The organism is Pseudomonas sp. TWP3-1, from assembly GCF_049896625.1.
Taxonomy (GTDB): Bacteria; Pseudomonadota; Gammaproteobacteria; order Pseudomonadales; family Pseudomonadaceae; genus Aquipseudomonas.
This window is the reverse complement of sequence record NZ_JAFCUQ010000004.1, coordinates 1-57,671: the sequence shown is the minus strand read 5'-3', so window position 1 is coordinate 57,671 and position 57,671 is coordinate 1. Positions and strand designations below refer to the sequence as shown.

The window sequence follows — 57,671 nt, the reverse complement described above, 5'->3', positions numbered from 1 at the left end:
GCAACGCCTGACGCCGCACCGCCAGCGGCGACAGGCGAATGGCTTCTTCCAAAACTTTTTGCGCGCCCTTGCTGTCGCCTTCGGCGATCAGCACATCGGCCATGCCGTCGTACAACGATGGCATCATCGGGAAGACTTTCAGGGCTTTTTCGTACACGCCTTTAGCCTGTGCGACCTGACCGCGCTTGAACAACAACTTGCCCAACCCGGCGAACGCCCACGGCAGCGGCCGATCGGCAATGATGCTGTCGTACAGACGCTCAAGCGCTTCGTTCTGATTGAGGTCGCGCAGCGCATCGGCGCGATAGCGCAGGCACAGCGGCGAATAGCGGATGTCCTGCTTGCACAGGGCGATGCAGGCGTTGAGCACCTCGACCGGTTTACCGCGATCAAGCGCTTGCAGAATCGGCTTGAGCAGCGTCTTACGCTGCTCCAGACGCTCCAGCCGCTGAGCCAACCCGGAGCGGTTGAACGGCTTGGTCAGGTAAGCGTCCGGCTCGTGCTCCAAGGCACTGAGCACCATCGCCTGACTGGTCTCGGCGGTGACCATCACGAATACCGCTTCGTGGCTGATCAGCTTTTCCATCATCAAGTCTTCGAGCACCTGCTGGCCGTTCTTCTTGCCGTCGCCGAGGTGGAAATCCTGCAGGATGAAATCGTAAGACTTCTGCGAGCACATTTTCAGCGCCTGCTCGCCGGTGTCGGCGGTGTCCACGTCCTTGACCCCCAGCTCGCGCAGCATCGAGCGCACGGAACTGCGGAAATCCGAAAAATCATCGACGATCAGAAAACTCTTTTGGTGATACGACGACATCAACGATTTCCAGGCAATTGAGAGGATGAACCGGGGGGCATTTTTCAGGCGCGCAGATCATAGCTGGCGGCGAAATGCTATCAAGCGATTTCGTGCAAATCTGAAGTTACCGTTGGGGTTATCGGCCACAAGTGGCATTCCCTTGAAGCGGTGCTTCAAGATTCGTTGCGCGACGATTACTCTGCGCGGCTATTCCCTCCCTACTTCAAGGTTTTGATCGTGTACATCAAAGGACGCTACATCGTGTCGGCTTGGGCGCTGCTGTTTACCCAGCTCGCCACGGCCGCCGGAATGGACTGTGCGAAAGCGGCGAGTGTTGTGGAAATCGCTATTTGTGCGAACAAGCCGTTGTATGAACTGGATGTGCAGATGGGGAGGGTTTATGGGCGGCTGATTAAGGCTGCTACGCAGGGACAGCCTGAGGTGAAGAGCGCCCAGCGGCAGTGGCTGAAGACGCGCGATGCGTGCGGCGAGGATGTCAGTTGCTTGAATCAGCGCTATACGGATCGCTTGCAGGCATTGCACGCGCAGTGGACCGATGCGGTCGCGTATCAACCTGACGATATCGACAAACAGGTCACGGAGGATCTGCAACAACGCATTCGCGATATGAGCAAGGTGTATCCGGAGTTTGCCTTGGAGCGGGCAGTGGGCTCTCTCACGATCAGCAAGGGGCAAACCTCATTCGATGGCGATCCGAATGACGACCCGAGCGAGGATCACACGCTGTTTCCGAAAAAAATCCCCAAGGGCGTCACCCAGGATGAATGGAGGGCGCTGACCGCCTCAGGTCTCGACGCGGACGCAGAGCAAGGCCGGGCCACTTATACATTGATGGATCTGGATGGCGACGGACAGCGCGACTTGCTCATTGCAACCTATACCGGCGGTACTGGGCTGTTTACGTTTTATGACACGCTGCGTCGTGATGGAGGGCGGTTTACTCGCCGATTGACACCCTACGATCCTGAAGCGGGCGCAGGCAGTTCACTGTTCTCCATAAGTGATCGCGGCGCTGACCAGTGGGCAAGCTGGATCAAGTCCCACGGGAGAACGTATCTGGCCTTCCGCGACGGCTCTTACGGTGTTGATGAGCTGTACTTGATCAATCCTTTGAAGATCAACCGTCAGATACCGACGATTACGGTTCGGTATGACTACCGACTGACGGTGCCTCGCAGTCAATATCGCGAGGCAGACAACACCGCTTACAAGCTTGATCCAGGCTTGCGGAAGACGCTCAGCCGAGCGTTGATCAAATCGAACGCTGGCAAACCTCAGCAACCGAGCGAAAGTACAGCGCCGCTATGCCCCATTCCCGCGTCGGGAGAAGGCGACGACAACTATTCCAGTTACGGTGCAAGTTACTACGCAGTAGAGCCCGTCACGGACATGACGGTGATCATCGGCAACGATTGCTACATCGCAAGGTTGATCAACTGGTATGGACGTTACGGCGAAAAAGACGGGCTGAATGCACTGCTAATGCTGCGCAAGCCAGGTTCTGCAGATCCGGAACAGAGTTACTCGATCAACGGGCGTAGGCATGTGACGCAAGTTAGTTCGCAAGTAAGCACGCGCGGGGCTGAGTTGTTTTAGCTGCTGACTCTGCGCGATTGAGAGCCACAAAAAAGCCCCACCAGATCGCTCTGCGAGGGGCTTTCGAATATATGGTGTCCCAGGGCAGGTTCGAACTGCCAACCTTCCCCTTAGGAGGGGGATGCTCTATCCAATTGAGCTACTGAGACACAAGTCAGCCGATACGACAGACGGCGTGCATGGTAACGGCCAGGCCCTTATTTGTCATGTCGTCCAACGTGCTTTTTAAGTGTAGGCAGGCGCATTGCAAGGCTGACGGAAGTTTTACCGTGCAATTTGCATCCCCGCAAAAACCCGGCATTGCAGATTGCAATGTGCGACCTCTGCAAATCCAAGATAAAACCTTGTTTTTAAAGGACTTAACAGCGGTTAGACTGTTGGCACGCTGGCTGCTTTGTCTGTTCTTACAAAGAACGTTCGGAGACTCGCCTGATGAACAGCGCCCTCTTGCTTGCAAACGCAACCGCCCTGGCGGTTCTGGTGGGATTTCATTTTGCCCCCGAGAGCAATGAGCAGGTGGCGCAGCGCATGCCCCATTACCTGCAAGTGCAGCGGGCGCCGCAACTGGCGGTGTTGAGCGATCAGCGTGGTTTTGCGCCGCAGGATGTCAGCGAGACGCTACACACACCGCTTGCGCAGTCGACCGAACGTCTGGTGTTTTGAATCATTTTTCTGGAGTTAAGCATGTCCAAATCAGCCACGGGATTGTTAATCCTCGCGCTCTTGAGCGGCGTTTTGCATTTTTCGCTGTTCGATGAGGCCAAGATTTCCCCGCCTCTGATCAGTTGCGCCGTGTTTGCTGTGGGATTCATCCTGGCTTTGGTTATTGGCCGCAGAATCAAATTCGATCCTGTTCTACGTTAAGTCTGATCCAATCCAGCAACCGGGCGACGGTCTCCGCCAGATCGCCCGAGTTATCCAACAGATGAATGGGTGTTTCTCCAAGTGTCTCAGGCGCAACGAACAGCGCATTGCGACCCAGACGTGCATCAATCTCCGCCAGCCCTTCTCTTCCGCGTTTGAGCAGGCGCTGGCGCAGCACCTCATCCTTGACCGTCAACATGACGGGCAGCAGCGTCGGATAGCGTTCCAACGCCTGCGACAGATATCCACGAGAGCCGTTCACCAGCACATGCTGACCGGATTGCAGCCACCGGTTCATCTCAGCGGGAATGCCGTAATGCAGCCCATTGGCGCGCCATGCCAACGCAAACTCTCCTGCCTCCCGGCGTTTCGCGAACTCCGCAGACGACACGCCGATAGCGTCTTCGCCCACCGACTCTGCCGAACGAGTGATGACTCTGCGCACCACCTCGCACTTCAGCTCGCGCAACCCATCACGCGCGGCTTCGATCAGACTGTCTTTGCCAGAACCCGAAGGTCCCATCAGGTAAATAACCCTGCCATCCATCCTGAAAACGCCCTCCAGTGGGTGTTAGCCCTAGTAAATCGGCAAATTGCCACTATCCTGTACAAGGTAGGGAACGAGGGGTTTGAACCGCACAGCATGCACGTTCCGAGGCCTTTGGGCACCACTCGGCGTGTTTCAGGATGCGGTCAACCATGCGGGCCAGAGCAATCTTTTCAAACCAGTCCGCATTTCTGATAATTGGTGCTGGCATTACGCCTTTACCCGGATCAATATTTGTCACAGAATTGGCGCCAATGATCTGGCAATTTTGAGGCATGATGCCCGCCTCTTAGCAATTCAGGTTGAACCATTTGGCGCGGATGCTTGTCCTACCACACATCCTGCGGCCATTCCCGAAACCGCTCCCCTGAACTAACCGGTTAAATATATGCGCCCATTGAAACAGGCAATTTATTCCAGCCGTACGGCTGACAAGTTTGTCGTACGTCTGCCAGACGGAATGCGTGAACGCATTGCCGAAGTGGCTCGCAACCATCATCGCAGCATGAACTCCGAGATCATCGCGCGCCTTGAGCAGAGTCTTATTCAGGAAGGCGCACTGGGCGAAGAGCTGAGCATGCGTCTGGACAGCCCGGAGCTGTCACTGCACGAACGCGAACTGCTGCAACGCTTCCGCCAACTGTCCCACCGCCAGCAGAACGCCCTGGTGTCGCTGATCGCTCACGACGCTGAAATGGCTGCAGACGCTTCCTGATTCACACCAAACATCTCAAGCCAGCATGATTGCTGGCTTTTTTTTGTCCGCGATTTGGCTTCTTGGCTTTTGCGCCAGCATGAAAAAGCCCGCCATTTCGGCGGGCTGTTTCGATGCAGCAAGATCAGAGCAGGAAAATTGTCGCCAGCCCGAGGAAGATGAAGAAACCACCACTGTCGGTCATGGCCGTGATCATCACACTCGCGCCCATTGCCGGGTCGCGCCCCATCTTCGCCAGCGTCATCGGGATCAACACGCCCATCAGCGCCGCCAGCAGCAAGTTGAGCGTCATCGCCGCTGTCATCACCACACCCAGCGACCAGCTGCCATACAGCAGATAGGCGACCACACCGATCACCCCGCCCCAGACCAGACCGTTGATCAAGCCAACTGCCAGTTCCTTGCGCATCAGACGCGAGGTGTTGCCGGTACTGACCTGATCGAGCGCCATCGCGCGTACGATCATGGTGATGGTCTGGTTACCCGAGTTACCGCCAATGCCCGCCACGATCGGCATCAGCGCCGCGAGGGCGACCAGCTTCTCGATCGAGCCTTCAAACAGGCCAATCACTCGCGATGCGATAAATGCAGTGATCAGGTTGACCGCCAGCCACGCCCAACGGTTGCGCAGGGATTTCCACACGGAGGCGAAGATATCTTCCTCTTCGCGCAGACCGGCCATGTTGAGAACTTCGCTTTCGCTCTCTTCACGGATCAGGTCGACCATTTCATCGATGGTCAGACGGCCGATCAGCTTGCCGTTCTTGTCGACCACCGGGGCCGAGATCAAGTCGTAACGCTCGAACGCCTGAGCGGCGTCGTAGGCGTCCTCATCCGGGTGGAAACTCACCGGATCGCTGGCCATGACTTCCGCCACCTGCTTGTCCGGGTCGTTGACCAGCAGACGCTTGATCGGCAGCACGCCTTTGAGCACGCCGTCGTAATCGACCACAAACAGTTTATCGGTATGCCCCGGCAGCTCTTTGAGACGGCGCAGATAGCGCAGAACCACTTCGAGACTGACGTCCTCACGGATGGTCACCATCTCGAAGTCCATCAGCGCACCGACCTGCTCCTCGTCGTAGGACAGGGCCGACCGCACGCGCTCACGCTGCTGATTGTCCAGCGTCTCCATCAGCTCATGGACGACGTCTCGCGGCAGCTCGGAAGCCAGGTCAGCAAGTTCGTCGGCATCCATGTCCTTGGCCGCAGCCAGGAGCTCGTGATCGTCCATGTCGGCGATCAGCGTTTCACGTACGGAATCGGATACTTCGAGAAGAATGTCGCCGTCGCGGTCGGCCTTGACCAGTTGCCAGAGCGTCAGACGGTCGTCCAGCGGCAAGGCTTCAAGAATGTAGGCGACGTCGGCGGAGTGCAGATCATCGAGCTTGCGTTGCAACTCGACGAGATTTTGCCGGTGGACCAGGTTCTCGACCCGGTCATGATGTGCGCCTTCCTGGCGATGCGTCAGGTCTTCGACGACCCGCTGGCGCTGCAGCAGCTCAACGACTTGAGCCAGGCGATCCTGCAGGCTTTCCTGTGTTTTCTTTACTTCGATTTGAGACATAGGCGAACTCCACTCCCAGCAGCGGGGCACGCCGGAAGGATCAATCAGTCAATTCATGATTGGAAAAACGGGATACTGAACAACTACTGGGTAAGTCCATGGAGGTTTTCCATAAGCCCCGGCGGGGCTGACGGGCGCAATGATACACCGCCTGACGGTTTTAAACGTTAAAAAATCCAGCTTGAAACAAGCGCTTGCGAGACAAACCTGAGCGCCGCGCTGATCCATGCAAGTGCGACGACTCATCCTGAAAAGAAAGCACACTCGCGGCAGACGGCGCAGCGACTAACCTTGACCGGGTAACGTCATGGAGGACGTCGAATGCCATTGAAAACAGCTCGTTTTGTACTGACCACCCTGCTCTACCTGCCTCCCGCCGCGAATGCGGCCACTCTGCATCGCTGCGAAGCGCCTGACGGCAGCATCACGTTCACCACGCTTAGTTGCGCGAATGACGAGCAGCTGTCGCTACAGGAAGTTCGGCCCTACTCGCCCGGCTCGACCGTGACACTGCTACCCGAGGCGCGCCACGAAGAAACATCCGGTATGAATAGCAGAACTCGCCAGTTGGGCGTCATCGGACGAAACCATGACAAATGTGGAGATCTGATCGACGCCAGACAGCGGCGCGAAGCAATCATCAATCAGCGCGTTGTCGTCGGCATGAATCAGCAGGATGTGGAAAGCGCACTCGGCAAACCGGACAAGGTCGGCATTCGTAATTCGACCACGACCTATCGCTACGACCTCAAGAAAGGCCGAAGTGCACAAATTGATTTTGATGAGAAAGGCTGCGTGACCGGAAAAACCAAATCCCGGACAGCAAAAAGCCCGCGTTAAACGCGGGCTTTTCGGTATATGGTGCACTCGACAGGATTCGAACCTGTGACCGCTCGGTTCGTAGCCGAGTACTCTATCCAGCTGAGCTACGAGTGCATTTGTGTTTTTAGACCAGATCACAACTGGCTGAAGCCAAGTTTATTGCATTGCTGCAATTAACTCTTAAATGGTGCACTCGACAGGATTCGAACCTGTGACCGCTCGGTTCGTAGCCGAGTACTCTATCCAGCTGAGCTACGAGTGCAGGTGTGTTTGATAGACCAGATCACATCTGGTTGAAGCCAAGTCACTTGCATCGCTACAACTGACTCTTAAATGGTGCACTCGACAGGATTCGAACCTGTGACCGCTCGGTTCGTAGCCGAGTACTCTATCCAGCTGAGCTACGAGTGCATTTGTTGCGCCGCATTATAGCCCGTCTAATCTCTATTCCAACCACTTTTTCTAGTAATTTCAACAACTTACCGAAAAAGCCAGATTACGACGTACTAAGCAAATAATGGCGGAGAACGGGGGATTCGAACCCCCGACACCCTTTTGAGGTGTACTCCCTTAGCAGGGGAGCGCCTTCGGCCACTCGGCCAGCTCTCCGCAACACGGGGCGTATCTTAACCAACCTTTTCCCCGTTTGCAAACATAAAAAACGATAAAAATTAATGGCTTGGTTCTTCGTCCTTCTCTTTCTTTATACGCAGGTAAATTTCTTCACGGTGCACGGCAACCTCTTTCGGGGCGTTGACGCCGATACGCACTTGATTTCCTTTAACGCCGAGCACCGTCACGGTGATTTCGCCATCACCAATGATCAGGCTTTCCGCGCACCGACGGGTCAGAATCAGCATACCTTTATCCTCACGCAATTCAGTTCAGGGACAACAGTCTGGAAAAAAAGGCACCCGACCTACAACCGGAGCGATCGCAGCCCTACATGCCTGAGTATTGACCAGCGCGCGCAAAAGAACAGATCCAGCGGCGCGCCATTCAAAAAATAAAGGGCGCGGTCAGACCGCGCCCTTCAGACAACGCATCACTCGCCCTGACGGGCCGGAGCGTCGAGTTCGAAAGCCGTGTGCAGGGCGCGCACAGCCAGTTCCAGGTATTTCTCTTCGATCACGACGGAAACCTTGATTTCCGAAGTCGAGATCATCTGGATATTGATGCTTTCTTTTGCCAGGGATTCGAACATGCGGCTGGCCACACCTGCGTGGGAACGCATGCCGACGCCGACGATCGAGACCTTGGCGATCTTGATGTCGCCAACCACTTCACGGGCACCGATCTCGCGAGCGGTGTTTTCCAGCACGGTCTGTGCGGCCTGGAAGTCATTACGGTGCACGGTGAACGTGAAGTCGGTGGTGTTATCGTGCGCAACGTTCTGCACGATCATGTCGACTTCGATGTTCGCGCCACTGATCGGGCCAAGAATCTTGAAAGCTACGCCCGGGGTGTCTGGCACACCACGGATGGTCAGCTTGGCTTCATCGCGATTGAAAGCGATGCCGGAAATGATCGGCTGTTCCATGGTTTCCTCTTCATCAATAGTAATGAGGGTACCCGGACCCTCCTTGAAGCTGTGCAGTACGCGCAGCGGGACGTTGTACTTGCCGGCGAATTCCACCGCGCGGATCTGCAGCACCTTGGAACCGAGGCTGGCCATTTCCAGCATCTCTTCGAAGGTGATCTTGTCCAGACGCTGAGCGACGGATACCACACGCGGGTCAGTGGTGTAGACACCATCGACGTCGGTGTAGATCTGGCACTCGTCAGCCTTCAGTGCAGCGGCAAGCGCCACACCGGTGGTGTCCGAACCGCCACGCCCCAGCGTGGTGATGTTGCCGTGTTCGTCGACGCCCTGGAAACCGGCGACAACCACAACGCGGCCAGCCTTCAGGTCACCACGAATCTTCTGGTCATCAATCTGCAAGATACGCGCTTTATTGTGCGCGCTGTCCGTCAGGATCCGCACCTGATTGCCGGTGTACGACACCGCCGGCACACCGCGCTTGATCAGCGCCATAGCCAACAGTGCGATGGTCACCTGCTCGCCAGTGGAAACGATGACATCCAGTTCACGCGGAACCGGTTGCTCGTCGCCACTGATTTGCTTGGCCAGATCGATCAGACGGTTGGTCTCGCCGCTCATTGCAGACAGCACAACCACCAGGTCATCGCCGGCATCGCGGAATTTCTTAACCTTGTCGGCGACCTGCTCGATTCTCTCGACAGTGCCGACCGAGGTGCCTCCAAATTTCTGTACGATCAAAGCCATTTCAAAGCCGCCTCTGCCCATGAAGGGCGCCCAATAATCACTCGAACAGCCGTCGGTCCCGCCACTAGACAGCGGGGCCGACGGGCCGTCTTATAAACCCTGCTCGACGAATGGAACGGTCAGCGCCAGTGCGCCATCCAGTGCGCCGGCGTCAACACCACCGCCCTGCGCCATGTCCGGACGACCACCGCCCTTCCCGCCCACTGCCGCAGCGGCTTGCTTCATCAAATCACCGGCTTTGAGTTGGCCAGTCAGGTCTTTGGTCACGCCTGCAACCAGAACGACCTTTTCCTCATGGACACTGCCGAGCAGGATCACTGCGCGGCCGAGTTTGTTTTTCAGTTGATCGACCAGCGCCAGCAGCGCTTTGGCGTCCTGACCGTCGAGACGCACGGCCAGCACTTTCACGCCTTTGACATCCAGTGCCGAGGCCGACAGATCGTCGCCCGCAGCGCTGGCAGCCTTGGCTTGCAACTGCTCGAGTTGCTTCTCCAGCAGACGGTTGCGCTCGAGCACAGCCGACAGCTTGTCGATCAGGTTGTCGCGGCTGCCCTTGACGAGGGTGGCCGCTTCCTTGAGTTGTTCTTCTGCCGCGTTCAGATAAGCCAGCGCCGCAGCGCCGGTCACCGCTTCGATACGACGCACGCCCGAAGCCACACCGCCTTCGCTGATGATTTTCAGCAGACCGATGTCGCCGGTACGGTTGGCGTGGATGCCGCCGCACAGCTCGACGGAGAAATCGCCGCCCATGCTCAGCACGCGCACGTTGTCGCCGTACTTCTCGCCGAACAGCGCCATCGCGCCTTTCTGCTTGGCGGTTTCGATGTCGGTTTCTTCGGTTTCAACCGCAGAGTTCTTGCGAATCTCGGCGTTGACGATGTCTTCCAGCGCCTTGATCTGCTCAGGCTTGATCGACTCGAAATGGCTGAAGTCGAAGCGCAGGCGCTGACTGTCGACCAACGAACCTTTCTGCTGAACGTGCTCGCCCAGCACCTGACGCAATGCGGCGTGCAGCAAGTGCGTGGCCGAGTGGTTCAGCGCAGTGGCGTGACGCACTTCGGCATCGACATGGGTTTCAACCGGCGCGCCGATGGTCAGGCTGCCCGACGCCAACACGCCGTGGTGCAGGAATGCGCCGCCAGTCTTGGTGGTGTCGCGGACGTCGAAACGGGCGTTGCCGGCCTGGAGGAAACCGCAGTCGCCGATCTGGCCGCCGGATTCGGCGTAGAAAGGCGTCTGGTTGAGAACGATCACGCCCTCCTCGCCTTCACTGAGTACGTCGACCGACTGGCCTTCTTTATAGATGGCGACAATTTTCGCCGAACCGCTGGTGGCCTTGTAGCCGGTGAACTCGGTGGCCACGTCGACTTTGACCAGCGTGTTGTAGTCCAGACCGAACGAGCTGGCGGAACGTGCACGGACGCGCTGGGCCTCCATCTCACGTTCAAAACCGGCTTCGTCGACCGTCAGGCTGCGCTCGCGGGCGATATCCGCGGTCAGGTCCATCGGGAAACCGTAGGTGTCGTAGAGTTTGAACACCACGTCGCCCGGCACCACGGTGCCTTTGAGCTCCAGCAGGTCCTGCTCGAGAATCTTCAGGCCGTGCTCCAGGGTCTTGGAGAACTGCTCTTCTTCGGCCTTGAGTACGCGCTCGATGTTGCTCTGCTGCTTTTTCAGTTCCGGGAAAGCTTCGCCCATCTCGGCGACCAGCGCCGCGACGATCTTGTAGAAGAAGCTGCCGGTAGCGCCGAGCTTGTTCCCGTGACGGCAGGCGCGACGGATGATCCGGCGCAGCACGTAGCCGCGACCTTCGTTGGACGGCAGCACGCCGTCGGCGATCAGGAAACCGCACGAACGAATGTGGTCGGACACAACCTTGAGCGACGACTGATCGCCATTCTCGCAGCCGATGGCTTCGGCCGAAGCTTTCAGCAGGTTCTTGAACAGGTCGATGTCGTAGTTGGAGTTGACGTGCTGCATCACCGCACTGATCCGCTCCAGGCCCATGCCGGTATCCACCGACGGCGCTGGCAACGGATGCAACACGCCATCGGCGGTGCGGTTGAACTGCATGAACACGTTGTTCCAGATCTCGATGTAACGGTCGCCGTCTTCTTCCGGCGAGCCCGGTGGGCCGCCCCAGATGTGGTCGCCGTGATCGTAGAAAATCTCGGTGCATGGGCCGCACGGGCCGGTATCGCCCATGGTCCAGAAATTGTCGGACGCGTATGGCGCGCCTTTGTTGTCGCCGATGCGGATCATGCGCTCGGCCGGCACGCCGATTTTCTGGGTCCAGATGTCATACGCTTCGTCGTCCGAGGCGTACACGGTGACCCAGAGTTTTTCCTTCGGCAGTTGCAGAACGCCAGTCAGGAAGGTCCAGGCGTAGGTGATCGCGTCGTGCTTGAAATAGTCACCGAAGCTGAAGTTGCCGAGCATTTCGAAGAACGTGTGGTGACGAGCGGTATAACCGACGTTTTCCAGGTCACTGTTCTTGCCACCGGCGCGCACGCATTTCTGGCTACTGGTCGCACGGGTATACGCACGTTTTTCCTGGCCCAGGAAGCAGTCCTTGAACTGGTTCATCCCCGCGTTAGTGAACAGCAGGGTTGGATCGTTGCCCGGAATCAAAGAGCTGGAGGCTACACGGGTGTGACCTTGTTCTTCGAAGAAGCGAAGGAAGGCTTCACGGATTTCTGCGCTTTTCATTAGGTTCTTCCACGGAGGCTGCGGCCAAAGGCCTGTGCGAAACGTCAACAGACGAAGCGACGGCAAAGGGCCGCATTATATCGGCCCTGCGCGCGGGGTACAGCGTGTTTATACGATAGAAACGGTCAATTGGACGGCTAACGCTGTCAGTTGCGCGAAAACTCGACGAATGTCGCGATCACTTGCTCGATTTGCGCGCGACTGACGTCCATGTGCGTGACCATCCGCAGACGACCGGCAGCACTCAATTTGATCCCACGCTCGGCGGCAAACCGCTTGATCGCTTCGGCCTGGTCGCCGATCTGCAGGTAAACCATGTTGGTCTGCACCGGTTCAACGGCATAACCGGCCTCGCGCAGTCCGTCCGCGAGAAACTGTGCATTGGCATGATCATCGGCCAGACGTTCGACGTTGTGATCCAGCGCATACAGCCCCGCCGCCGCCAACAATCCCGCCTGACGCATACCGCCGCCAACCATTTTGCGCAGGCGTCGGGCCTTGCCGATCAGCTCGACAGAACCGCACAGCACCGAACCGACCGGCGCGCCGAGTCCTTTGGACAGGCACACCGAGACCGAATCGAAATGCTGGGTGATGTCCCGCGCATCAACGCCCAGCTTGGCCGCCGCGTTGTACAACCGCGCGCCATCCAGATGCAGCTGGAGGCCGTTGTCCCGAGTAAATTTGCGCGCCCGGAGCAGATATTCCAGCGGCAGCACTTTGCCCTGCATGGTGTTTTCCAGCGCCAACAGCCGCGTGCGGGCGAAATGGAAGTCATCAGGCTTGATCGCCGCCGCGACCTGATCCAGATCCAGCGAACCGTCAGCCTGCACTTCCAGTGGCTGTGGCTGAATCGAGCCAAGCACCGCCGCCCCACCACCCTCGTATTTGTAGGTGTGCGCCTGCTGACCGACGATGTATTCGTCGCCGCGCTCACAGTGCGCCATGAGGCCCAACAGGTTGCTCATGGTGCCGGTCGGGACGAACAGCGCAGCGGCGAAACCCAGCCGTTTTGTCAGTTCGGCTTCCAGACGATTGACCGTCGGATCTTCGCCATAAACGTCGTCGCCGGTGTCCGCAGCGGTCATCGCCTCGAGCATGGCGGCGGTCGGTTGGGTGACGGTGTCGCTGCGAAGATCGATAACGCTCATGAACCTGGCCTCAATTCAGCAGGGGAAATCCCTTTACCAAGGAGGATTACTGCGGGCATGGCGCGGATTAATCAAGCCCACGCTCAGGAAAAGTCGTTTCGTCCGGTCAAAAAACTCGATAGCAATCATCACAAAGGCGCAATGCACGGCCCGCGAATCTGTGTTAAAAACGCTGCGCCGCCCGACAAAGGGCGGCACAAACGTTCTCAGGGCGGGGTGCAATTCCCCACCGGCGGTAATTGCGCGCAACGCGCATAGCCCGCGAGCGCTTGGCGACGGACACGGCAATGGCTGTGCTCGACGGCAAGGTCAGCAGACCCGGTGTGATCCCGGGGCCGACGGTCATAGTCCGGATGAAGAGAGAACGGGATTAACGCCAAAGGGCCGCCTGCCGCATTCGTGCGAGTGCGCGCACCCTTGAATCCCTTTCGATTCATATCGCCCTGTTTTTCATACAAAACAGGAGTCAGAACATGCAACCCACCGCAATCGACAGCAAAAGCAAACACTCTCACGGCGAGCGCGTAGCGTTTATCCAGGCTTGCTGGCACAAGGAAATCGTCGACCAGAGCCGTAAAGGCTTCCTTACCGAAATGCTCGCTCAGGGTTATCAGGAATCGGACATCGACTTTTTCGAAGTTGGCGGCGCATTCGAAATGCCCCTGCACGCCAAGCTGCTGGCGAAAACCGGTCGTTACGCCGGTATCGTTGCCGCAGCACTGGTGGTGGACGGTGGAATCTACCGTCACGAGTTCGTCGCCCAGTCCGTTGTCAGCGGCCTGATGCAGGTACAGCTGGAAACCGAAGTGCCGGTGTTCTCGGTGTCCCTGACCCCGCACCACTTCCATGCTGGCGAAGAACACCAGAAGTTCTTCTTCGAGCATTTCGTGCACAAGGGTCAGGAAGCGGCGAAGACTTGTGCGGATACGCTGTTGAAAGTGCGAGCATTGCGCCGCACTGAGCCGCGTGCGGTAGCGGTCTGATTAAACCCAAGTTGAGTGAGGTCTTGGACTTCACTCAAACCACTGTGGGAACAGGCTTGCCCAAAGATTGAATCAGGCGAGGTTTTCGTCGGTGCTCGGCACGATCAGGATGCCTGCGCGCAAGCCGTTCTTGACCTTCGGGTTGGGGAAGATAATCCGCGCACCCGGCTCTTCGATGACCCAGCGGGTCTGGGCGATGTCTTCGGCCAGTACGTAACCCACTTCCAGTTCAGAAAAGTTCTCGACGTCCGCCGGCAGATTCAAGCGGAAGCTGTCGCTGTGCTTGATGATCTCGCGCGCCACGCTGAACAGCTGCAAACCGTCCAGCCCTTGTTCGGCCAGCTCTGGCTCATTGCCTTCGATGATCTGTTGCAGGCGGGTTTCCAGCAGAGACACGTTGACGCCGTCGTTGTGCCCGAACGGCCGCGCCTTGCCCAACTCCAGGGTGAAAGCCTCGGCATCGAGCTTGTCGTAAGTGTAAGAACTGAACACGATTGACGGTTTGTTCTGCAACAGCACCGCCTCCATGCCCGCCGCACGCAGCCGCGCCAGTTCACGGCGGGAATGCTGACGCCCGTCTTTCCACGGATACAAAGCGAACTGTTCGATCTTCGAACCACGGATCGCCGTGTGCAGGTCGTAATGCAGACGCTGACGATCAGGCAGACTGAAGAAACTCGCGGCCAGCCTTTCCAGTTCACAGGCACGCAGCGCTTCGGAGCCGCTGCTTTGTTCGTGACGGCCGTTGAACAGCCGATTGACGTCCTGCTCGATGAAACGCTCGCCTTTGCGAATCGCTTCCGGATTGCCGAACAGGAACAGAATGCGTGCGCGCGGCTTCAAGTCGCCGCGAGCGATGTCATGCAGCAACCGATCCAGCAGCTCGATCGGTGCAGTTTCGTTGCCGTGGATCCCGGCTGACAGCAGCAGGTCCAGGCCATTGTCGCGTGCTTCGGGTGGCCGCACTTCCAGCGCACCTTCGCTCAACCAGCGCATCCGCACGCCTTCGACAGTCAGTTGAGTCTTCTCCGCCGGTTCGCGGCCGGCGAGGGTCAGTTCAAGCAGTTTGCCGAGGGCGAGCATAGAGCGTTTTCCTTAATGGTCGTGGTTGCAATCCGGGCCGTGCACATGGTCTTCGTCGTCGCCGACGTCGGCCGGTTCCATTTCCAGTTGCAGACTTACCAGATTAGTCGCCAATGGGCGCAGCAGCAGGTTGGCATATTCGGCGTCGCCTTCTTCGACGTCCACGCCGATCAGCAACTGGCCACGGCCGTCCTGCTGGATCCACAGCTCTTTGCCTTGCCACAGTACCGCGACGCGGGTGCAGGACGTTTCCAGTTGCGTGCCGTCGGTGTCTTCAAGGATCAGCTGCAGGGTATCGCTCATGTCTTTACGCTCTCTTCGGGAGATGCAGCCGCGCGCCGTTTCGAGGCGGCGCGCCGGCTATCAATTGATCTGGAATGGATAAACCGAGCCCAGTTTAAGGATTTGCGTCAGTTCATCCAGTGCCGTCCGGCATTCAAGCAGCAATTGCGGATCGGCCAGGTCGCTTTCGCGCAGGCTGTCGCGATAGTGCTTCTCGACCCATTCGGTCAAGGAACCGTACAACGGCGCCGTCATGATAACGCCTGGATTGACCGCCGCCAGTTCGGTTTCGTTGAGCGCCACGCGCAACCTCAGGCAAGCAGGGCCACCGCCGTTCTGCATGCTTTGCTTGAGATCGAAAACTTTCACTTCGCGGATCAGCCCGCCGGAGCTGGTCAAACCTTGCAGGTAGTTCCACACGCGTTCGTTGCCACGGCATTCTTCCGGAACAATCAACAGCATCGAGCCGTCAGGACGCGACAGAAGCTGGCTATTGAACAAGTAGGAACGCACCGCGTCATCCACCGTTACCGCGGAACGCGGAACACACACTGACTGAAATTTCCCACCGACTTTGGCGAGCTTTCCTTGTAGCTCGGCAAGCATCTGTTCGGTGTCGAGGAACGCGTCCTCGTGATAGAACAGCACCTCACCGTTACCCACCGCGATCACGTCGTTGTGGAACACGCCCTGATCGATCACCGCCGGATTCTGCTGGGCAAAGACCACGCCGTCGTCGCTAAGACCGTGCAAACGAGCAACAGCTTGCGACGCTTCGAGGGTCTGCCGCGCAGGGTATTTCTGCGGCGCCGGGTAACGGGTGTCGAACGCACTGCGACCAAACACGAAAAACTCGACGCCGGGCTCACCGTATTCACGGCAGAAACGCGTGTGGTTGGCCGCGCCTTCATCGCCGAACTGCGCCACCGCCGGCAATGCGGCGTGATGGGCGAAGTGCTGCTGATCGGCGAACATTGCACCGAGCACGCGGCTGGTAGTCGGGTGTTCGATGCTGCGGTGGTATTTGCAGTTGAGGTTGGCGGCGGTGAAATGCACGCGGCCATCCGCAGTGTCGGCGCTCGGGCTGACGGTGGCGGCGTTGGCCACCCACATGCTCGACGCCGAGCAACTGGCGACCAGCAACGGCATGGCTTCCTTGGCAGCGCGTTCGATCACTTGCGCGTCAGTGCCACCGAAACCCAGACGGCGCAAAGCGGCCACGTCCGGACGTTCCTGTGGCGCCAGAACGCCCTGCTGAAAGCCCATTTCCATCAGCGCTTTCATTTTCGCCAGGCCTTGCAGCGCGGCTTCTTTCGGGTTGGAAGACTGCTGGCTGTTGCTCTGGGACGCAACGTTACCGTAGGACAGACCGCCGTAGTTATGGGTCGGCCCCACTAGACCGTCAAAATTGACTTCATAGGATTTCATCAGCGAGGCTCCACGAGAATCTGTTGTTATAGGCTTCAGTAACTGTTCAGTAAGACTGCGGTGAGGCTATCGCTGGCAAGCCAGCTCCCACAGGGTTAGTGGTGTTCACAGATTCTGTGCACGACGCAATTCCTGTGGGAGCTGGCTTGCCAGCGATTGGCATCACCCCATCTTCACGCCAGGCGTCAATGTGGCAGGCATCACCAGGCTCGGTGTCTCCAGCGACGCAACTGGGTACGCGCAGTAATCCGCCGCGTAGTAGGCGCTGGCGCGATGGTTGCCCGAAGCGCCGACACCGCCGAACGGTGCGCTGCTCGCAGCACCGGTCAGTTGCTTGTTCCAGTTGACGATCCCGGCGCGGCTTTCCAGCCAGAACTGCTGATAGCGATCTTCCGAATCCGACAGCAAACCTGCGGCCAGACCGTAAGCGGTGTCGTTGGCTTCGCTGATCGCTGCGGCGAAATCGGCGTAGCGGATCACTTGCAGCAGCGGACCGAACAGTTCTTCGTCCGGACGCTCAGCCACTGCGGTCACATCAACAATACCCGGCGTCAGCAGCGCGGCTTGCGCCTGCGGCTGAGTCATGTCCAGCAGCGATACCGCGCCGTTGGCCAGCAGATGCGCCTGAGCATCCATCAGCGCTTTGGCCGCGCCCAAGGAAATCACCGAGCCCATGAACGGTGCCGGTTGTTGATCGAACGCGCCGACTTCGATGGTCGCGCTGACTTCAACCAGACGCTTGAGCAGGCTGTCGCCCCATGCGCCTTGCGGTACCAGCAGACGCCGGGCGCAAGTGCAGCGCTGACCGGCAGAAATGAATGCCGACTGAATAATCGTGTAAACCGCCGCGTCGAGGTCAGCCACCTGATCGACCACCAGCGGATTGTTGCCACCCATTTCCAGCGCCAGGATTTTGTCCGGGCGACCAGCGAATTGCTGATGCAGGTGATTGCCGGTGCGGCTGGAACCGGTGAAGAACAGACCGTCGATCCCAGGGTTCGCCGCCAGCGCAATGCCGGTTTCGCGAGCGCCTTGCAGCAGGTTCAGAACGCCAGCCGGCAGACCGGCTTCGATCCAGCACTTGACCGTCAGCTCGGCGACTTTCGGGGTCAATTCGCTCGGTTTGAACAGCACACTGTTACCGGCCAGCAGCGCCGGCACGATGTGCCCGTTGGGCAAGTGGCCGGGGAAGTTATAAGGGCCGAACACCGCAACCACGCCGTGTGGTTTGTGGCGCAGCACGGCAGTGGCGTCGCCCAGCGGGCCGCTCTTCTCGCCGGTACGTTCGCGGTAGCTTTGTACCGAAATCGCGATCTTGTTGATCATGCTGGTGACTTCGGTCGCGGCTTCCCACAGCGGTTTGCCGGTTTCCTCACCGATGGTGCGGGCCAGTTCTTCACTGTGATTTTTCAGCGCGGCGGCGAACGCTTCAAGCACGCTGATGCGCTCTTCCAGCGTGCGGCGTGCCCAGCCCGGAAAGGCCTGACGCGCAGCTTGCACGGCCGACTCGACCTGAGCGGCGGTAGCGCCCTCGCCCGCCCACAAAACTTGCTGGCTCACCGGGTTCAGCGACTGGAACGCTTCGCCCTGACCGGCCAGCCATTCACCTGCGATGTATAGCGAATTCATTATTTCGACTCCCGAGCAGCGGACAACGCCACGGCGCGCACTTGATCGCCGGCGTTGAGTTGAAGACGTTTGGCGGTCTGTGGATCGACCACCAGCGTGCCGGCGGCCAGACGTGCCGGCGCAGCCGTGATGCGGCAGTCTTCGCGTTTGCGGTTATGGATGATGAACGGCGTGGCGTCGTCGCCCGGCGTACCGATCGCCAACACCAGCGCTTCGCTGTCACGCACCGCGCGAATCTTCGCGGTTTCGCATTCGACGGCCGGACCGGCGTCGAAAATATCGACGTAGCCCTGATAGCTGAAACCTTCGCTTTTGAGCATTGCCAGTGCCGGCTCGGTGTCCGGATGCACCTGGCCGATGACGTTGCGCGCGTCCGGCGACAGGAAGCAGGTGTACAGCGGAAATTTCGGCATCAGTTCGGCGATGAACGCCTTGTTGCCGACGCCGGTCAGGTAATCGGCCTGGCTGAATTCCATTTTGAAGAAGTGCCGACCGAGACTTTCCCAGAACGGCGAGCGCCCGGCGTCATCCGATACACCGCGCATTTCGGCGATGATCTTGTTGCCGAACAGTTGCGGGAATTCAGCAATGAACAGCATCCGCGCCTTGGCCAGCATGCGGCCGTTGAGGCCGGTGCGGTAATCAGCGTGCAAAAACAGCGAGCACAGTTCCGAATTGCCGGTCAGGTCGTTGGCCAGAAACAGCGTCGGAATTTCGCGGTAGATGTTCAGCTCTTGCGAGGCGCTGACGGTCAGGCCGACACGGAAGTTGTACCAAGGCTCGCGCAGACCGACAGCGCCGGCAATGGCGGAAATCCCCACCACGCGGCCGTCGTCATCTTCGAGCACGAACAGGTAGTCCGCGTCGCCACGGCCGGCTTCGCCGCGAAAGGTCTTCTCGGCCCAGCCGACCCGATGGGCCAGACGTTCTTCGTTGGCCGGCAAAGTGGTCAGGCCGGTGCCGGTGCTGCGGGCCAGGTCGATCAGAGCGGATAAATCGCTGCTGCGTACGGGACGAACAATCATGCTATCTCCTCAAACGGGCCGCCTGCGGCCACCCGTGAAACTCGCTAAGGCGTTAAACCGCCACCAGGCGCACGCTGGCACCTTCGCCGACGCCCAGGGCTTCGGCCGCTTCCAGATCCAGGGTCACCGGTTTGCCCGGCGCGTAATCCAGCTCAAGCAACACGGCGCGGTAATCCTGCAACTGGGCGTTGGCCACCAGATACTGGCGCCCGGCACCTTTGACCGGCTCGCCGATCTTCACCGGCACCACGCGGCTCTGGGCGATCGAACGGATCCCCGAAACGCGCGCATGCAGGGTCGGGCCGCCGTCGAAAATGTCGATGTAGTGATCGGTCTCGAAGCCTTCGCGCATCAGGATGTCGAAGGTGATCTGCGCACGCGGGTGCACCTGGCCCATCGCTTCTTGAGCGGAATCCGGCAGCAGCGGCACGTAGATCGGGTAATGCGGCATCAACTCGGCGAGGAACGTGCGACTTTTCAGGCCACACAGACGTTCGGCAGCAGCATAGTTGAGGTCGAAGAAGTTGCGACCGATGGCATCCCAGAACGGCGAGTCGCCGTTCTCGTCGCTGTAACCGACGATCTCGGTCACTACCGAATCGGCGAACCGCTCCGGATGGCTGGCGACGAACAGCAAGCGACCACGGGAATTGAGTTCCGACCACGGCGATCCAACCAGCTCGCGCTGCACGTAGAAACTGGTCAGCAAGCTGTTGCCGGTCAGGTCGTGGCACTGCGAAAGCACGTGGATCTTGTTGTGGATCTTCAGCTCGCGGGAGGCGTGCACGAAGGTCTCGTTGCGAAAGCTGTAGAACGGTTCGGAGTAACCGGCCGAAGCAACGATGGCCGAGCAGCCGACCAGTTTCCCGGTGGCGGTGTCTTCGAGGACGAAGAAGTAGCTCTCTTCACCGTTGAAGCTGACTTCGGCGGAAAACGACGCTTCGCTCGCGGCGATCTTGTCGCTCAGCCGTTCCACGTCATCCGGCAAGGAAGTGACACCAATCGGGCTGTCCGCAGCCAGACGCTGTACCTCGCCCAGATCAGCCATTTGCGCAGGGCGCATCACCAGCATGGTGTCACTCCTTTTCTCTTATAAATTCACAGAAGATGAAAATCCCGGGCCGTCCCTCAGGAAGCAGGGGAACAAGCTTTTGTGGTGAGGGGATTTATCCCCGTTGGGGTGCGCAGCGCCCCCGAAACCAGTCAGCGCGAAATTGAGTGCGCGGCAACTGGATTTGGGGCGGCTTCGCCACCCAACGGGGATAAATCCCCTCGCCACGGGGGCTCATTCCACATCGATTCGGCACGAAACAAAAATTTGGATCGGCGCCTGAAGGGTCAGGCGCCGAAGGGTCTATCAGGCTTGCGTCAGTTTTGCTGCAGCACGTTCGAAGCGGTCGAGACCGGCATCGATATCGGCGTCTTCAACCACCAGGCTCGGGGCGAAACGGATCACGTCCGGGCCGGCTTGCAGAATCATCAGGCCTTCTTTTTCAGCGGCGTTGAAGATGTCTTTGGCCTTGCCTTTCCAGGCATCGCTGAGCACGCAACCGATCAACAGACCGAGACCACGCACCTGAGTGAACAGGCCGTATTTCTCGCCGATCTGCTCAAGACGAGTCTTGAATTTATCGTGCTTGCTGTTAACGCCGTTCAACACCTCAGGGGTGTTGATCACGTCGATCACCGCTTCTGCGACCGCACACGCCAGCGGGTTGCCGCCGTAAGTGGTGCCGTGGGTGCCGACGACCAGGTGCTTGGCCAGCGCTTCGGTGGTGAGCATGGCCGCGATCGGGAAACCGCCGCCCAGGCTCTTGGCGCTGGTCAGGATGTCCGGGGTCACGCCGTAATGCTGATAGGCGAACAGCTTGCCGCTGCGGCCCATGCCGGTTTGCACTTCGTCGAACACCAGCAGCGCGTTGTTCGCGTCGCACAGTTCACGGGCGCCTTGCAGGTAAGCCAGTTCGGCCGGCAGTACGCCGCCCTCACCCTGAATCGGCTCCAGCACCACGGCGCAGGTCTTGTCGGAAATCGCCGCTTTCAGCGCTTCCAGATCGTTGAACGGCACATGGGTGATACCAGTGATTTTCGGACCGAAACCGTCGGAGTACTTCGCCTGGCCACCGACATTGACGGTGAACAGAGTACGGCCGTGGAAGCTGTTGAGCGCGGCGATGATTTCGTACTTCTCGGTGCCGAACCGGTCGAACGCAACGCGACGCGCCAGTTTGAACGCGGCCTCGTTGGCTTCGGCGCCGGAGTTGCAGAAGAACACGCGCTCGGCGAACGTGGCGTCGATCAGCTTGTGCGCCAGGCGCAGAGCCGGTTCGTTGGTGAACACGTTGGACACGTGCCACAGCTTGTTCGCTTGCTCGGTCAATGCACCGACCAGCGCAGGATGTGCGTGGCCCAATACGTTGACCGCAATGCCGCCGGCGAAGTCGATCAGCTCGCGGCCGGACTGGTCCCAGACGCGGGAACCGGCACCACGCACAGGAATGAAAGCGGCAGGCGCGTAGTTGGGAACCATAACCTGGTCGAAATCGGCGCGTTGTACCGCAGCGTGCTCAACGGACATCGGAGTCTCCTGAAGAGGAACGCTCGCCTGGAACTGGCGAGCTTGGTGAGGATTGTAAGGACAGTTTTCAGCTTGGCCTTGCCGCCAGGCGACAACTTCTTATAGCGCAAACCCCGGATTTTCCCGGGTTTACGGCAATGCGACATATAGCGTCGCAAAGGCGCAGTTTAAACTGCTGCCGACAAATGCAGCAGCGCTATGAGGCTATCAACTGCAAAGCGTTTGTCGGTCATACATATGTACCACCTGGCGAGCGCTGCATTTTGGTCTGCTTGAGGTCTTTATCGACGTTCAAGGACGCAACCGATGCCTTCACCGACCGCGCAATCGCCCGCCATCACCTCCACCCCCGGTGCGAATGCGCTCAACCCCGCGTCGCACTATGAGCCGCTGGTCAACGCCATTCCCGAATGGCTGGGCAAAGCCTCACCCACACGGCGCGCCGCGCTGAAGAACCACCGCCCAACCCTCAGCGATCAACTCAAGTCAGCCCCGCTAACGCAGCAAGCCGAGCTCAGAAGCGCCATCGCCAGCCAGATGACCGCGCAAAACGCCGTCGATCAAATGCTCGAGCGCGTGCGGAACGCCAGTGCCTTTGCCGAACCACTGCTGACCGAGGCGTTGAAAACGCGCTTCGGACTGGAACTGGACGTCAAGCAAACCTTCCTCCAGCTGTATCTCCCGGTGACCGTGGCAGGCGTTACCACCGGCACCCGCACCTGGACGGTGTCGTTGCTGGATGCAGCCCTGCATAACTTCGAGGCCGGAGAAACCGCAGCCGATGCCTATGCCAGCGGCTCCTCGTTCATCACTCGACCGTCGGCTACCGGGCAATTCACGACATTGACGCCGCTCAATACAACACCCGGCATTGCGACTTTTGCCGCCCTGTGTCGAGACATGGATGTCGGCGCGCGCTATAAAACCTATTTGGAACAGAGCCTCGCACTGTCCACCCCGGTGGCGGCAGCGGTGCTGCGCCACAAGGTCGATACTGCGCAGAAAGCCGCCCTGCGCACAGCGCTGAGCATGGCGCGGATAACCGGCGATATCAGCGATGCCAGTCGGCGCTCCATCGAAGACTTCCTCGATGGCAAATCCAACGTGCAAATGAGCGGGCGGCCACTGCGGTGTCATGACTTGAGCGTCCTGGCCAACGATCACACCGTGGCAGCGGTTGCGCTGACCGGGATCGTGATTTTCGCCGCGGATCCGGAACAGGCTCGCGCAGCCGTGAATGTCGTGGCGTACGTCCCGGAAGACCCCGAACACCCGATCAAGGAATACAGTTCCACCGCCGCAATGGAGCAAGAGCTGATCCGACAATTGCGCTTAAAGGATTACCAACGTTTTTTCAGCCGTTTCGTCGCCCATGAGCAGCGCGGACATTTCTTTACCCAGCTCAACCAGCGTCTGAGCCAGGTGAAATATCACCCGCCACAGGCCGGCAGCCAATTGCCGCCATGGCGCGAGGCGCCCGTCGAGAAACCCAACCTGCAATTCACCGTGACGCCCATCGGCGGCGAATTGTGGGAGCACCTCTACCAACGCAAGCTGAACAAGATCCTCAACGATGCCGCGGTGATCGCGATTCCCACCGCCATGGTCGACCGCAATGCGCGCTGGGCGCGCTGGGATGCATTTGTCAAAGTCGCTGCCGAGGTGATTGAAATTGCCTCGTTCGTCGTCCTGCCTTTCGTGCCGTTTCTCGGCGAAATGATGATGGCGTACATCGCTTATCAGCTTCTGGACGAAGTCTTCGAGGCCGTGATCGATTGGGCTGAAGACCAGACCACTCAAGCCACCGAACACTTTTTCGCCGCAGTGGAATCGCTGATCCAGCTCGGCGCTTTCGGGATCGGCACGGGGATCGCCATGGCCGAGCTGCCAAGGGTTTTGCCTGCAGAAGTGGTGGCGTTTATCGATCGATTCAGGCCGGTGCAGTTACGCAACGGCAAGACGCTGTACTGGAAACCCGATCTGAAACCCTACGCCCGCCGAAGTGTGCCAGCGGCGGACTCCAGACCTGACGCGCTGGGTCTGCACGCGCATGAGGGCAAACGTCTGATGCCCATCGACCAGACGCATTACGCCGTCAACGAACATGAGTTGCCCGGCAAACTGCGCATCGAACACCCGACGCGCACAGAGGCCTATCAGCCACTCGTGCGGCATAACGGTGAGGGTGCATTTCATACCGAACTCGAACAGCCGCTGGAATGGGACGCCGCCACTGCGCTGGGGCGCATCGGCCACCGCATGGACGCGTTCACCCCGACGCGGCGCGAGCGCATTCTGCGGGTCAGCGGCTTTACCGAAGACGGGCTGCGCAAAATGCACGTCAATCAGGAGCGCGTGCCGCCGCTGCTGGCCGACAGCATCCAGCGCTTCGGGATCGATCAGGACCTGCACAACTTCATCCAGCAGATCGGCAGTGACGATCCGGCGATTTACCTGCGAGCCGATCCGCTGATCCAGCTGCAATTGCTCAACGAACAGGGTTTGTGGCCGAACACTAAAAGGCTGCGCCTGAGCAGCGCCCAGGGAGAAACCCTGTGGCAGTCGTCCAGCAATGCACAACTGCCCCTGACCGAACTGCGCGAGGACCGGCTCACCCGTGGCGACCTGCTGAACACCCTGCTGCAGTCCCTCAGCGAAGATGAAATCAACAGCATGCTCGAGGAGGAGTTCGGCACGATGCTGGCCATCGATGCGCGCACGCGTCAGCTTCGTGCCAGACTTGCGCAGCTCGCCACACAGCGCCGCCCGGCCCTGTTCGAGCAGCGCTACCAGACACTGCAGCAGCACAATTCGCCCCTGCAGACAAAACTCGCAGAGCATGTACCGCAACTCCCCGTGCGTATCACCGAAGAGTTGCTGCAGACCGCCACCGGCGCGGAGCTGTTGCAAATCGGCGAAGGACAATGGCCCGAGCGTCAACAGCAGCTGTCGCAGATGGCCGAGCACGAATTGCGCATCACCCGCGCCTATGAAGGTCTGGAACTGGATTCGCTGCATAACGCGGATTCCGACACCCTGGCGCTGCACAGCCTGCCGCTGTTGCCCGGCTGGTCGACAGACGTGTGCCTGGTGGTCCGAGATCAAACGTTCAGCGGCACCCTGCTCGACACCACTGGCGTGCGAGGCACGCCAATCGAAAAAGTGCTGGTGCGCCAGGCCGATCACCTTTGGCAAGCGTTCGATCAAGCGGGGCGGCAACTGCACGCTCCGAGCGATTTCTACACCAGCGTGTTGCAAGCCTTGCCCGATGCACAGCGCCAAGCCTTGAACCTGCAGATCGGCGAAGGGCAAAAACTCCAGCAACTGATTCGCGACAATCCCCTGCCCCGCGGCAACCTGCGGCTGACACTGAACATCGCACCTGCGCCAGCGCCGGTCATCGACACCCTGCGCCTGCTGGGCGCCGAAGGTTATCCGCGCCACACCGCCGGGCCGCAGTTGCCACAACCGCTGGAGACCCGCGTTCGGGGCGTATTCCCCGGCATCGCGCCGGACGGCGTGCAAGCCATGGTGCAACACCTGCAAAGCCTGCCCGGCAATCCAATCGCCGCATTGGCGCGCCTGCGTCTTGAATACGCGCAACTGGAAACCGACCTCGATCAATGGCGAATCAGAGAGGTACGGGTCGACCCCGCCACCGGCCTGGCACTGTCCCCCGCACGTCGGGTGGCGGCCGGGCGCGATCGCGACCTGTTCGCCCGCGCGCTGCTCAGTTGCTGGCGCCGGGAAACCGCGGAACGCTACGGCTACCGCATGCGCTTCATCGAGCCGGTCATGGGCGACCTGCCCGTGCTGACGGCAGACTTCAGCCATGTCATCAGCCTGGAATTGAGCGGCAGTGGAATTTCCGGCGGCATCGAACCGTTCATTCAGAGGTTCCCGCGCCTGGCGCGTCTGGATCTGCAAAACTTCGACCTGCATGCATTACCGCGTTCGCTGGGGACAATGTCCACACTGCGCCAGTTGCGGTTGCGCAAATGCGCGGTGGTGCTCACACCGGAAAACCAGAGCCTGCTGACTTCGCTCAACGAGCTGGTCGAACTCGATCTGAAGGACAATCCGCTGGGCACCAGCTTCAATCTCAATTTCCTGCCTTCGCTGACCTACCTCAATCTGTCCCGCACCGGGATTGGCGAAGTCCCTGCCGGGCTCACCGATCACCCGCAAATCCGCAGCGCCTGGTTGGCCGATAACCAGATCCGCACCTTGCCCGATGGGCTGTTTGACCTCTCCCCCACTACTGGCGCGGGCTACGACTTCTCCGGCAATCCGCTGTCTGCTGCCACGCGCGAACAGGTAAAGACTTATTTCACCCGTACCGGCGGCAATCTGGGAGTACGCGCCGAGCAAGCCGATATTCTGCGCACCCGAGCGCTGTTCCCCAACATTGATGACGGCCAGGCCAGCGGGCTGATCTACCGTTTGCCCGGTTCACTGATCCAGGGCCGCTTGCAGCTCACGGCGTGGGAAAGCGAAATTGCCACAATGACTGCCGGCCTGGCGCGCTGGTGCAAGGACATTCCCGACCGCGACCCCGTGAGCGGAATACTCCTCGAAGCCGACGAGCGCTTTACCGAACAAGCCGCGCGCGAGACCTTCGCCGGTAATCTGCAGTGGCTTTGGCGCCATCGTTCAACTGTCCATCCGCAACCGCGAGCGGATATCTTAACCGCCGAGATGTCGTTCATCGGGGAGCTGCCGGTGCTGAGCGCGGATTTCAGCCACATCAGCGCGCTGACCCTCACCGGCAACAAAGGCATCCGCGGCACCGCGCCCTTTCTCAAAAGCTTTGGACGGATCAAACGCCTGTTTCTGCGTAATTTCGAACTCGATCAACTCGCCCAGACATTCGCCGGCCTGCCGATGCTCGAATCACTGGTGCTGGACAACTGCGGCGTTATTTTCACCGCCGAATCGCTGGCGGCGCTGGGCGCAATGGCAAAACTCGAATCACTGGAACTGCCCGGTAACCCGCTGGGTCTGGTGCCTGACCTGCTGACGCTGAGCGAGCTGACCTATATTGATCTTTCGCGCACAGGCATCACTGAAACGCCGCCCGGTCTGATCGGTCACCCGAAACTGGCGACTGCGATCCTCAGCGACAACCTGATCACCGAGCTACCCGAAGGCTTTTACCAACTGTCGGCGCTGGCCGGCGATGGCTACGACCTGTCGAGCAATCCACTGAGCGCCGCCACCCGCGAACGCATCAAGACTTACAACCGTGAGACCGGTCAAGACTTCGCAGTGCTTGCCGATCTGGCCGATATCGAGGCCACCCAACAGTTGTTTCCAAGCCTCGACGCTCAGGATGCCAGCGACGTGTTTTACAGTTTGCCCGGCACGCTGGAGCATGGCCGCCGGCAACTCCGACACTGGCAGGCGGAGTTGCAGCAACTGACTACCGATCTTGCGCAATGGGTCACGGCAGGCCCGGCGATTCACCCGACCACAGGCGTGGCGCTGAGTCCACGCCAGCAGATGCTGATGCAGGCGAACCGGCAATCGTTCGCCGAGCGCATTGAACAGCTATGGCGCTTCAGGTATCCGGAAAAACCCACGCACAGAGGCGACGGACTGATCACGGAGGTGTCCTTCCTGGGCGAGTTGCCCGTGCTGTCGGCAGACTTCAGCCATCTCGCCGGCGTGACCCTGGATGGCAACCTGACGCTGACCGGCATCGACGCTTTCCTTGCAGCTTTTAGCGGGGTGCGTCATCTGGAACTGCATGAGTTCAATCTCGGCGAGCTGCCAGCGGCGTGCGAGCGGATGCCGGCACTGGAACGCCTGGTGCTGGAATATTGTGAGGTAAAGCTGACCGCGCTGACCCAGACCCGGCTGTCTGCGCTGATGCGGCTCAAGTTCCTCAACCTCAGCCATAACCCGCTGGGCGCCGCACCGGACTTGCAGACGTTGGCGGAGCTGACTCATGTGCGCATGATCGACAGTGGCATTTCCAGCTTGCCTGATGGCCTGATCGATCTGCCGAACCTGACGTTTGCCAGCCTCGATCACAACAGCATCAGCGAACTGCCCGACAGCCTGTTCGAGTTGCCTGCCACGTCCCTTAAACAATTCAACCTGACTGACAACCCGCTGACTGCGCAGACCCGCGAACGGATCAAGAGCGACTACCCACGCACTCGCAACAATTTCGGGATTGCCATGCCATTGGCAGATATCAGCCGGGTTCGCGCGCTGTTTCCTGCACTCGATGCAGCAGACGCCAACCGGGTTCTGTACCTGTTGCCGGGCACCCTTGACACAGGCCGGTTGCGAATTACCGAGTGGGAAGCAGAGTGGCGGCAACTGACTGCAGACCTCGCGCAGTGGGTCAGTGATATCCCCGCACAACACCCCTCCGGCAGCATCCTGCTCAGCGCCGAAGAAAAAATCGCCGAGCTCGCTGCACGCCAGCAGTTTCGCGAAAACCTCGAGGTACTGTGGTGCGCGAGAATAGCTGACCGCCCCGAGTTCAGGTCCAACTCGCTGAGCCTTGATCTGGCATTCATCGGCGAACTTCCCACGTTGAGCACCGACTTCAGCCACGTCACCACGCTGTCGATTACCGGCAACGCCCAACTGCGCGCCGGTGACGGTTTCTTCAACTGCTTCAGCGGTCTGAAGACCCTCGAACTGCGCGATCTGGGTCTGCAACAAATGCCGCTGTCATTCAGGCGCATGACAGATCTTCAAGTACTGGTCCTGAGCAACTGCGCCATGGTGCTTGACGCCGAGGGCAGCGCGACGCTCTCCTTGCTGACGCGGCTGAACAAACTTGACCTGTACAACAACCCGCTGGGCATGGCACCCGATTTGCGTCCGCTCGCGGCGCTGGATTTTCTCGATCTGGCCGGCACCGCGATTGCCGAGGTTCCAGCCGGGCTGATCGACCATCCACAACTGGACATCGTCGTCCTCAGCAATAACCGCATCACCGAAATTCCCGAGGAGCTGTTCAACTTGTCGGCGGAGGCCGGCAACGGTTACGACTTCGGCAATAATCCGCTGAGCGCCGCCACCCGCGAGCGGGTCAAGAACTACTACCGCAAGACCGGCACAGACCTCGGCGTGCTGGCCGAGGAAGCGGATCGGGCACGGGTGCAAACGCTGTATCCGACGCTGGACAATGAACAGGCGAGCACGTTGATCTATCGGCTGGCCGGCACCTTGGCCGATGGCCGCAACGAGGTGGCGCGCCAGGAAGGTGCGCTGAGTCATCTGACCGCAACACTCGCCCGCTGGGCCAGCGACATTCCGGCAGAGGTGCTCGGCGAAGACGCACGTTTGCAGCAAGAGCAGTTGCGCGAGCAATTCAGCGCAGCGCTGCTGACCTGCTGGCGCCGCATTCCGCTGGAAGACTCGATGCTCGACGGCTACGGCTTCACCTCCACAGTCAACTTCATCGGGGAATTGCCTACGCTCAGCAGCAATTTTCCCTACGTACCCGATCTGTTCTTGATTGGAAACGGCGACTCGACGCGCATCGGGCGTTTTCTCGAAGCCTTCACCGACCTCGACAGCCTGACTATTCGCGATTTCAATCTGGGCGATCTGCCCGAGGCGATTTTCACGATAAAACGTTTGACGGCGTTAAGCCTGCCCGAGTGCCAGATCACCCTGACGCCAACGTCCGTGGCTGCACTGGCCGGCATGGACAAACTTGAAGCACTTAACCTGAGTGACAACCCTTTGGGACTCATCCCCGACCTGAGTAACCTGCAACGCCTGACCGACCTCGATTTGAGCGGCACCGGCATCACCGAGATCCCCAAAGGCATGCTGCGAAATCAACACTGGAACGAGGTTGACCTGGCCGACAACGCGATCACCGAAGTACCGGAGGAACTCATGGACGTGCCCGCGTCCGTCAGTGAGAGCTACGACTTGCGCAACAACCCGCTTTCCGAAGCAGGCCTGGCGCGGATCCGTGCTTATTACCACGAGACGGGAAACGATCTGAACGTTGCCGGAATCGCCGCAACCCAGCGACCACCGGAGATGCGGCCGGATCTGCAAATCGAGGACTGATCAACCGCGCTCGGGCGGTACCGACGACAGTTCGAACGGGCTGCTGCTGCGCCGCTGATTGCGATCTTCACGCGGCGTGGCACCGAAGAAGTTGCGATAGGCGCTGGAGAAATGCGGCCCCGAGGAGAAGCCACATGACAGGCCGATCTGAATGATCGACTTGCTGGTCTGCATCAACATCTGCCGGGCCTTGTTCAGGCGCAGTTCCAGGTAGTACTGGCTCGGCACGCGGTTGAGGTATTGCTTGAAGATCCGCTCCAGTTGCCGACGGGATACGCACACGTGCTGGGCGATTTCATCGGTGGTCAGCGGTTCTTCGATGTTGGCTTCCATCAGCAGCACCGCCTGGGTGAGCTTCGGATGGCTGGAACCGAGACGGTTCTGCAACGGAATGCGCTGACGCTCGCCGCCTTCGCGGATGCGCTCGACCACCAGTTCTTCGGAGACTGCACCCGCCAGTTCAGCGCCGTGATCACGGGCCAGTACCGCCAACAGCAAGTCGAGTACCGACATGCCGCCGCAGGCGGTCAGGCGATCGCGATCCCAGTCGAACAAATGGCTGGTGGCGATGACTTTCGGGAAACGTTCGGCGAAATCGTCCTGCCAGCGCCAGTGCACGGCAGCGCGGTAACCGTCGAGCAAGCCGAGTTGCGCCAACGGATAAACACCCGCCGACAGACCACCGATCACACAACCGGCACGCACCAGTTGCTTGAGCGCACTGCTGAGTGGCGGCGCCAGAGACGTCGGCGGCTCATCGGCGAGCAGAAACAGCTTCTGGAAGTTTTCCAGCTTGCCGGCCCAAGGTTCGCCGGGCAATTGCCAAGCCCCTTCGGGCGGTGCTTCGGCTTGCAGGAACGACAGTTCGTAAACCACGTCCGGGTGCACCCGCTGAGCAACACGCAAGGCCTCCTCCGCCAGCGCCAAAGTCAGAGCTTTAGTGCTGGGCCAAATCAGGAAACCAATTCGATGGGCAGTCATGGGCGGGCAATCCGAAGCGAAAAACAGTGATGAAGGCAAGGGCCAATGCTAGCCCGAAAATGAACACAAATCGCGAAACTGGCGAAGATCAATTGTGGGAGCTGGCAAGCCAGCTCCCACAGGGATCGGGCCGGCTTCCAAGCCGCGAAGCATGCACTATCCCGGTGCACAACGGCAGTCCTGATTACTTGAGGCTGCCCGAGAGGAATTGTTGCAGGCGTTCCGATTGCGGATTGACCAGCACTTCGCGCGGGTCGCCGCTTTCTTCGACGACGCCTTTGTGCAGGAACACCAACTGGTTCGACACTTCACGGGCGAAGCCCATTTCGTGGGTGACCACCACCATGGTGCGGCCTTCTTGCGCCAGCGCCTGCATGACTTTCAGCACGTCGCCGACCAGTTCCGGGTCGAGGGCCGAGGTCGGTTCGTCGAACAGCATCACTTCCGGCTCCATCGCCAGCGCACGGGCAATCGCCACACGCTGCTGCTCGCCACCGGACATGTGCCCAGGATAAGCGTCTTTACGATGCGCCACGCCAACCTTGTTCAGGTAATGCTCAGCTTTGTCGCGCGCTTCAGCCTTGGACATGCCAAGTACGTGCACCGGTGCTTCCATGATGTTTTCAATCGCGGTCATGTGCGACCACAGGTTGAAATGCTGGAACACCATCGACAAGCGCGAACGCATGCGTTGCAGCTGTTTCGGATCAGCGGCTTTCAGCGCGCCGTCCTTGTTCGCCACCAGTTTCAGCTCTTCGTTGTTGAGCAGAATCCTGCCCGCGTGCGGCTGCTCGAGCAGGTTGATACAGCGCAGGAAAGTACTTTTGCCGGAGCCACTGGAGCCGATGATGCTGATCACATCGCCGGCGGCCGCTTTCAGGGAAACGCCCTTGAGCACTTCGTGACTGCCATAGCGTTTATGCAGGTCTTGGACTTCAAGTTTGTACATGCGGTCGGTTCTCACAAAAGCAGTCAGTCGTTGAGCAAAGGGCCGTCGCGCAGCGCATCGCGCCCCGCTACTTTGGCCAGCCAGAAACCGGATTGGGCGTAGCGCAGCCGTTCAATGGCAAACAGCACTCCAGAGGTACCAGCACACACCGTGCTGACCCGATCCGACAGCGGATCGATCACTTCAAAAATCTCGTCACCGGCTTCAACCCATTCGCCCGGTTGACGCAGGAAACTCACCACGCCCGGATGCGGCGGAAACAGCATCTCGGTGCCTTCGAACGGCATGCCTTCGCAAGGCTCGTGCGCCGCTTGCGGCCACTCACCGGTGATCAGGCCCTGCTCGGCGAGGAACGCCAGAATGCCCTCGGCCCACGCCTCGGCCTGGTCACGGCGAGTGTCAGCCTGACCACCCAGTTCGATGGTAGTCGCCAGGCACGCCAAGGGAATCTGCGCGTCCGGGAACAGCCGCGACAAACGCAACCACGGCAGCGAACAGGCTTCATCGAACGAACTGCCGCCGGAGTCTTCAGCGAGCAAGCCCACCTTCACATCCAGATGCGCGGCCAGCGAGCGCCATTGCGGCCAGTGCTGCGGCAACGCGTACATGTGCAGCGCGGCTTCACAGTCGCAATGCAGATCGAGCACCACATCAGCGGTCGCCGCGTGGCTGAGCAAGATTCGCTGCATGCCTTGCAACTGGCTGCTCGCGTCCGGCAATGCAGCGAGGTGATCGCTCATGGCCTGACGGATCAGACGGATGTTGGCGTGCGGATCATCCCCCAGACGCCCTTCCAGCGCAGCAGCGACAGGCGCGCTGAGCTCGACGAAGTCACGGTTGAAATTCTTGCTGCTGCCGGCCTCGAAACGCCCTTGGTGATTGCCTTGCAGCAACTGGTTCAGGCCGATCGGGTTGGCCACCGGGACCAACTCGATGACACCGTTGAGCAAGCCTTTGGCTTCGAGTTCGCCGAGGCGCTTTTTCAGCTCCCAGGCAGTACGCATGCCGGGTAATTCGTCAGCGTGCAGGCTGGCCTGAATATAGGCCTTGCGCTCGCCCTTGCCGAAGCGGAATACCGAAATCTTGCGCTCGCTGCCCAGATGACTCCACGGCAAAACGTGGTCGATGCGTTCCATATCAGTGCTTCCTCGGGGCCAGGTAGCTCAGCCAGCGACGCTCGGCCAACTTGAACAGGCGCACCAGAATGAACGTCAGGCACAGGTAGAACACGCCAGCGGTGATATACGCCTCGAACGGCAGATAGAACTGCGCGTTGACCGTACGCGCCGCGCCGGTGATGTCGATCAGGGTCACGATGGACGCCAGACTGGTGGTCTGCAGCATCATGATCACTTCGTTGCTGTACTGCGGCAGTGCCCGGCGCAGGGCCGATGGCAACAGAATGCGCTGATACATCTTGAAGCGCGACATGCCCATGGCCTTGGCGGCTTCGATCTCGCCGTTCGGGGTGGCTTTGAGGCTACCGGCGATGATTTCAGCGGTGTAGGCGCTGGTGTTGATCGCGAACGCCAGGCACGCACAGAACGTTGCGCTGGACAGCCACGGCCAGAGGAAGCTTTCACGCACCGCTTCGAACTGGGCCAGACCGTAGTAGATCAAAAACAGCTGCACCAGCATCGGCGTGCCACGAATCACGTAGGTGAAGAGCCAGGCCGACATGTTCACGGCGGCATTCTTCGATACGCGCATCAGCCCCAGCGGCAGTGCCGCCAGCAGACCGAAAAACAGCGACAGCGCGAGCAATTTGAGGGTGGTCAACAAACCGCCGAAGTACAGCGGCAGAGCCTCCCAGATGACGTTGTAGTCGAAGATCATAGATCAGCCGCCCTTACGCCTACCGAGTAGCGCTTCTCAAGTTGACGCAGAATCAGCAACGAAACACTGGTGATCACCAGGTACATGGCCGCCACTGCGAGGAAGAAGGTGAAAGGCTCGCGGGTGGCATCTGCCGCCTGCTTGGCCTTGAACATCATGTCTTGCAGACCGACCACCGAAATCAGCGCGGTGGCCTTGGTCAGTACCAGCCAGTTGTTGGTGAAGCCCGGAATCGCCAGACGAATCATCTGCGGCACCAGCACCCGGAAAAACACCTGAAAACTGCTCATGCCGTACGCCATGCCGGCTTCGGCCTGACCTTTGGGAATCGCCATGAACGCGCCACGGAAGGTCTCGGACAAGTACGCACCGAAGATGAAACCGAGGGTGCCGATACCGGCCGCCAGCGGATTCAGGTCGATGTAGTCGTCATAACCGAGCATCGGCGCCACGCGGTTGAGCAAATCCTGACCGCCGTAGAAGATCAGCAGGATCAGCACCAGATCGGGAATCCCGCGGATCACCGTGGAATACAGATCGCCCAGCCACGCCAGCCAGCGCACCGGCGACAGGCGCAATGCGACACCGATCAGCCCGAGAACGATGGCCAGAGCCATGGACGACAAGGCGAGCTGAAGCGTCAGCCATGCGCCATCGAGGATGACAGCCCCGTAGCCTTTCAACATGATTCAGGTCCTCGAAAGTTGGGATGAAAAAATGGCGCAAACCGCAGAGATCCTGTTGCTTGCGCCATTTCTGACTTGTCGCTGCGACGTGTTTACTTGCCGTAAATATCGAAGTCGAAGTATTTGTCCTGGATTTGCTTGTACTTGCCATTTTCGCGCAGAGCCGCGATGGCCGTGTTGATCTTGTCTTTCAGGGCGTCGCCCTTGCGTACCGCGATGCCTACGCCGTCGCCGAAGTATTTGACGTCGGTGAACGCCGGACCAACGAAGGCGAAGCCTTTGCCGGAATCGGTTTTCAGGAAGCCGTCATTCAACAGCGTAGCGTCAGCCACGGTGCCGTCGAGACGACCAGCGGCCACGTCGAGGTAGATTTCGTTCTGCGAACCGTACGGTTTGATCTCGGCACCCAGTGGGGCCAGGACTTCGCGGGCGAAACGCTCGTGGATCGAACCACGTTGCACGCCGATGTTCTTGCCTTTCAGTTCAGCCAGACCTTCGCTGACCTGAGTGCCTGCCTTCATCACCAGGCGCGCCGGGGTGTTGTAGTACTTGCCGGTGAAATCCACGGACTTCTTGCGGTCTTCAGTGATCGACATCGAGGACAGGATGGCGTCGATCTTGCGCACTTTGAGCGCCGGGATCAGGCCGTCGAACTCTTGCTCGACCCACACGCACTTCACTTTCATCTCTTCGCAGATGGCGTTGCCGATGTCGTAGTCGAAACCGACGATGCTGCCGTCCGGTGCCTTGGAGGCGAACGGAGGGTAAGCCGCTTCAATACCGATCTTTACAGGTTTTTCATCGGCGAATGTCGGCAGGGACAGCACGGACAGTGCCAGGGCGCCAAGCAGCACAAGTTTCTTCATCTTGGAACTCCATCGGTAAAGGGCAAAAACGGCAGAGTGAGCGACAGCCCAATATGCAATGGGTGGTACTGAAAATCGGTGGCTGCATCCGTGGGAAATTTCCGATTGAAATCTGAAGCGATTTCAACACGAGCCACGATGAGCGAGTGATCGGCATTCTAACGACAGGCCCGAAGCCGATATTTCTTCAATGCGACAACTAATTACAGATGCACCAAGAAACCCGCTTGAGCTCATTGACAGCCCTGCAATTTCATGCAGGAGCAAAAGACATTAAACCGATCTATGCTGCAAATTGCGGGCCTATTATTCGCAAACCCTTCTAATCCGGCAAGCGCGGGGTTATGTCTTATTTTTCAGCGGGTGTTTTGAGGCTCTGGAATGGGGCGGGCGGTTACACATTCGGTTACTTGAAGGCGGGAGGGTAACAGCGGGAAATGGCTTACGGGTGAAACCGATAATTATTGGTTGGGTGGCCAAAAACAAAAGCTCGCAGCCTTCGGCAGCTCCTACAGGAGAATGCATTCCAAAGTAGGAGCTGCCGAAGGCTGCGAGCTCTTGATCCTGCCCCACAAAAAAGCCCCGCCCGGCATACACCGGACGGGGCTTTCAGCCTCTCAGACCCTGAGCTTAAGCAACATTCATGGTCTTGTGCGTATCAATCAAATGCTGCACCACACCCGGATCGGCCAGGGTGGAGATATCACCCAACCCATCGTATTCAGCCGTAGCAATCTTGCGCAGAATCCGGCGCATGATCTTGCCCGAACGGGTTTTCGGCAGCCCCGGCGCCCACTGGATCACGTCCGGCGATGCAATCGGCCCGATCTCTTTGCGTACCCAGTTTTTCAATTCCAGACGCAGTTGCTCGCTCGGCTCCTCGCCACCAATCAACGTGACATAGACATAAATGCCCTGCCCTTTGATGTCATGCGGCACACCAACCACCGCAGCCTCAGCGACTTTCGGGTGCGCCACCATCGCGCTTTCGATCTCGGCCGTACCCATGCGGTGGCCGGACACGTTGAGCACGTCGTCCACACGCCCGGTGATCCAGTAGTAACCGTCGGCGTCACGACGCGCGCCGTCACCGGTGAAATACATGCCACGGAAAGTCTTGAAGTAGGTATCGACGAAGCGGTCGTGATCGCCATACAGCGTGCGCGCCTGACCCGGCCACGAATCGAGAATCACCAGATTGCCCTCGGCCTCGCCCTCGATGATGTTGCCGAGGTTGTCGACCAGTGCCGGCACCACGCCGAAGAATGGACGTGCCGCAGAACCCGGCTTCAGCGCATGCGCGCCCGGCAACGGACTCATCATGTTGCCGCCGGTTTCGGTCTGCCACCAGGTATCAACGATCGGGCAACGGGATTTGCCGACGTTCTTGTAATACCAGTCCCAGGCTTCCGGGTTGATCGGCTCGCCGACCGACCCGAGCAGGCGCAGGCTGCTACCATCGGCGCTTTCAACCGCCGCTTGACCGGCAGCCATCATTGCGCGGATGGCGGTCGGTGCGGTGTAGAGGATGTTGACCTTGTGCTTATCTATGATCTTCGCCACCCGGGTGATGTCCGGGTAATTCGGCACACCTTCGAACAGCAGCGTAGTCGCGCCATTGGCCAGCGGGCCGTAGACAATGTAGCTGTGGCCGGTGACCCAGCCGACGTCGGCGGTGCACCAGTAGACTTCGCCCGGACGGTAATCGAACACACGCTCGTGGGTCATTGCCGCGTACAGCAAATAACCGCCGGTGGTGTGTTGCACGCCCTTCGGCTTGCCGGTCGAACCGGAGGTATAAAGGATGAACAGCGCTTCTTCAGCGCCCATCTCTTTCGGCGCGCACACGGTGCCGGCCACTTTCATCAGGTCTTCGTACCAGATGTCGCGATGCTGGTTCCACTTGATGTCGCCACCGGTACGTTTGCACACGATGACTTTCTGGATGCTGCTGGTTTCCGGATTGGTCAGCGCGTCGTCGACGTTGGCCTTGAGCGGAATCTTCTTACCGGCGCGGATGCCTTCGTCAGCGGTGATCACCACTTTGGATTTGCAGTCGATGATGCGACCGGCCAGGGCTTCCGGCGAGAAACCGCCGAACACCACCGAATGAATCGCGCCGATCCGGGTGCAGGCCAGCATGGCGACCACGGCTTCGGGAATCATCGGCATATAGATGGTCACCACATCGCCGCGATGCACGTCCTGACCGCGCAAGGCGTTGGCCAGTTTGCACACTTGCTCGTGCAGTTCGCGATAGGTGATGTTGCGGCTCTCGGCCGGGTCGTCGCCTTCCCAGATGATTGCGACTTGATCGCCACGCTCGGCCAGATGGCGGTCGAGGCAGTTGTAGGAAACGTTCAGGGTGCCGTCAGCGAACCACTTGATGTCGACATGGTGATCGTCGAACGAAGTCTGCTTCACCGTGGTGAAAGGCTTGATCCAGTCAAGACGCTTGGCTTGCTCGCGCCAGAAGCCGTCAGGGTTGACGACCGACTGCTGGTACATGGCCTTGTAGGTCGCCTCGTCGGTCAGCGTATTGGCCAGAACCTCGGGACGAACTGGATACAGGGAAGCCGCACTCATCTTTCCTACCTCGGTGTAATAGTTGTTTTTGTATGACCCTGTTGTAGCCGGGCCGGGGCCATAGAACCATTCGACGATGGTAGTAACAAGCCCTGCCCCGCTAACCGCAGCCCCCGCATAACCCTGTAGGAGCTGCCGCAGGCTGCGATCTTTTGACTTTGCTTTTAAAGATCAAGATCAAAAGATCGCAGCCTGCGGCAGCTCCTACACGGGAATCGCGGTGACTTTCGGGATTGTTACCAAATCTGCCAAAGGTGTTTATCAAAACCCGCTCTGTTTACCTCCACCCCACCGCCCTAAAATTCACCTCGCCAACAAGGCACCGCGATTAACAACGTTACAGCCCCCACGAAGGCCGTTAATCCAGCTCTCAAGTAATAAACGCAAACGATGAAGTTCCACACGCAACCCCAAAAAGGTTGCGTGACCCCTTTCGACCTCAAAAAGGTAAATTTGAAATGAAAGCTTTATTGGTTCTGGCCCTCAGCAGTCTGTGCGCAACCGCCATGGCAGACGAGGTCCCGACTGATGTCGCACAGCAAAAACCGGTCATCGAGGAATACACTTACTCGACCCACCTGGACGTCGCCAAAGTTATCTCCATGAGCGAAATCCCGAACGTCTGCGAAGTTGTTCCAATGAAAATGGAATACGACGACTCCAAAGGCCAGCGTCACATCCTGCGTTACAGCGTCATGGGCAACGGCTGCTCCAATGGCTGATCGAGACTGCACCGAATCGGATCATTCAGCGCACGGTTGAGCGGCGATTCCAGCCCGACTTCGGTCGGGCTCAGTTGTGTCTGAAATCGCTAAAAAGGCTTGCAAAACACTAGATGTAGTGAAAAGCGCGATTTTTTGTTCGATTTTTGAACAAATCCACATTCGCGAAATTTTTACGAAAAAAAATCTTTCCCCGGCAAAGCCCCATAAACCCTCGCTCCGACCGAAAAACCTTCTCTCCTAAGCGCTCCATGCGCGGATTCGCCCCACCACGGCCCGAATTTTTTCCCTATAATGCCGCCCTATAGCGGGCCTGCAATATCCCCTTACAGGGATGAATAGCCAGTCTGAAGCCCCGCAGCAGCGTCCAGCGTTGTCTGCGCCCATCAGAGGCTCTCGGAACCCCGTACAAAATTCTGTTTGATGCCTGCGTATAGCTGCTGCAAAAAACGATTCCTTTAGATCCAATGCGGCCAGTACGGCCGTGTGAAAAACCAACCTTTCAGTTTTCACACGGGCATCTGGCCCTCACGCAGGAGACGACACGTCATGCTGAGCTGGGACGAATTCGACAAAGAAGACACTGGCGAAGTGGTTGTAAAAGGCGCCAACGCCGGCCACGCGACTGAAGCCAACATGGACCGCCTCGACACCGCCGGTGGCGTCGCCGCCCTCGAAGCGCGTGCCGTGACCGCCTCCGACTCGGCCGCGATTGCCCGTGCCAAGGCTGCTCTGGACAACCTCGACATCGCCGAAGGTCTGGCTGAACTCGAAGGCGCCTCCGCCCGCGTCGCCGTTGACGAAAAGCGCATGATCAACTGCCGCGCCGACCTCAACCAACTCGTGCCATTCAAGTACGACTGGGCCTGGCAGAAGTATCTGGACGGTTGCGCAAACCACTGGATGCCGCAAGAAGTCAACATGACCGCCGACATCGCCCTCTGGAAAGACCCGGAAGGCCTGACCGACGACGAGCGCCGCATCGTCATGCGCAACCTCGGCTTCTTCTCCACCGCTGACTCCCTGGTTGCCAACAACCTGGTACTGGCCGTGTACCGCCTGATCACCAACCCGGAATGCCGCCAGTACATCCTGCGCCAGGCTTTCGAAGAGGCGATCCACACCCACGCCTACCAGTACTGCATCGAATCGCTGGCCATGGATGAAGGCGAGATCTTCAACATGTACCACGAGATCCCATCGGTCGCGAAAAAAGCCACCTGGGGCCTGAAATACACCCGCTCGATCTCCGATCCGAAGTTCGAAACCGGCACCGTCGAAACCGACAAAGAGTTGCTGCGCAATCTGATCGCGTACTACTGCGTACTGGAAGGCATCTTCTTCTACTGCGGTTTCACCCAAATCCTCTCCATGGGCCGCCGCAACAAAATGACCGGCGTCGCCGAGCAGTTCCAATACATCCTGCGCGACGAATCCATGCACCTGAACTTCGGCATCGACGTGATCAACCAGATCAAAATCGAAAACCCACACTTGTGGGACGCCGAAATGAAGGAAGAAGCCTCGCAGATGATTCTGCAGGGTACTCAGCTGGAGATCGAATACGCACGGGATACCATGCCTCGCGGGGTGTTGGGGATGAATGCGGCGATGATGGAGGACTACCTGAAGTTCATCGCTAACCGTCGTTTGTCGCAGATTGGTTTGAAGGAAGAGTATCCAGGGACGACTAACCCGTTCCCTTGGATGAGCGAGATTATGGACTTGAAGAAAGAGAAGAATTTCTTTGAGACGCGGGTTATTGAGTATCAGACTGGTGGGGCGTTGAGCTGGGATTGATCCCTACTTAAAATTCAGCCACAAAAAGCCAGAAGTGTTTACTTCTGGCTTTTTTTTGACAAAAAAAGCACTTGAAAAGCCTCAAGGATATTTTATGGCGATTTACTGGGAAAACATATTCGAAAATTTCGGAATAAAAACGGTTTCGAAGACTGATAAAAGCAAATCTGCATATGTTTTAAATACTCAGCAAAAGGCGGCCATGGACGCCGCTGGGCGCAGAGCCGAACCTAACGGATCAGTATTTAATATAACAATTTTGCTAGACCCAGAAACCTCATCCGTATCAGCCACTCGATATGACTCCGAAAGAGTGACTGATGAAACAAGAAAACCAGAACCCAGGGTCGGCAGAGAGTTTATTAGTGACTGGCTAAAAACAGGCGACCGCGTGGTAATCGGCAACATTGGCACCGATATATTTGCTGCCAAACTTAATCCCGAACCACAGCCTGAGAATCAGCGTACGGCAAGCGACCAATCGAAAGACACCACCGTTAGCATAATAGATACGTTAGCGGACAACTTAAGCTTAGAAAAAATCTACAAAAAAGCCCGAGCAGCATCCGAGAGCCAAAAAAATAAAACTAGAACAGTCATTAGACATGAGTACTCGCGAAACGATTGGATCGCGGTAGCCGCGATTTCGCGGTCAAAAGGGCGATGCGAGATGCCCAAATGCACCCATGAGCTTTTCATGAAAGATAATGGTAAGCCTTATCTTGAAGTGCACCATATTGTTCCCCTGAGCGAAAATGGGCCGGACACTATTGAAAACACTGCAGCGCTTTGCCCGCACTGCCACAGAAATCTACACTCAGGAATAGATAGAAAAATATTGAGGATATTACTGAAGAAAAACATCAACCAAAAGATGAAACCTTAATAACCTCTAATACAACACCGACTCACAAATGATCCACCACTAGAGGCCGAGGGGGAAAACGCGGCCAATTTTGCTGAAGCTTATCCAACGCCGCGATCATATCTTGCAAACTAGCAATATCATTAAAAGAATGCTTGAGCCCGCACTCCCAGACAACAAGAACCCGCCACTCCATATCATTCAAGCGACTTAACTGAACTTCATCCCTCCTGACATTTCCGCCAAGCTTTTCCTCCCAAAATGACCTTCGGCTTTTAGGGGTTACAGCGTACACACACCCGCTATGACGATGCCAAAAACACCCATGAACGAAAATAGCCAATCTATATTTCGGTAAAACCAGGTCTGGCCGACCAGGCAGATCGCGACGATGAAGTCTAAAGCGGTACCCACAAGAATGTAGATAGCGACGAACGAGCAATTCTGGCTTGGTGTTTTTACCGTGGATGCCCGCCATCATTCGAGATCGAGTTACGCTATCAACGACATCCATTACTCCCCCCCCATTCACAGATCTGTTAACAACACCTTTTCACTTCTGTCATACAAATGACCTATATTTTTCCAAGCAACTCTAAACTGATTACGTTTCTTAGACTTCCACCTATCACCCTGGAGCTTCATATTAATCCCCGGATCGTGATAAACGACATTTGAATACAAAGCTTGCAAAAGAGGTTTTAAGCCTGCCCCCTCACACAGATAAACCTCTGGCCCATATCTAAAGTACCGTATATCACGCTCTTCAACGGTATAAGTGACAAAGGCTGTTTGTGCATGCTTCCGCGACCAGTGGGTTAGTAATTTGTTAAACGTCCAGCCTGCAGCGACCCGCCCAAGGCTATCCCTAAGAACAAGACCCCCAAGCGGGTCTACGACCTCCCCTTTTATAGGATCGTAACCCTCCATACGCAAAGTAAGACCACTGCGCTCGTGAGCGATATTTACTAAATGCCGCCCGGTGAAATCGCGCCTTAACTCACCGCAAACACCATATTCACAGAGAAATTTTTCCAAGTCGGCAAGATATGTCCCAGAGTCTGGCTCTGGGGTCATCAAGGTTACAGCCCCCGAACCATGAGATTTTAATTCCCACCCTTGGAAATCTGGTTCAGAACGTCCATTGGGAATGATCCCAAACAGACTCTCCAAAGTGTAACCGGCACCATTTTTAGCTTGATACTCCATTATCTTGCCATCGGAGCTTAATCGGCTAGAACGTACTGGCCCACCAAGATAAATATCTGCAAGTCGATTCAAAAGTAAGACACGCCCTGTCTCGACTGGCCGCTCTAACTCGTAAAAAACAGACGCAACCTTGGAAGCCGACCCTGTTCTAATTCGAGCAACAGCGTCTCTCGCGAGTTTTCCGTCCCAATCTCCCGAGTAAGCAAGTACAGCACCGTCGTCGCAAATTCCCAATATTAGACAACGGTGAATATTTTCTCGGGAGAATCGCTCTTCTATTGTGGGAGGGCGCATCAACCGAGATGGCGCCAACGCTGAGCCACGGAGAAACCCAGACATTCTCACTTCCGGATAACGGGGATAGAGTATTAGCTGTGCGCCTGGAGCAGGAGAAGGTAAAGCGTCACTTTGAATATCAATCCAACTCAGGTTCAACTGAGCCTTAAACATCAATCCTTTATCTTTGGTAGGTTCACCTATTAAGTCGCCGTGAGGGATAAGACGAAGAACGTCAAAATCACTACCAAAGTAAATTTGCTGTTTTGAGTTGTCATTGTTCGCCAACAACTTGAAAACTACGCGCTTCGCCCCATGGTTGCGCATGACCCTGGAAGCGAATTCCAACGGAGACTCATTAGCTACCAACACCAACCACTCCCGAATTTAGCCTACATCGAAGCGGCAGCGCCGCTTGATGATTAGTAGTGGCTAAATATCACTACAGGAGCCCTAATTGGCAAGCGCAATTTCCAGCTGAGGCTCCTCCACATCACTGTTTTTTCGTTTCGCTTCCAAAATTCTACCTTTCATTAAGTGCGCCACAGCCTCGAAAACAGGTACCGCCACCGAGTTTCCAAATTGTCTATACGCTTGGGTATCCGAAACGGGAATCACAAATTTCCTCTCGCCTGGCTTGTCGAATCCCATGAGGCGCGAGCACTCATGGGGAGTCAGTCTGCGCGGACGATTGAGTTGATTCAGCTCACTGTTGAAATCAAGGGTTTCCACAAACCCACGGTCAACCAGGATTTCCGAACCGTCCTTGTGGTATCTCGCCGAGAGGGTGCGAGCTACATCGTTTGGACGGGTCAAGCCAAAACCGAAGCCGTTGCCCTTCTCACGATGCTTGGCGGCGTAGCGGTAGAGGTAATCCCATAGCTTGGGTGTGAGGATGTATTTCTCATCCACATCTTTATCCAGCAAATCACCAAAGCTAGGTCGCTGCTTAGGTATGTGTTTGCTGATATCGCGCAACGTGAAGCCTTGATGGACATTCAAATCGCGGCGGAAACCAACCAGCACGATTCGCTCACGATGCTGCGGCACGAAATGCTTGGCATCGATGACCTTTGGGTCTGAGCCCTTCGGCGCGTTTACATCTGCAACTTCGTAGCCCAGCTCATCCAATGCTTCGCAAATGATCCGAAACGTATTGCCTTTGTCGTGGCTTTTGAGGTTTTTCACGTTTTCAAGCAAAAACGCGGCAGGACGCTTGGCGGCAATGATCCGCGCCACGTCGAAAAACAGTGTTCCTTGAGTTTCACACTCGAAGCCGTGCTTTCGCCCCAAGGAGTTCTTTTTGGAAACGCCGGCAAGCGAGAACGGCTGGCACGGAAACCCCGCCAACAGAACATCGTGATCTGGAATCTCGCGATCAATGTTCTTGTAGGCTTCTTCATCGCTGATCTCTGGATTGTCTGAAAGCGTGACCGAGCGAATATCTAGGTTGAAGCGATGACGAGCCGGATCGCAAAAGTGGTTCGCTTTGTAGGTTTTGACCGCGTACTTGTTCCACTCGGACGTGAACAGGCATTCGCCGCCAATGGCTTCAAAACCCTTTCTGATGCCGCCGATACCAGCGAAGAGATCGATGAACGTAAAAGACGGCTTGTGATTCAAGCGCTTCGGGAGCAGCGCTTCCAGACGGGTGAACTCGATGTGAGAAAGCTTCGGCGAAGCCTTGCCCTTGACCCAGCGATTAATCGTTTCACGGCACCAATGGGTCGGGCTGACATCGTTGAGGATTTCGGCGAGCTGACCTTGATCGTAGATCTCAAGGAGCTTGTGCAGCAGCGCCAAGTCAGTCACGGGATGAGTATCAGGCTCGTACGAACCCGAGGATGTTTCACTCAAGGATTCAAAAGACGGTGTTTCAAAAAGATTCATGAGCCCGAAATTCCTCTGGGTCAAAGCTGTGACGAATGGTCACCATTCTAGCCCGCAAAACTTCAAAGTAAATGAAATTTCCTGGATTCCGTGAGATGAGTCATGGCTACACGGATATGGGAGCTGCGGGATTCAATGGCGATAACATACTGGATATAAACACAGCATAATTTACTCTGCGTCTTTGTCCAGGTTTCCTTTCGCCTCAAGAACGGTAGGAAAAGTCGCTGGTTGACGACCATCCCTGATCCCCCTACCCTCACCTTCGAGCCTAAGAAACTCTACAAACCAGAGCGGTCCTCCGCACCCGACAGTCATGCGGCTTTTTTTCGTCTGCGGTTTCCTTACGTCTGCGAAAAATCCCGTTATGTCGGGAGTGGGCGAATACAAGACCCGAAAGGGGAATATGTCCGGCCCGTCTCTGGTGGGTTTCTTAGCTCCCGACACCCTTAACGAATGCCCTAAGAAAGCAGCCAGAGGTAAATGGAAATGCCTGAATATCGAATCTTCATGATGAAGGTGAATCGCTGTACCCGCCGTTCGGCTCACGCGCTTCCGCTTCAGGAGGTGCGCCATGTCTGAACCACTCGTACCCACCCTGTTCACTCGCAATAAAGCGCACCTGCATGCCCTTCTGGTCGAGAACCAGGCGTGGCTTTGTGCCAATGAGCTGGGGCGTCTGATGGGCAAGCGGCTTGATGAGCGCATGTTGCGCAAGCTTGATGCTGATCAGCGCCAGATGATGCTTGTCGAGACGTATGGCGAAGCCGAGGAACGCTTGATGGTGAGTGAGTCCGGCGCGTACGCGCTGCTGGTTTATCACTACTGTCCCGAGTATCGGCAGCTTCGTGAATGGCTGACGCATCAGGTTGTGCCTGCGCTGCGTGATGCTCGTCCTTCGCGTTCGATCGAGCGTCCGACATTAAGTGTGCTGAGCTGGCCGCAGATGTCACTGAGCATGCTGCACTGGCAAGATGAGCCGTGGATTCGGTTGCGGGATATGCCTTGTTTGCTGGCGGATGATCCGTTCGATCGGCGGGAATCCTGGTGGCGTAAGGCTTCACGATTGATACGTGGTTGCTGATTGTTTGTAGATCCGCTGTTTGAGTTTCAGACAGCGGATTTTTATTGATTCAAAATCCTCCAGCCTGCCATCCCGATAAACAACGAAATCTCCTAACCCCATCCAAGACCCGTCCTACAGCCACAACCTGTCCCGCTCGCTAACGTCGCGCATCCCGTTTCCGGGGCTATCGATGGGCGAACGTACAGGGGCAAACAGTGGCTGGACGAAAGGGAATTCCAAGGGTGCAAAACCCGCCGGCGGGTGACGGCCATCACATCACCTACCGTTTCATGACAGACACGGAGCTGGCAGCGCGCGAAGCCAGGCAAATGGATTACGAGGCCATGCTGGCTCGGCAGGAGGCTTTCGAGCGCACTCGGCTGGATCAGGTGAAGGAAACGAAACCGGCACAGGTTGGCTGCGTGTTCGCCAAGTCATGCAAGCTGCCGGACGCGATCATCGACTACGCCAATCCTTCCGGGATGGTGCCGACCGACAGCCTCAAGGACTACGGGGAGATCGCCTGGCTCGGCGCTCGCGAGGTTGACTATAACGGTCTGCTGAATCTGAAAACGATCAATGGCTCGTCACTTACGCTCGGCGTTGGGCAACTTGCTCTTCGCAGCCCGACGTTGACCGCCCCAACCGTGGCACTCGGTTCCCTCGGTGCCGCCGGAGCTGCAACATTGGCGGGTGTTGCCGCACTGTTCTGGGCACCGAGCCTTGGCGACAGCGCGCTCTACACTGAAGACCAACTGCGCTCCCTCGAACAAGCACGCACCCGGGTTCGCTTGCACATCGAGCAACAGGCGGACGGTAGCCTCAAGGGTTACGGCTTCTACACCGGAAGAAACCGTGATTGGGAAATGATCGATGTAGTGCAATTCACTCCTCGTGGCAGCCAGCAGATTGCCGATCTTGGGGGTGGCATCGAACTGATCTGGACCCCGGCCGTGGACGGCTCTGACATCCTCGGCATCCCTGCGCTGGAAGCCGCCCCGCAGGCGCCGCACATATGGGTTTATCCGCCAACGAAAGCGGCTGACCGCATCATTGTCAGCCCGGTTTACCCACCGGAATACAAAGATTTCATTCTGGTGTTCCCGGTGGAGTCGGGGATAAGACCGGTTTACATTGTGGTCAGTATTTCTGATCACAAATATCATCCGGCACCGCCCGGACTTGCTGCGTTCCCAGACGCGATCAAGGCAGGTCGTAAAACTTCCGTTAAAGGAGGCGGCGCACTGAGAAAGCGGTGGAAAACCAGAAAAGGAGTGATTTTTGAATGGGATTCACAGCACGGTACTGTCGAGATGTATGACAAACGAGGTCGCCATCTCGGTGAGTACGACCCAGCGACTGGAGCGCAAACCAAACCAGCGGACGACACGAGGACAGTAGAACCATGATCTATCTCATCGAGGCATTTGATAAAGAAAGCGGATTCCTGGCGTTTGAAGAGGAACTCCCGACCGGATCGGACAAGACCATAAAAACCATAATGGGCTGGACGGTGGAACAAGAGGGGTGGGAAGGATACGATCTCTCGCATGAACAATTTGAAGCGCTGGAAAAATTACTGGGGAAGAAGATTTACAACCCTGTTTATACATTCCAGCTCAGCTGTAACGGATGACCATGGTTCTGATGTCGGTGAGCGTCATAAACCGGCCGATCCGAAGAGTAACTCACGTTATTTATGCTTTTGACAGATCTACCGAGGCGCCGATTTTTGAGGTGCCCATCTCCGCAGAAAGTATTGATCAGTTGCGGGTCATCATGAATTGGCAGGACGCGGAAGATGAGCTCTACGGCTATGATCTTGATCCTCAGCAGCTCACACAATTAGAGTCTTTAACTCGACGATCTTTCTACGACGCTCAGTACGACTTTCAACTGGCGAGCTACGGAGATTGAATACAGCAAATGCTGCAGGGCATTAGCGTTTAGCTACGTAGACCGACGGGGATAAATCCCCTCGCCACAGGGGATTTGTTGCTGTGGGATTGGTGGCGGAATCCGGGATTGAGTTGATGCTGCCAATCGCCAGCAGGCTGGCTCCCACAGGTTTTGCATTATTCTGAAAACATTCGGTGCAACCCGCGCCACGTCCCGCTATTAATACCCCTCCCCCACTCAAGGACCCGAGCCCCACCATGAAATTCGATCTCGCCTATTGCCTCAGCCTCGACGACAAGTTGTCGATTTATGATGTTCGTGATTTGAATTTCGATGAGACGGTGGCGTTCGATTCGGCGAAAGAGCAGTTCCAGTGTCCCAACGACGCCTGTCGTTCGGCGTTTGATGCGTCCAACGAGTTGGGCACTTTCAATGCCAAGAATGTGAATTACGTACGCACGCCGCACTTCAAGAATCTGCCAACTACTCAGCATGTGGCGGGGTGTCCATATGGGAGTTTAAAGGCTTCGGCGTCGGGGGTTGAGGCGGCGGATGGCGAGGCGGATGACGGGCGGGAGGAGCATTTTCCGTCGGAGTTGTTGCTGACGCGGCGTGAGTATGTGCGCAAGCCTGCGGCTCCGGCGGTGGCGGCGGATGTGTTGCGCGATGATCCGCAGCGGGTGGCGGCGGTTGATTCGAAGGAGTCAGCCAGTCGTGACACGGCGCCGGACAAGACCAGTGTGTTTGCGCATCCGGTGGAGTGTTTTGTGTCGAACTTCGCCGACAAGGAGTTGCTCAAGCGCATGCCGTTGAAGGTTGGCGAGCGTACGGCGCCGTACAGTTCGTTCTTCAAGAAAATTGAGTATTTGACGGACAACAAGGGGCTCATCTACTGGGGCCGGATCAAGAAGATCGAGGACTTCCACGAGGGGGCCAGCTTTCGTATCGACTTCGAGGACAAGGTCTGGTTCAAGAAGCCGGAAGACAGCAAGAAGAAGCCGTATCCGGTGAGTGTTTATCTGAACAAGAAGCTGATCGACAACTACCGCAAGCGCAAGGCGTTTCTGGAAGAGATCAAGCAGGCGGCCGACAGCGATAAGGAGTTGTTCTGTTTCTTCTATGGCGTGACGCCGGAGTTGAAGCAGGTGCCCGGCAAGAAGAACCCCGAAAAGCCTTTCGAGGTCTTCAATGCCAATATCGAGAATCTGGATCACTTCATCATTCGTGAAGCGCCGGGTCTGGCGTGAGGGTTAACCTTGCGGCAGTTGCAGTTTGACGGCGCCGGGGTGTTGTTTGATCAGGGAGTACGGCAGGACTGACCAGTCCGGCGAATCGCAGGCGCGTTCAATGCGCGCAAAGTACGCCCCCAAGTACAAACCTTTTTCGGTGAAGCGCCAGTTGGAAGCCCCCCAGTTGTCTTCATTAGTGAAGTCGCAATTGTCGTCCCCGCCCTCGACAGGCTTCTTCATTTCATCGGGGTACAGCGCGGTGAGTTGTTTGATCAGCCACGGGACAAATACTTCGCGCTGGTACTTTGAGCGCGCCGCTTCTTCTGCCGCGCTCAACGGCTGATCACCGCCTCGGTAGCGGTCGGCGTGCAGAATAGGCTCGCCCTCGCCCACCCAAAGTACGTCTTCGAGCGACAACGGATGGCCGGTTTTCACGTCGATGTTGAGCGGGGAATCACCGAAGTCCGGGTGCGCGCCGCCACAGTAGTAGCTGGTGGAAATGTTCAGACTGATGACGCCGGGCGATATAAAGGTTGGAGTGACGTCTTGCAGGAATTCGGTGTTTTCACCACCGCGCAACTGACAACCGTAGTAACTGATCGTCTCGTCCCACAAGCGTCCGAGCAACTGTCGGTTGACCCGTTGCATATCATCTTTGGACATGCCGGATTCAATGCTGAACATGGAGATCTTCGAATCTGGTTCCTGCCACCATTGCAGGGTGAAACCCATGAAGTCCTGTTTCTTCAGGGGGTTGAGCTTTAGCCCCTGAAGACGCAAGTACTCATACGGATCGCTCTTGGGCAACGTGGCGATGAAGGGCAACGCGTTCGGCGGCAGGTCGGGAAGTGGTGTATCGGTTACCTGAACCGGAAGTTTTTTGCCCTTCGGATTCTGCCACTCCCCTCTCCAGCCGCCATCAATCTGCTGCAACTTGAGGGTAGCGAGTGGCTTGTCTGGATCAAAGCGATTGCTGCCTTCTTTGAGCTCAAGGACGTCGTTTTTCAACGTGCCGTTGAGTTCTAGATCGCGATGAAATTTTTCATAGAAGTAGCGACCGGTGACCTGCTCCGGATCGCTCGTATCGACTTCCAGCACTATCGGCATTTTGCCCAATGTACCGGTGAATACATGCCGGGCATCTTCGGCCTGAGCAGTTGAAAACAATGAAAACAGCACAGCGGCGCACGGCGCCAGGCGCAACAGTCCCTTGAGCATGGATCGATCCCTGAATGAGGCGGAGGTCGCGCCGGGACGTGGGTCCCGGCGCTTAAAAATTTGCGGCGGATTATGGCGAGGGTTGGCTGCGTAATCGAGTAACTTTAGAGGTTCAACCTCACGGCAGTTTCAGCGCAACACCGCCCGGATGTTGTTTGACGAGTTTGTAAGGCAGCACGCTCCAGTCCACGAACCCGCACACCGCGGCGACGTGCGGAAATGACGGGTCGAGCTTGATGCCTTGTTTAGTGAAGTACCAACCCGGGTATTTCCAAGGTTCTTCCCCGTCATAGCCGCAGTCGTCGGTGCCTTCTGGCGTGATGGTCATGTCTTGCGGGTAGAGCTTGGTCAACTGCGCAACCAGCCAGGGTGCCAATTCTTCGTTGCGGTATTTCGACCAGTCTTCGGACGAACCGGATGACGTGTCGATGAAGTCGTCACGCTCCTCATGGTGCACTGGCGTGCCCTGCCCGACCCACAGAACATCTTCGAGGGTCAGGAACTTGCCGGTCTTGGTATCAATGTTGATTGCTTGCTGGTTTTGATCCGGATACGCGCCGCCACAGTAGTACTCAGTTGAAATGCGCACGCTCATCACAGCCGACGACATCCACAGTGGTTGACTGGATTGCGCGTAATAACCGCCGCAGCCATATGACGACAGCACTTCGCCCCACAACCGGCCCATCAGTTGTTGATTGATGCGCTGACGCTGTTCAGGGGAGTAACCCGATACCACTTCAAACATCGAAGTTTTGGTTTGCGGCTCATTCCACCATTGCAGCGTGTAGCCCATAAAGGTGTCGGTCTTGCCCTTTTTGAGTGTGACGCCTTGCAGTCGCAAATATTCGTAAGGCGCCTGATCATGCAGCTGGGCCAGGTAAGGCAAGGAATTCGCAGGCACGTCGGGAATGTCCGCCGGCTGCAACTCGATCTTCAAGGTCTTACCGGCAGTACTTGTCCACTCACCACTCCAACCATTGAGTGTGGGCTGTAAACGAAGTTTCGGGCGAGAGTCTTCCATCCGCGCTCCTTCCTCCAGCACGAGAGTTTCCCCCTCCATGCCGCCATCGAGAGCCAGATCCTTGCGGTACTTCTTATAGAAGTAACGGCCATCTCCGGTGCGGGTATCTATTTCGAGGACTATCGGCGATTTGCCCAAAGTGCCGGTGTACACCCGCGCACCGTTATCGGCCCAGGTCGCCGTCGAAACAAACAAACCCGCCAACAGAAAAACACTACAAAGGCGTAACAGTCCTCGGAACATTATTTCATCCTTGAGTAAACGAGCCATCGCCCGCAAAAAGTTGTCGCGGATTATGTCGAGGAATCGCTCACGTTGCGACTTAACTAACGCACATGCTGAGCATCACCACGACCAGCAAACCGATGTACACCCGAGCATGCGTCCGATCCGGTATCCGCCCAATCCACGGCGAGGCCAAACGAATCCCAACCAGCGATCCAACCGTTAGCGCCGCAAACGCCAGCAGATCGACATAACCCACAAACCACATCCCCAAATCCGATTCGCTAAACCCGGCCAGCGCCATGTACGTGACCGTCCCGGCCAACGCCACCGGCACGCTCAGCGGATTGGCCATCGATGTGGCTTGGGACATGCTCAATCCACAACGGCGCAAAAGCGGCACAGTCATGACGCTTCCTCCTACGCCGAGAAACGTCGCAATGGCGCCGATGCCTACACCGCCGCCGGATGTTTCCGAGCGGTTCAGGCGACGTGGGATTACGCTTTCGGACTGTGTAAGAAAGCCGCGTCGCAGCAGGCAGTCGACGATGGTCACGCCGAGGTAGGCGATGAATGCGTAGCGAATCACTTCGCCGCTGACCCACACCGCCGCGATTGCGCCGACGACCGCGCCGATCCCGATGAAGCCGCCCAAGGGCCACAGATATTCGCGAATAAGATTGTCGGCGCGGCGGTGTTTGGCGGTGGCGATCAGGGCGTTGACGATCATCACGCAGGTCGAGGTGGCGACGGCGATGTGCATTGCCGATTGGCCGATGGGGTCGTCGGCGCCGTGGCTGGCGCTGAGCATGCGGTACAGCAGCGGCACGACCACGAAGCCGCCGCCGAAGCCGAAGAGCACGGCGGTGATGCCGGTGAGGCAGCCGAAAAGTGTGAGCATCAGATAGAACATGGTGCGGCGTCCGCTATTGAGGAGCGGTCGACGATAGAGATGCGCGGCTTGGCCTGCTTCAGCAACTCAGCCAATAATGTTCGCGTTTACGCCAACTGCCGGATGCCGCTTGATGCGCAATGTTTCGATCAATTCGCTGGATGACACGCCGCGCCCGGTGGTGGCGCTCGGTACGGATTATTCCCACGGTCACCTGTTACCTCTTCATACGCATCGGCGCGCGCAACTACTGTATGGCGCAACCGGGGTGATGCAAGTCTGCACCCACGACGGCAACTGGGTGGTGCCACCACAGCGCGCAGTGTGGATTCCGGCAGGGGTGGCGCATGAGGTACTAATGCTCGGGGTCAGCACGCGCAGTTTGTACATTGAACCGGGGGCGGTTGATCTAGGTGAGCGTTGTCAGGTGATCAATGTGTCGCCATTGATGCGGAATCTGCTGATGGAAGCGGTGGAAGTGCCCTTGATCTATGACCAGGCCGGGCGCGATGGTGTGTTGATCGAGTTGCTTCTGTACGAGCTTTCGCGCAGTGCGCCGCTCCCCCTACATATTCCCCTGCCCTCTGAAGGAAAGTTGCTGACGCTGTGTCAGAACTTTCTGCATCAGCCAAACGCCCATCAACCGCCGCAACAATGGGCCGATCAGTTGCACGTAAGCTTGCGTACCTTCAATCGACTGTTCCGCCAGCACACCGGCTTGAGCTTTAGCCAGTGGCGACAACGCGCCTGCGTGGTCGTGGCGCTGCCGCGTTTGATCGCGGGGGAGGCAGTGACGCGTATCGCGCTGGACTTCGGTTACGACAGCCCGGCAGCGTTTTCTACGATGTTCCGGCGCATCCTCGGACAGGCACCGTCCGTCTGGTTGGAGGCGACGAACTAGGGCAAATCGAAAATTGCATTTGATCCAGGCTCAAAACAACTGTACAAAAACACAGTACATTTTCCATCAGCACTCTCGAGCCCGGAGCACACCCATGGCCTCTTCTGCGATGAACCTCATTCTCGAACGTATCGCCCTTTTCCAATTCACCCCGACTCACTGCGTCCAGGCCCGAGCGATGTTGGGCTGGAGCGTGGACCAGCTATCGCGGGAAGCCGGGGTTCCGGTGGAAGACATCCAGCGCTTTGAAGCGCAGCAGGATGTGCCCGAGGCGACGCGGTTGGCGCTGACTTATCGGTTGGAGTCGCAGGGGTTGGTGTTCTTTCCGGGGTTTGCACCGGGGCGATCTACGAGTATCCAAGGTGCGACTACCGAGTCGGTAGGTCGTGGGGATTTTGCGATGGCGGACTGAGGATTCAGAACTTGATCGAAATTGAAGAAAGCGCGGGCAGCGTTTATCAGGATTTGGGGTTCGCCGATGCAAGCGATATGCAGGCCAAGTCTGCTGACGTGATGAAGCTGGCGACACTGATTGAAACAGCGGAAATGAGTGCGACTGAAGCGGCAAACAGGCTGGAGATCTCGCTGGAAAAACTTGAAGACGTACTTCGCGGACGTTTCCGCGACGTGCCTGCTGCCACGATCGCGAAGTACTTGAATCAGATATCGACTAACCAAGCTTGAGTGAGCCGGTTCGCTCCTGTGGGGAACGAACCATGACTGGTCAGGCGCCCTGCACCACCACCTCACCCTCCCCTTCAACCCCCAACCACCACGCACTCCCGCGCTGCGGCTGAGCCAGGTTAAACGCCTCGCCCATCTCCGGCGTGGTGATTGAAATACTGCGATCCCACGCCAGCGCGAGAATCCGATCAAACGGTTCATGCCACGCGTGCATCGCCAGGTCGAAGGTGCCGTTGTGAATCGGAAACAGCCAGCGGCCCTTTAGGTCGATGTGCGCTTGCAGGGTTTCTTCCGGTTGCATGTGCACGTGCGGCCATTCGACGTTGTAGGCGCCGGTTTCCATGAGGGTCAGGTCGAACGGGCCGTACTGCTCGCCGATGCGTTTGAAGCCGTCGAAGTAGCCGGTGTCGCCGCTGAAGAAGATTCGCGTATCGCCGTCGATCATTACCCACGATGCCCACAGGGTCTGATTGCCGTCGAACAAGCCACGGCCAGAGAAGTGTTGCGATGGGGTAGCGATGAAACGGATGCCGGCGACTTCGGTGCCTTGCCACCAGTCGAACTGACGGACTTTGGCGGCGTCGATTCCCCACTTGATCAGGGTGTCGCCGACGCCTAACGGGGTCAGAAATACGCTGACCTTGTCCGCGAGTTTGAGCACCGCTTCGTAGTCGAGGTGGTCGTAGTGATTATGCGAGAGGATCACCGCTTCGATCGGCGGCAATTCGTCGATGCTGATTGGCGGCTGATGAAAGCGTTTCGGGCCGGCCCATTGCACCGGGGATGCGCGCTCGGCGAACACCGGGTCGGTGATGAAAAACTTTCCTTGCAGCTTGAGCAGCAGGGTCGAGTGACCGAGGCGCCAGACGCTCTGGTTCGGTGCGGACATCAAGTCGGCAAGCTTCAGCGGCTGCACCGGAATCGCGTTGGCCGGCCGGGTGTTGCGCGGTTTGTGGAAAATCATGTTCCACATGATGCGCAGCATCTTGCGCAGGCCTTCGCGTTGCACCGGCGCGTGGTTGCGGAATGTCCCTTCGGCCTGACGCGAGGCTTCAGGTGTCGGGTTACCCGCTGAGGAAACTGAATTGGCCATCAAAGACTGACTCCTGAAAAACCGCGCAATTAACGGTTTTCCCTCGGTGGGACGATAAATGGCCAAAGCACGCACGCATTAGCCGGACATCTGTTTTTAGGTTGTACCGATTAAGTGAGTATTACACTGATCGGTGTAGTTTCTAGGTTGCATCAAACTCGGCGCCAAGTAAACTGCCGAGTGTAATTATCTGCCAGCCACTGCCGAATCGAATTTATGACAGCTCCACAGCGCCTCACCGACCGCAAACGCGCAGCCATTATTCAGGCGGCGATCAGCGAATTTCGTGTCAACGGTTTCGAAGTCACCAGCATGGACAAAATCGCCGCCACAGCTGGGGTGTCCAAACGCACGGTGTACAACCATTTCCCCAGCAAAGAAGAGCTGTTCGCCGAGATCCTCAACCAGTTGTGGGCACGCATCAGCACTGAGTTGGCCATGCCGTACCGCGGTGATCAGCCTCTTCGCGAGCAACTGCGGCAGATGCTATTGGCCAAACTGCAGATGATGGCCGACGAAAACTTTCTCGATCTCGCTCGGGTCGCCATCGCCGCCACGATTCACTCTCCGGAACGCGCACAAAACATGGTTGCGCGCATGGGCGAACGCGAGGAAAGCGTGACCGTGTGGATCCGTGCCGCGCAGGCAGATGGTCGTTTGAAAGCAGCCGATCCGGAATTCGCCGCGCATCAGGTGCATGGGCTGCTGAAGTCCTTCGCTTTCTGGCCGCAGATTTCCATGGGCCAACCGGTATTGGACGGTGCGATGCAAAACACTGTGGTCGAAGCGGCACTGGATATGTTTTTGGCCTGCTACCAGCTGTGAATCCAGCACGCGCTGCTGATCAATAACGCGTTACAAAACTCGTACAACTTCCACGCTCGCAATTTCTTGTACAAGCACTAGCGCTTTGTATAAGATTCTGCGGTCAGCCTGGAATGCTGGCACTGTACTGCCATCGCCGACGCCAACAGCGCGTTCGGCTGGCAGCGCCGGAACAGGGACAACCCTTCACGCCCTAATTTCCCGAGTGCCACCAGCATGTTCTTCAATCGCAATCAGGCCGTCATCGACGATCTGCAAAACACCGTATCCCAGCAATCTGGCCTGCTCGAAGCGATCAATCGCTCGATGGCGGTGATCGAATTCGATCTCGACGCCACAGTGCTACGCGCCAACGACAACTTTCTCAAGACCACCGGTTACACCGCTGAGCAAGTGATTGGTCAGTCCCACCGGCGCTTCTGCTCGCCCGAATTCGCGCGCAGTAGCCAATACACTGAGCTGTGGTCGCGGTTGAAAAACGGTCAGTTCCAGTCCGGCACGTTTGAGCGGGTCGACAGCCAGGGCCGGCCGATCTGGCTCGAAGCCAGTTACAACCCGATCAAGGATGCGTCGGGTCGGGTGGTGAAAGTGGTCAAGTACGCGATGGACGTCACCGCCAAGGTGCAGCAGGAAAGCGAAGCCAACGCCAAGCTCCAGGCAATTGACCGGGCGATGGCGGTGATCGAATTCAGCCTCGACGGCAGCGTCCTGACGGCCAATCAGAATTTTCTGACGCGCATGGGTTACACGCTTGCCGAACTCAAGGGCAAACACCATCGTTTGTTCTGCAAGCAGGAACTGGCGAACAGCAGCGCCTATCAGGATTTCTGGCGCCGCCTGAATCAAGGCGAATTGTTCAACGGCCAGTTCGAGCGCGTGGACAAGCGCGGCCAGACCGTGTGGCTCGAAGCCAATTACAACCCGGTCTACGACGCCAGCGGGCGCCTGTGCAAAGTGGTCAAGTTCGCCTCGGACGTGACGGCACGGGTCGAGCAGCATGAACAAGATGCACGCAGCGCCAGTGCGGCTTATCACATCTCGGTGGCCACTCGAAAAGTCGCCGAGCAAGGTACGCAAGTGATCCAGCAAGCGGCCAGCGAAATGCGTGAAATTGCCGAGGACATCGCCCAGTCATCGACTCTGATCGCGCAACTCGGCGAGCGCTCCGAGCAGATCACCGCCATCGTTAACACCATCCGCGCGATTGCTGATCAAACCAATTTGCTCGCATTGAATGCTGCGATCGAAGCGGCGCGCGCTGGTGAGCAGGGTCGCGGGTTTGCCGTGGTGGCCGATGAAGTACGGCAACTGGCGGCGCGCACCAGCGGCTCGACGGCGGAAATTTCCAGCATGATCGGACTGATCCAGAACGAAACCCGGCAGGCGATCAAGAGCATGGATGGCACCCGCGACCGGGCGGCGCAAGGCGTTGAGCTGGCGGATCAGGCGGGGACGGTGATTTTGCAGATTCGTGATGGGGCGAGTGAGGCGGTCGACGCAGTGAGCATGTTTGCCAACGAGCGTGGGGCGGAGTGAGGTAGGTTCACTCGAGGATTGCCGTGGTGCAGGCTCGGGGCAGGATCATTGAACCGAGTCGACACCATCGCTGGCAAGTCAGCTCCCACAGGGTTTTGTGGTGGACACACATGTTGTGAACACCCTCAATTCTGTGGGAGCGTGGCTTGCCCGCGATGAGCATTGGTATCTACACATCTCCCGATCCTGGTCTATAAAGGGACGGCATGGATATCAAATGACTGGGCTAGATGCCCGCCTGATAAAACGATACGACGAGTTAGTCATGGGACACAGTA

Annotated in this window: 49 protein-coding genes, 5 tRNA genes and 1 riboswitch (1 of these 55 running past the window's edge); of the genes, 21 read left to right on the top strand and 33 right to left on the bottom strand. The window is 57.8% G+C overall.

The window, feature by feature from the left end; all coding sequences use genetic code 11:
* A protein-coding gene (locus tag ACP7BN_RS07325) for a response regulator (RefSeq protein ID WP_426202822.1) crosses the window boundary here: on the bottom strand, positions 1–814 show its 5' portion. 791 nt of this gene lie to the left of the window's left edge; the window shows 814 of its 1,605 coding nt (coding positions 1–814); its start codon is at positions 812–814; its stop codon lies beyond the left edge, outside the window.
* Positions 815–1,033: 219 nt separating this feature from the next.
* Here ACP7BN_RS07325 and ACP7BN_RS07320 point away from each other — a divergent pair, with 219 nt between their 5' ends.
* A complete protein-coding gene (locus ACP7BN_RS07320) occupies positions 1,034–2,413 on the top strand; it encodes a lysozyme inhibitor LprI family protein (protein WP_426202820.1) in 1,380 nt (459 codons plus the stop codon).
* A gap of 72 nt (positions 2,414–2,485) precedes the next feature.
* Here the strand turns inward: ACP7BN_RS07320 and ACP7BN_RS07315 are convergent.
* A tRNA-Arg gene (locus tag ACP7BN_RS07315) sits at positions 2,486–2,562 on the bottom strand.
* A gap of 283 nt (positions 2,563–2,845) precedes the next feature.
* Between ACP7BN_RS07315 and ACP7BN_RS07310 the strand changes: the two genes are divergently transcribed.
* Entirely contained in the window at positions 2,846–3,076 is a 231-nt protein-coding gene (locus ACP7BN_RS07310) for a hypothetical protein (protein WP_420646426.1), read from the top strand.
* A gap of 21 nt (positions 3,077–3,097) precedes the next feature.
* The gene (locus ACP7BN_RS07305) at positions 3,098–3,277 is read left to right on the top strand and encodes a PA3371 family protein (protein WP_420646425.1); all 180 of its coding nucleotides are present in this window, start codon (positions 3,098–3,100) and stop codon (positions 3,275–3,277) included.
* On the opposite strand, the gene phnN is transcribed toward ACP7BN_RS07305, so the two are convergent.
* Positions 3,252–3,824, bottom strand: coding sequence for a phosphonate metabolism protein/1,5-bisphosphokinase (PRPP-forming) PhnN (gene phnN, locus ACP7BN_RS07300; RefSeq protein ID WP_426202818.1), 573 nt, complete (start codon positions 3,822–3,824; stop codon positions 3,252–3,254). The genes ACP7BN_RS07305 and phnN overlap by 26 nt on opposite strands.
* 82 nt (positions 3,825–3,906) lie before the next feature.
* Between phnN and ACP7BN_RS07295 the strand changes: the two genes are divergently transcribed.
* Both ACP7BN_RS07295 and ACP7BN_RS07290 read left to right on the top strand, forming a co-directional pair.
* Positions 3,907–4,200 (top strand): hypothetical protein, encoded by a 294-nt coding sequence (locus tag ACP7BN_RS07295; protein ID WP_420646423.1) that lies wholly within the window; start codon positions 3,907–3,909, stop codon positions 4,198–4,200.
* 12 nt (positions 4,201–4,212) lie between these two features.
* The gene (locus tag ACP7BN_RS07290; RefSeq protein ID WP_003178899.1) at positions 4,213–4,539 is read left to right on the top strand and encodes an Arc family DNA-binding protein; all 327 of its coding nucleotides are present in this window, start codon (positions 4,213–4,215) and stop codon (positions 4,537–4,539) included.
* A gap of 124 nt (positions 4,540–4,663) precedes the next feature.
* Here the strand turns inward: ACP7BN_RS07290 and mgtE are convergent, their stop codons facing one another.
* Positions 4,664–6,106: a magnesium transporter gene (mgtE, locus tag ACP7BN_RS07285; RefSeq protein ID WP_426202817.1), complete on the bottom strand. Its 1,443-nt coding sequence runs from the start codon at positions 6,104–6,106 to the stop codon at positions 4,664–4,666.
* 321 nt (positions 6,107–6,427) lie between these two features.
* Here mgtE and ACP7BN_RS07280 point away from each other — a divergent pair, with 321 nt between their 5' ends.
* Positions 6,428–6,946 carry a cell envelope protein SmpA gene (locus tag ACP7BN_RS07280; protein WP_426202815.1) on the top strand — a complete coding sequence of 173 codons (519 nt, stop codon included), beginning with the start codon at positions 6,428–6,430 and terminating at the stop codon, positions 6,944–6,946.
* A gap of 19 nt (positions 6,947–6,965) precedes the next feature.
* Here ACP7BN_RS07280 and ACP7BN_RS07275 read toward each other — a convergent pair.
* The 8 genes from ACP7BN_RS07275 to ltaE form a co-directional block, all read right to left on the bottom strand.
* Positions 6,966–7,042, bottom strand: a tRNA-Arg gene (locus tag ACP7BN_RS07275).
* 71 nt (positions 7,043–7,113) lie between these two features.
* Positions 7,114–7,190, bottom strand: a tRNA-Arg gene (locus tag ACP7BN_RS07270).
* A 72-nt stretch (positions 7,191–7,262) separates the two neighbouring features.
* Positions 7,263–7,339 (bottom strand) — tRNA-Arg (locus ACP7BN_RS07265).
* A 107-nt stretch (positions 7,340–7,446) separates the two neighbouring features.
* Positions 7,447–7,537 (bottom strand) — tRNA-Ser (locus ACP7BN_RS07260).
* Between the two features lie 62 nt (positions 7,538–7,599).
* Positions 7,600–7,788 (bottom strand): carbon storage regulator CsrA, encoded by a 189-nt coding sequence (gene csrA / locus ACP7BN_RS07255; RefSeq protein ID WP_002554426.1) that lies wholly within the window; start codon positions 7,786–7,788, stop codon positions 7,600–7,602.
* A gap of 185 nt (positions 7,789–7,973) precedes the next feature.
* The gene (locus tag ACP7BN_RS07250; protein WP_420646419.1) at positions 7,974–9,215 is read right to left on the bottom strand and encodes an aspartate kinase; all 1,242 of its coding nucleotides are present in this window, start codon (positions 9,213–9,215) and stop codon (positions 7,974–7,976) included.
* A 90-nt stretch (positions 9,216–9,305) separates the two neighbouring features.
* The gene (alaS, locus tag ACP7BN_RS07245; protein ID WP_426202813.1) at positions 9,306–11,924 is read right to left on the bottom strand and encodes an alanine--tRNA ligase; all 2,619 of its coding nucleotides are present in this window, start codon (positions 11,922–11,924) and stop codon (positions 9,306–9,308) included.
* Positions 11,925–12,070: 146 nt separating this feature from the next.
* Positions 12,071–13,075 (bottom strand): low-specificity L-threonine aldolase, encoded by a 1,005-nt coding sequence (ltaE, locus tag ACP7BN_RS07240; RefSeq protein WP_426202811.1) that lies wholly within the window; start codon positions 13,073–13,075, stop codon positions 12,071–12,073.
* 198 nt (positions 13,076–13,273) lie between these two features.
* Positions 13,274–13,445: riboswitch (FMN riboswitch) on the top strand.
* 103 nt (positions 13,446–13,548) lie between these two features.
* Between ltaE and ACP7BN_RS07235 the strand changes: the two genes are divergently transcribed.
* On the top strand, positions 13,549–14,058 hold the full coding sequence (locus ACP7BN_RS07235) for a 6,7-dimethyl-8-ribityllumazine synthase (protein WP_420646416.1): 510 nt from the start codon (positions 13,549–13,551) through the stop codon (positions 14,056–14,058).
* 72 nt (positions 14,059–14,130) lie between these two features.
* Here the strand turns inward: ACP7BN_RS07235 and astE are convergent, their stop codons facing one another.
* The 7 genes from astE to ACP7BN_RS07200 all read right to left on the bottom strand — a co-directional run bounded on the left by astE (position 14,131) and on the right by ACP7BN_RS07200 (position 22,083).
* Positions 14,131–15,141, bottom strand: coding sequence for a succinylglutamate desuccinylase (gene astE, locus ACP7BN_RS07230; protein ID WP_426202808.1), 1,011 nt, complete (start codon positions 15,139–15,141; stop codon positions 14,131–14,133).
* Positions 15,142–15,153: 12 nt separating this feature from the next.
* Positions 15,154–15,444, bottom strand: a complete 291-nt coding sequence (locus ACP7BN_RS07225) for a topoisomerase II (RefSeq protein WP_420646414.1) — start codon at positions 15,442–15,444, stop codon at positions 15,154–15,156.
* A 60-nt stretch (positions 15,445–15,504) separates the two neighbouring features.
* A complete protein-coding gene (astB, locus tag ACP7BN_RS07220) occupies positions 15,505–16,851 on the bottom strand; it encodes an N-succinylarginine dihydrolase (protein WP_426202806.1) in 1,347 nt (448 codons plus the stop codon).
* 162 nt (positions 16,852–17,013) lie between these two features.
* Positions 17,014–18,483: a succinylglutamate-semialdehyde dehydrogenase gene (astD, locus tag ACP7BN_RS07215; protein WP_426203286.1), complete on the bottom strand. Its 1,470-nt coding sequence runs from the start codon at positions 18,481–18,483 to the stop codon at positions 17,014–17,016.
* Complete coding sequence (gene astA / locus ACP7BN_RS07210) at positions 18,480–19,505, bottom strand: arginine N-succinyltransferase (RefSeq protein WP_426202804.1); 1,026 nt, start codon at positions 19,503–19,505, stop codon at positions 18,480–18,482. Before astA ends, astD begins: the two co-directional genes overlap by 4 nt.
* A gap of 52 nt (positions 19,506–19,557) precedes the next feature.
* On the bottom strand, positions 19,558–20,577 hold the full coding sequence (gene aruF / locus ACP7BN_RS07205; protein WP_042560545.1) for an arginine/ornithine succinyltransferase subunit alpha: 1,020 nt from the start codon (positions 20,575–20,577) through the stop codon (positions 19,558–19,560).
* A gap of 285 nt (positions 20,578–20,862) precedes the next feature.
* Positions 20,863–22,083 carry an aspartate aminotransferase family protein gene (locus ACP7BN_RS07200; RefSeq protein ID WP_426202801.1) on the bottom strand — a complete coding sequence of 407 codons (1,221 nt, stop codon included), beginning with the start codon at positions 22,081–22,083 and terminating at the stop codon, positions 20,863–20,865.
* A 306-nt stretch (positions 22,084–22,389) separates the two neighbouring features.
* On the opposite strand from ACP7BN_RS07200, the gene ACP7BN_RS07195 reads away from it, so the two are divergent.
* Entirely contained in the window at positions 22,390–30,135 is a 7,746-nt protein-coding gene (locus ACP7BN_RS07195; RefSeq protein WP_426202798.1) for a dermonecrotic toxin domain-containing protein, read from the top strand.
* Here ACP7BN_RS07195 and argR read toward each other — a convergent pair whose 3' ends face one another.
* The 7 genes from argR to acs form a co-directional block, all read right to left on the bottom strand.
* The gene (argR, locus tag ACP7BN_RS07190; protein WP_420646408.1) at positions 30,136–31,116 is read right to left on the bottom strand and encodes a transcriptional regulator ArgR; all 981 of its coding nucleotides are present in this window, start codon (positions 31,114–31,116) and stop codon (positions 30,136–30,138) included. It lies immediately after the preceding gene.
* 184 nt (positions 31,117–31,300) lie between these two features.
* Positions 31,301–32,065 (bottom strand): ABC transporter ATP-binding protein, encoded by a 765-nt coding sequence (locus tag ACP7BN_RS07185; RefSeq protein WP_426202796.1) that lies wholly within the window; start codon positions 32,063–32,065, stop codon positions 31,301–31,303.
* 23 nt (positions 32,066–32,088) lie between these two features.
* Complete coding sequence (locus ACP7BN_RS07180) at positions 32,089–33,201, bottom strand: succinylglutamate desuccinylase/aspartoacylase family protein (RefSeq protein ID WP_420646406.1); 1,113 nt, start codon at positions 33,199–33,201, stop codon at positions 32,089–32,091.
* Between the two features lies 1 nt (position 33,202).
* Positions 33,203–33,901 (bottom strand): ABC transporter permease, encoded by a 699-nt coding sequence (locus ACP7BN_RS07175; protein ID WP_426202792.1) that lies wholly within the window; start codon positions 33,899–33,901, stop codon positions 33,203–33,205.
* Positions 33,898–34,587 carry an ABC transporter permease gene (locus ACP7BN_RS07170; protein WP_045057456.1) on the bottom strand — a complete coding sequence of 230 codons (690 nt, stop codon included), beginning with the start codon at positions 34,585–34,587 and terminating at the stop codon, positions 33,898–33,900. The genes ACP7BN_RS07175 and ACP7BN_RS07170 overlap by 4 nt, the downstream gene beginning before the upstream one ends.
* A 92-nt stretch (positions 34,588–34,679) precedes the next feature.
* Positions 34,680–35,453, bottom strand: coding sequence for an ABC transporter substrate-binding protein (locus ACP7BN_RS07165; protein WP_426202788.1), 774 nt, complete (start codon positions 35,451–35,453; stop codon positions 34,680–34,682).
* 630 nt (positions 35,454–36,083) lie between these two features.
* Positions 36,084–38,039, bottom strand: a complete 1,956-nt coding sequence (gene acs, locus ACP7BN_RS07160) for an acetate--CoA ligase (RefSeq protein ID WP_426202785.1) — start codon at positions 38,037–38,039, stop codon at positions 36,084–36,086.
* A gap of 458 nt (positions 38,040–38,497) precedes the next feature.
* Here acs and ACP7BN_RS07155 point away from each other — a divergent pair, with 458 nt between their 5' ends.
* The 3 genes from ACP7BN_RS07155 (at position 38,498) to ACP7BN_RS07145 (ending at position 41,447) form a co-directional block, all read left to right on the top strand.
* A complete protein-coding gene (locus tag ACP7BN_RS07155) occupies positions 38,498–38,761 on the top strand; it encodes a DUF2790 domain-containing protein (RefSeq protein ID WP_426202783.1) in 264 nt (87 codons plus the stop codon).
* Positions 38,762–39,310: 549 nt separating this feature from the next.
* A complete protein-coding gene (locus tag ACP7BN_RS07150) occupies positions 39,311–40,561 on the top strand; it encodes a ribonucleotide-diphosphate reductase subunit beta (RefSeq protein ID WP_420646401.1) in 1,251 nt (416 codons plus the stop codon).
* A 34-nt stretch (positions 40,562–40,595) separates the two neighbouring features.
* Positions 40,596–41,447: an HNH endonuclease gene (locus ACP7BN_RS07145; RefSeq protein ID WP_426202780.1), complete on the top strand. Its 852-nt coding sequence runs from the start codon at positions 40,596–40,598 to the stop codon at positions 41,445–41,447.
* 22 nt (positions 41,448–41,469) lie between these two features.
* Here the strand turns inward: ACP7BN_RS07145 and ACP7BN_RS07140 are convergent, their stop codons facing one another.
* The 3 genes from ACP7BN_RS07140 to dcm form a co-directional block, all read right to left on the bottom strand.
* A complete protein-coding gene (locus ACP7BN_RS07140) occupies positions 41,470–41,940 on the bottom strand; it encodes a very short patch repair endonuclease (RefSeq protein ID WP_426202778.1) in 471 nt (156 codons plus the stop codon).
* Between the two features lie 14 nt (positions 41,941–41,954).
* Positions 41,955–43,259 (bottom strand): MvaI/BcnI family restriction endonuclease, encoded by a 1,305-nt coding sequence (locus ACP7BN_RS07135; protein WP_426202774.1) that lies wholly within the window; start codon positions 43,257–43,259, stop codon positions 41,955–41,957.
* A gap of 105 nt (positions 43,260–43,364) precedes the next feature.
* The gene (gene dcm, locus ACP7BN_RS07130) at positions 43,365–44,801 is read right to left on the bottom strand and encodes a DNA (cytosine-5-)-methyltransferase (RefSeq protein ID WP_426202772.1); all 1,437 of its coding nucleotides are present in this window, start codon (positions 44,799–44,801) and stop codon (positions 43,365–43,367) included.
* Positions 44,802–45,375: 574 nt separating this feature from the next.
* Here dcm and ACP7BN_RS07125 point away from each other — a divergent pair.
* The 5 genes from ACP7BN_RS07125 (at position 45,376) to ACP7BN_RS07105 (ending at position 49,013) form a co-directional block, all read left to right on the top strand.
* Positions 45,376–45,885, top strand: a complete 510-nt coding sequence (locus tag ACP7BN_RS07125; RefSeq protein ID WP_426202770.1) for a BRO-N domain-containing protein — start codon at positions 45,376–45,378, stop codon at positions 45,883–45,885.
* 197 nt (positions 45,886–46,082) lie between these two features.
* The gene (locus ACP7BN_RS07120) at positions 46,083–47,276 is read left to right on the top strand and encodes a colicin E3/pyocin S6 family cytotoxin (protein ID WP_426202767.1); all 1,194 of its coding nucleotides are present in this window, start codon (positions 46,083–46,085) and stop codon (positions 47,274–47,276) included.
* Positions 47,273–47,503 (top strand): DUF7683 domain-containing protein, encoded by a 231-nt coding sequence (locus tag ACP7BN_RS07115; protein ID WP_426202764.1) that lies wholly within the window; start codon positions 47,273–47,275, stop codon positions 47,501–47,503. Before ACP7BN_RS07120 ends, ACP7BN_RS07115 begins: the two co-directional genes overlap by 4 nt.
* 2 nt (positions 47,504–47,505) lie before the next feature.
* A complete protein-coding gene (locus tag ACP7BN_RS07110) occupies positions 47,506–47,784 on the top strand; it encodes a DUF7683 domain-containing protein (protein ID WP_426202762.1) in 279 nt (92 codons plus the stop codon).
* A 239-nt stretch (positions 47,785–48,023) separates the two neighbouring features.
* Positions 48,024–49,013, top strand: a complete 990-nt coding sequence (locus ACP7BN_RS07105) for a hypothetical protein (protein WP_426202760.1) — start codon at positions 48,024–48,026, stop codon at positions 49,011–49,013.
* Positions 49,014–49,016: 3 nt separating this feature from the next.
* Here ACP7BN_RS07105 and ACP7BN_RS07100 read toward each other — a convergent pair whose 3' ends face one another.
* The 3 genes from ACP7BN_RS07100 to ACP7BN_RS07090 all read right to left on the bottom strand — a co-directional run bounded on the left by ACP7BN_RS07100 (position 49,017) and on the right by ACP7BN_RS07090 (position 52,375).
* Positions 49,017–50,213 (bottom strand): hypothetical protein, encoded by a 1,197-nt coding sequence (locus ACP7BN_RS07100; RefSeq protein ID WP_426202757.1) that lies wholly within the window; start codon positions 50,211–50,213, stop codon positions 49,017–49,019.
* A 118-nt stretch (positions 50,214–50,331) separates the two neighbouring features.
* Entirely contained in the window at positions 50,332–51,480 is a 1,149-nt protein-coding gene (locus ACP7BN_RS07095) for a hypothetical protein (protein ID WP_426202755.1), read from the bottom strand.
* Positions 51,481–51,559: 79 nt separating this feature from the next.
* Positions 51,560–52,375 carry a sulfite exporter TauE/SafE family protein gene (locus ACP7BN_RS07090; RefSeq protein ID WP_426202752.1) on the bottom strand — a complete coding sequence of 272 codons (816 nt, stop codon included), beginning with the start codon at positions 52,373–52,375 and terminating at the stop codon, positions 51,560–51,562.
* Positions 52,376–52,487: 112 nt separating this feature from the next.
* Here ACP7BN_RS07090 and ACP7BN_RS07085 point away from each other — a divergent pair, with 112 nt between their 5' ends.
* From ACP7BN_RS07085 to ACP7BN_RS07075, 3 genes are all read left to right on the top strand, one after another.
* Entirely contained in the window at positions 52,488–53,255 is a 768-nt protein-coding gene (locus tag ACP7BN_RS07085) for an AraC family transcriptional regulator (RefSeq protein ID WP_426202749.1), read from the top strand.
* Between the two features lie 94 nt (positions 53,256–53,349).
* The gene (locus ACP7BN_RS07080; RefSeq protein ID WP_426202747.1) at positions 53,350–53,667 is read left to right on the top strand and encodes an XRE family transcriptional regulator; all 318 of its coding nucleotides are present in this window, start codon (positions 53,350–53,352) and stop codon (positions 53,665–53,667) included.
* 11 nt (positions 53,668–53,678) lie between these two features.
* Positions 53,679–53,939, top strand: a complete 261-nt coding sequence (locus ACP7BN_RS07075) for an XRE family transcriptional regulator (protein ID WP_420646391.1) — start codon at positions 53,679–53,681, stop codon at positions 53,937–53,939.
* Positions 53,940–53,979: 40 nt separating this feature from the next.
* Here ACP7BN_RS07075 and ACP7BN_RS07070 read toward each other — a convergent pair whose 3' ends face one another.
* Positions 53,980–55,032: an MBL fold metallo-hydrolase gene (locus ACP7BN_RS07070; protein ID WP_426202745.1), complete on the bottom strand. Its 1,053-nt coding sequence runs from the start codon at positions 55,030–55,032 to the stop codon at positions 53,980–53,982.
* A gap of 216 nt (positions 55,033–55,248) precedes the next feature.
* Between ACP7BN_RS07070 and ACP7BN_RS07065 the strand changes: the two genes are divergently transcribed.
* Both ACP7BN_RS07065 and ACP7BN_RS07060 read left to right on the top strand, forming a co-directional pair.
* Positions 55,249–55,857 carry a TetR/AcrR family transcriptional regulator gene (locus tag ACP7BN_RS07065; protein WP_426202743.1) on the top strand — a complete coding sequence of 203 codons (609 nt, stop codon included), beginning with the start codon at positions 55,249–55,251 and terminating at the stop codon, positions 55,855–55,857.
* A gap of 216 nt (positions 55,858–56,073) precedes the next feature.
* Complete coding sequence (locus ACP7BN_RS07060) at positions 56,074–57,393, top strand: methyl-accepting chemotaxis protein (protein WP_426202741.1); 1,320 nt, start codon at positions 56,074–56,076, stop codon at positions 57,391–57,393.
* Positions 57,394–57,671 lie beyond the last annotated feature (278 nt).

Excerpts from the sequence above, each read along its gene's own strand:
- astB (WP_426202806.1), bottom strand. The coding sequence starts at position 16,851 with ATGAAATCCTATGAAGTCAATTTTGACGGTCTAGTGGGGCCGACCCAT.
- ACP7BN_RS07110 (WP_426202762.1), top strand. The coding sequence starts at position 47,506 with ATGGTTCTGATGTCGGTGAGCGTCATAAACCGGCCGATCCGAAGAGTA.
- ACP7BN_RS07140 (WP_426202778.1), bottom strand. The coding sequence starts at position 41,940 with ATGGATGTCGTTGATAGCGTAACTCGATCTCGAATGATGGCGGGCATC.
- astA (WP_426202804.1), bottom strand. The coding sequence starts at position 19,505 with ATGATTGTTCGTCCCGTACGCAGCAGCGATTTATCCGCTCTGATCGAC.
- alaS (WP_426202813.1), bottom strand. The coding sequence starts at position 11,924 with ATGAAAAGCGCAGAAATCCGTGAAGCCTTCCTTCGCTTCTTCGAAGAA.
- aruF (WP_042560545.1), bottom strand. The coding sequence starts at position 20,577 with ATGCTGGTGATGCGCCCTGCGCAAATGGCTGATCTGGGCGAGGTACAG.
- ACP7BN_RS07070 (WP_426202745.1), bottom strand. The coding sequence starts at position 55,032 with ATGGCCAATTCAGTTTCCTCAGCGGGTAACCCGACACCTGAAGCCTCG.
- ACP7BN_RS07100 (WP_426202757.1), bottom strand. The coding sequence starts at position 50,213 with ATGCTCAAGGGACTGTTGCGCCTGGCGCCGTGCGCCGCTGTGCTGTTT.
- csrA (WP_002554426.1), bottom strand. The coding sequence starts at position 7,788 with ATGCTGATTCTGACCCGTCGGTGCGCGGAAAGCCTGATCATTGGTGAT.
- astE (WP_426202808.1), bottom strand. The coding sequence starts at position 15,141 with ATGCTCGCCCTCGGCAAACTGCTTGAACTGACCCTCGCCGGCCGCGAA.
- dcm (WP_426202772.1), bottom strand. The coding sequence starts at position 44,801 with ATGAATCTTTTTGAAACACCGTCTTTTGAATCCTTGAGTGAAACATCC.
- ACP7BN_RS07115 (WP_426202764.1), top strand. The coding sequence starts at position 47,273 with ATGATCTATCTCATCGAGGCATTTGATAAAGAAAGCGGATTCCTGGCG.
- ACP7BN_RS07195 (WP_426202798.1), top strand. The coding sequence starts at position 22,390 with ATGCCTTCACCGACCGCGCAATCGCCCGCCATCACCTCCACCCCCGGT.
- ACP7BN_RS07065 (WP_426202743.1), top strand. The coding sequence starts at position 55,249 with ATGACAGCTCCACAGCGCCTCACCGACCGCAAACGCGCAGCCATTATT.
- ACP7BN_RS07125 (WP_426202770.1), top strand. The coding sequence starts at position 45,376 with ATGTCTGAACCACTCGTACCCACCCTGTTCACTCGCAATAAAGCGCAC.
- ACP7BN_RS07235 (WP_420646416.1), top strand. The coding sequence starts at position 13,549 with ATGCAACCCACCGCAATCGACAGCAAAAGCAAACACTCTCACGGCGAG.
- ACP7BN_RS07165 (WP_426202788.1), bottom strand. The coding sequence starts at position 35,453 with ATGAAGAAACTTGTGCTGCTTGGCGCCCTGGCACTGTCCGTGCTGTCC.
- ACP7BN_RS07150 (WP_420646401.1), top strand. The coding sequence starts at position 39,311 with ATGCTGAGCTGGGACGAATTCGACAAAGAAGACACTGGCGAAGTGGTT.
- ACP7BN_RS07185 (WP_426202796.1), bottom strand. The coding sequence starts at position 32,065 with ATGTACAAACTTGAAGTCCAAGACCTGCATAAACGCTATGGCAGTCAC.
- argR (WP_420646408.1), bottom strand. The coding sequence starts at position 31,116 with ATGACTGCCCATCGAATTGGTTTCCTGATTTGGCCCAGCACTAAAGCT.
- ACP7BN_RS07085 (WP_426202749.1), top strand. The coding sequence starts at position 52,488 with ATGCGCAATGTTTCGATCAATTCGCTGGATGACACGCCGCGCCCGGTG.
- ACP7BN_RS07170 (WP_045057456.1), bottom strand. The coding sequence starts at position 34,587 with ATGTTGAAAGGCTACGGGGCTGTCATCCTCGATGGCGCATGGCTGACG.
- ACP7BN_RS07250 (WP_420646419.1), bottom strand. The coding sequence starts at position 9,215 with ATGGCTTTGATCGTACAGAAATTTGGAGGCACCTCGGTCGGCACTGTC.
- ACP7BN_RS07105 (WP_426202760.1), top strand. The coding sequence starts at position 48,024 with ATGAAATTCGATCTCGCCTATTGCCTCAGCCTCGACGACAAGTTGTCG.
- ACP7BN_RS07225 (WP_420646414.1), bottom strand. The coding sequence starts at position 15,444 with ATGAGCGATACCCTGCAGCTGATCCTTGAAGACACCGACGGCACGCAA.
- ACP7BN_RS07155 (WP_426202783.1), top strand. The coding sequence starts at position 38,498 with ATGAAAGCTTTATTGGTTCTGGCCCTCAGCAGTCTGTGCGCAACCGCC.
- ACP7BN_RS07200 (WP_426202801.1), bottom strand. The coding sequence starts at position 22,083 with ATGTCCGTTGAGCACGCTGCGGTACAACGCGCCGATTTCGACCAGGTT.
- phnN (WP_426202818.1), bottom strand. The coding sequence starts at position 3,824 with ATGGATGGCAGGGTTATTTACCTGATGGGACCTTCGGGTTCTGGCAAA.
- ACP7BN_RS07280 (WP_426202815.1), top strand. The coding sequence starts at position 6,428 with ATGCCATTGAAAACAGCTCGTTTTGTACTGACCACCCTGCTCTACCTG.
- ltaE (WP_426202811.1), bottom strand. The coding sequence starts at position 13,075 with ATGAGCGTTATCGATCTTCGCAGCGACACCGTCACCCAACCGACCGCC.
- ACP7BN_RS07095 (WP_426202755.1), bottom strand. The coding sequence starts at position 51,480 with ATGTTCCGAGGACTGTTACGCCTTTGTAGTGTTTTTCTGTTGGCGGGT.
- acs (WP_426202785.1), bottom strand. The coding sequence starts at position 38,039 with ATGAGTGCGGCTTCCCTGTATCCAGTTCGTCCCGAGGTTCTGGCCAAT.
- ACP7BN_RS07290 (WP_003178899.1), top strand. The coding sequence starts at position 4,213 with ATGCGCCCATTGAAACAGGCAATTTATTCCAGCCGTACGGCTGACAAG.
- ACP7BN_RS07180 (WP_420646406.1), bottom strand. The coding sequence starts at position 33,201 with ATGGAACGCATCGACCACGTTTTGCCGTGGAGTCATCTGGGCAGCGAG.
- ACP7BN_RS07305 (WP_420646425.1), top strand. The coding sequence starts at position 3,098 with ATGTCCAAATCAGCCACGGGATTGTTAATCCTCGCGCTCTTGAGCGGC.
- ACP7BN_RS07175 (WP_426202792.1), bottom strand. The coding sequence starts at position 33,901 with ATGATCTTCGACTACAACGTCATCTGGGAGGCTCTGCCGCTGTACTTC.
- ACP7BN_RS07090 (WP_426202752.1), bottom strand. The coding sequence starts at position 52,375 with ATGTTCTATCTGATGCTCACACTTTTCGGCTGCCTCACCGGCATCACC.
- mgtE (WP_426202817.1), bottom strand. The coding sequence starts at position 6,106 with ATGTCTCAAATCGAAGTAAAGAAAACACAGGAAAGCCTGCAGGATCGC.
- ACP7BN_RS07080 (WP_426202747.1), top strand. The coding sequence starts at position 53,350 with ATGGCCTCTTCTGCGATGAACCTCATTCTCGAACGTATCGCCCTTTTC.
- ACP7BN_RS07060 (WP_426202741.1), top strand. The coding sequence starts at position 56,074 with ATGTTCTTCAATCGCAATCAGGCCGTCATCGACGATCTGCAAAACACC.
- ACP7BN_RS07310 (WP_420646426.1), top strand. The coding sequence starts at position 2,846 with ATGAACAGCGCCCTCTTGCTTGCAAACGCAACCGCCCTGGCGGTTCTG.